Raw genomic sequence first — 57671 nt, forward strand, 5'->3', positions numbered from 1 at the left:
CATCTGTACACCGAACTGATGTTACGCGCGCTGGACATGGCGTTGCAGCAACGACACCATGACGGTGTGATTCTACATTCCGATCAGGGCTGTCAATACACGTCCATTGCCTTTGGGCGGCGATGCCGCGAAGCAGGCGTACAGCCGTCGATGGGCACGGCCGGCGATGCCTATGACAACGCGATGTGCGAGTCGTTCTTTGGCACACTCGAAGCCGAACTGCTCTGTCGTGAACACTTCGCGACCCACGAACAGGCACGGCGGCGTCTGTTCTCGTTTCTGGAGAGCTGGTACAACCTACGCCGCCTGCACAGCAGCATCGGCTACTGTTCGCCGCTCGAGTTCGAAAACCTGCATGCGCAAGATCAAAGCTTATCGCCGCGCGGGTTGCCCACCGCCGGGCAGCGTCGTGGTCGTGACAGGCGACCCGCCGCCCGACCGTGGACAACCCGCGATTCAACCTTATCGGGAGGTGCCACACCGCATTAGACTCAACTGCAAATCTATCCGTCGAACCGGGTCAACCTCAGAGTACCCGCTTGTGCGAGAGCGCGAATTGCGTCTTCGGCACGCGAAATCTCCTCAGCCGCATCAAGGATGGCGTCCTCATGAGCGCTGGGTAGGACCACTACACCGTCCGCATCGCCGCGCACGAGGTCACCTGGCGCGACGCGAACCGATCCAATTGAAACCACGACTCCAGTGGCCTCCACCTGCACACGATCCTTGCCAGTTCGCATCCAATGTCCGCGAGAAAACACCGGGTAGCCGAGCTTGCGACAGAGCGCGACGTCGCGACAGATTCCGTCTATGACTGTTCCGACAATCCCTCTACGATGAGCGATCTCCGTCAAGATGTCTCCCCACACTGTTACATCTTCACGGCCCCCGTTGTCGAGGACGACAACCGATCCGGGAGGAACGTCATCGATATAGTCGCCTACCGTACCAGCGGGCTTGGATGCCGGCCCGTAAAGAAGCGTGAAGGCTCGTCCCGTCAACCGGAACTCGTCAGCACGAGCCTTGATCCAGGCACATTGCCCGTGGATTCCAAGGCGATCCAATGCATCGCTCAAAGTTGCGCAGTCGAGCGAGGCTGCACGTTCAACATTTCGGTCCTGATTCATCGCTTCAGCATCTCCTCGTAGTCGGCACCCATGACATGCGTAATCGACATCCCCTCCATCAAAGCCTTGCTCATGATGCTTTCGCGAGCTGCTATCTGTTCCGCGGTATCGAGGACAGCGGCGATGTGTGAGGCTGAAACGAACACGACGGCGGTTCCATCTGCAATCACGTAATCGCCCGTTTGCACAGTCGCGTCCGCGATCTGTACTGTTCCGCCCGTCTCCAGTTCCGCAACTCGGCCACGCGCTGTGAGGGCTGTCGAGCCACGCGCATAGATCGGGAATCCCAATCCACGCGCCTCGTCAACGTCACGCACTAGCCCGTCAGAGATAACACCTGCGATCCCGCGAACTTTTGCGCCAGTCGACAGAATTCCGCCCCAGGATCCAGCGACGATTCCGGTACGCTGTTCGACTACGATGACGTCTCCCTTCTGCGCCATTTCGATGGCCCGCGCACCGAGGTGCGGAGTGGGCGTTCCTCTGCTCGAAACCTCATCGGCCTTCACCAGTTTCACGGTCATAACGCGTCCGTATACTTTCGCCAGACACGATAGCGGTGAGAGTCCTGTGACTGTGCCTTTGAGAGAGAGCTTGTCCAGGCTGTCGGAAACGGCACAGGTGTCGAGCCGGCCAAGCCGCTCCAGGATCGTTGAATCGTTCACGTTGGTCATTTCAGTACGGCTATGATTTCAAGTTGAACAAGCATGCCGCCTCGGAGCGCGGACACGACTGTATGGCGAGCGGGACGGTCATGCGCATCAGGGAAAGCGCGCAGCCATTCTTCGTTAACAGCAGCGCGATATCCCTCCTCGCTAACGAGCACCCGGACATGGCCGACATCACCCAAATCGCCTCCAGCCTCTTTCAACAGCCTTTCCATGTTTGCGAAAGCGAATCGGACCTGCGCAGAGAGACCCTCGGCCAGACTACCAGTCGATGGGTCTACTCCCATGATTCCGGAGGAGAACAGCATGTCTCCGACTCGGGTGCCAAAAGGAATCGGCACGGCATGCGAAATCCCTTCCAGATCAAAAGATTCGCGGTGTGGTCGGTCTGGGTTCATAGCCATTTTGCGAACGCCATGCCTACGCCCGTCCCCGCTTCCGAGCGATATCCAGGGATGTAGTCAACGAGCTTCATGCGCAATCCCTCGAGTGCCCCGCCCGCCGCAATCCAGTTCAGAACCTCCGAAGATCCGGACTGCAACTTACTTCTCGGGACTGAGGAGAGCGCCTCGCCATCGCCCTTGGCGAGCCCCTCCAGTATCTGGCGATCAAACTCGCTGTCGATAACGAAGTGACTGAGCCCACCAGAGGCAATCACCGCTACGCGTTCCGCGCGGGGCCACGATTCGATCGCCTTGCGGATTGCCTGTCCAAACGCGTAGCAACGCGCCGCAGTGGGTTGGTTCGGAGGAACGTAGGTGTTGATAAGCACGGGGATCATCGGGATGATCTTGTCCTCGCGCATGATGCGGCGACGCACGAACGTAAAGGCATGTCCCAGAGAGCGTTGTTCGTGCTGGCGTGAGTACTGAGCCACATCAAAGTTTTGCTCCATCAGATTTTCAATGATGTGGCGACCGAACTCCGGATGACCCGGATAGCCTTCCTGCCTCTCACCATGAAATGCCCACAACACTGACGCTCTGGAAGGAACGCTCATATCACCATGGATAAATTCCGGTCTGTCCCAGCTCTTGTCCCCCCAGAAGACCGAGAACGTCGGCATGCAGTCGTCGAGAAATAGTTCCTCCTGGTCATCACCGATCAACACGACGACGTCGGGGGCGACATCGTTGAGTGTCTGAGCGAGATCGGCGATTGCGCTCTGGACCGCGCTATGCTTTTTTTCCCAAACCTCTGGACTGAGTTCCTGGGCAATCCAGTCAGGCTTGCGCTTCAGGAGCTCTTCATAGGGTGTGCGATTCTGGTCAATCCGCGCCTGCTCGCTCCACCACTTCGGCTCCTGGCTAACTTGAGGACTGTGCGACATAGCCAGTCCCAGCACGATCTCGGCCATAAAACTCCTCATTCCTCGTTTGAAGATGCGCGCTGTGCGCATCAATGTGTACGCGTATTCGTAAAAGTCAGCTCGCGGTCCATCCGCCGTCCACCGGGAGAATCACGCCGGTTATGAAGCTCGCGCCCGGAGACGCCAGAAATAAAATCGGCGGACCTATCTCGTCTGGATGGGCGGCGCGACCGAGCGGCACCCTGTGCTGAATGAGCATGCGCCAGCGCTCGCTTACCTGGCTCTGTTGCGACATGTCTGTAGCAAATGGACCGGGTGCAACCGCATTGACGCGAATACCACGCGGCGCAAGTTCGACAGCAAGCGCTTTTGTTATCTGCACCACTGCGCCCTTGGAGGCCGCATATGCCGAGCGCTCGCTCATTCCGATCAGCCCTGCAGTGGATGCAACATTTACGATCGCACTGCCGGGTTTCATGTGCGCAACAGCGGCGCGACAAACCGACCATACGCCGTATGCGTTAGCACGCATGACCTGCTCGAAGTCGGCATCCGACGTGGCCTGCAACGTTCCACGAGCAATCGCGCCAGCAGAATTCACGAGAATATCGACGCTCCCGGCGTATCTGATCGTCGCTTCCACCACCTTGTCCGCAGTTCCCGGTTGCGACAAATCTCCGACGACGCAGGAAACCTTCGCACCAGCGCCTGCCAGAATTTCGGCCCGTTCATCAAGCGATTGTTGGTTACGTGCTACCAACACCACATGAGCTCCTGCATTGGCCAAGGCGGCAGCTGCCGCTGCGCCCAGTCCTCTCGATCCCCCGGTCACAACGGCGACCCGTCCGGATAAATCAAATGGCACGCCTGCGCCATTGCTCATACCGCTTTCTCCCGCAGAACACGTCGTAGCACCTTGCCCGAATTGGTCTTAGGCAACTCGTCGAGGACCTCGATCAGGCGCGGCACCTTGTACGACGCCAGTCGCTCCCGGCAAAACAGCGTCAACTCCTCTTGCGTAATCGTCGCCGATGGACGCAAGACGACGAACGCTTTCGGTGCTTCGCCACGGTAACTATCAGGCACTCCTATCACCGCGGCCTCGCTAATCGCTGGATGCTCCAGCAACACGTCCTCGACCTCGCGTGGCCACACCTTGAAACCGGATGCGACGATCATGTCCTTTGACCGGTCTACGACATAAAACCAGCCTTCTGCGTCGGCACGCCCGATGTCCCCCGTGCGCAACCAGCCGTCTTCAAATGCAGCCGACGATGCGTCCGGCTTCCGCCAATACCCCGCGACGACCTGCGGACCCGAGGTCATCAACTCGCCAACATCTCCGCCGAAGGGCACCGTCGCACGCGACTGCAAATCGACTATCCGGCAACGTGTTCCGGGGACTGGTACACCTATCGACAGCGAGCCAGTCAATTCATCCACCGGAGCTCGGCGTCCCAAAGGCACCAGGTGCGAGGGCGACGTCGTCTCCGTCAGACCATAGGCGTTGTGGATATACACGCCCGTCGCTGCCTCCCATCGCTCGACGATCGCCGGCGCCACGGGTGCGCCCCCGCTAAACAACTTGCGAAAATGGGATAGGCGCGAGGGGTCGAACGCGGGCTGATCAAGAAGCGCGATGTAAGCAGTAATGGCCGCCACCGTCGTCGTGCAGCGATGGCGCGCCAACAAATCGAGTACGGTGGCTGCTTCGAACCGATAGCACATGACTACGGCAGCTCCCGCGACCAACCCCGCCGCGATATGGGCGACCAACCCTGTTACGTGCGAAAAAGGCGCGGCCGCAAAGAGGACGTCATCGGAGGTAAGTTCCAGCCATTGACGATAGACCTCCGCGCTGGACGCCACATTTGCGTGAGAGATGAGTGCGGCCTTGGGCTCACCCGTGGTTCCTGACGTGTATGTCAGGAAGGCGATATCACTCCGATCAATCGACCATCCAGACGATGTGCCTGGCTCGTCGAGAAGCGTCGACAGATGGCTCCATCCATCGGGCATCTCGATGTCCTCACTGACTTTCCCGAGAAGGGCGGGCGTCTCGCCCTCACGAAGAAACTCATTGGCAACCGAGACTGCGACGGAAAGGCTGCCTCCCCAGTCCAAAATCGCACCATGAAGTGCCATGGCCTGCTCTGCCCCGACGATCGCAGCACCCGGTTCAGCGTCGTGCAGATAGTGAACCAGCTCTCGCCGTTTGAGCATGGGATTGAGCGGCACAACGATTGCACCCAGACGCCAGACCGCCAGCACTCCGATTACCGTTGCCGGGGTGTTTTGATTCAAGATTACGACCCGGTCGCCCTTCTTTACCCGGTCGGCCCACGCTGTAACCAGGGCGTCGACCTTTTGGCCAAGCTGACGGAAGCTAAGCGCGGTATCGAAATACCAGAGTGCAATCGCATCGGGGCGCGTCGCCACGTTGACCTCAAAAGCGTCAAGCGGCAATGCTGGCTCGATAGCGGCGTGCGGGCCGATACCGGGAGCGTAGAGGCGGACCCACCGGCGATCGTCGGTTGACCCTTCATCACTCGAAACTCCATCGGAGAGGCGGATCTCAGACATAGTCATGCCATTTCATATAGTTCACGAAAACGGGCGGCCATCTGCTGGAGCCGTTCGAGCTCCAGGGGTCCCGCCTGTGCGGCAGCGATTGCATCGTCGAGATGTGAACGCTCGGAGATACCCACTAGAACTGTGTCGATCATGGGTTCACTCAAGGCGAAACGCAGCGCGAGACTGGCCATTGACGCGCCTTCTGGCACGAAGGCGCGAAATGCATCCGCCTTCACGCGGTCCGCATCCACTTCGGCTCGAGACAGTGATGAATAGGACTTCGCAAAACGATGAAGCTCACCGCTTTCGCTAAGAGCACCCGCCGCGAGAACGCGAATACCGACCACGCCAACATCGCGGTTCGACGCCTTCGAGATCATCTCTCCGTAGTCCTGAGCCCGCCACGCTGCAACGGTCGCAACGACCGCGCTCGGGTTGATGAGGTTGTAGTAGGCTTGAAAAAGGTCGAAGCGGTCGGCTTCGATGACGTCAAGAATCGAGTCGGTATGACCTAGACCTGTGAAACCAATGGCACCGACGATGCCTCTGCGTTTCAATCCTTCCATGACGTCTGCTACCCCGCCGGGCCGCAATACGTCGTCTACGGAGAGAACACGACCAGCCAGATCCCGTTGACGTCCCACACGACTATGCAGGTACAGGATGTCCAGGCGTTCTCGGTTCAGCCGTTCCTGGCTGCGCTGGACGGAACGGACGATTGCACCTTCCAGGTCATCAAGGTCGCCAGGGGCGAAGTCGATCTTGGTACTGATGATCGGCGATGCGCCGAGGGTCTTGAGCGTTTTTCCCAGATTAACTTCCGAGTGGCCGCCGCCGTACGTCGGAGACGTGTCGAAGATATTAATCCCTTGCTCCAGCGCGCTGCCGATGACAGCGCACTGTTCGTGCTCGCTGCCGCGGACCATGAGCCCCGCGGTCCCGCCACAGCCGAATGAAATCTCAGAAACTTCAAACCCGGTACGTCCTAAACGGCGCTTACGCATCGACGTTGCTCCTTGACGAGGCTGCATCCTGAATGACGACATGAGCTCCACGAACTACACCACCATCCAGCAATCCTTTGAGAACAGCTTCCGCTGCCTCAAATCCGTGGACCTCCCCTGCAAATTCTCGAAGCCTCTTTCGCTCGGCCGAGACAATCTCTACCGCCTTTTTCAGAGACTGTGCCGAGGCACCACGTCCGCCTTTAAGGGTGAGTCCCTTGCGACGAATCGTATCCGGCTCCATCCCAGACGGTTTAGTTGAAGTGCATGCCAATATCACTCGCCCAAGTTGACCAGCCATTTCAACCGAAGCCGCAACGTACTCCACCGGAGCCTCTGTCACGACCACGATCACGTCGTAGGGTCCTTCGATTTTCGGTGCAGCGGGAAAGCTGCGCACGTTGGCTCCCATTGCCCAACAGGTTTTGATCGCGTCTACACCACGTGAATCGCCGTACACAACGACTTTCGACGCTCCCGCGTGTAGAGCCACCAAAGCTGTTGCCGCGCCCATCCGACTCGTGCCGAGGATCGCCACTGATTCCCCTGCCTTGATCTCTGCGCCAAGGTGGAGCCATTCAACGCCCGAAGCTACGGGAAACGCGAAGGTCGCGAGCTCGATGGGCAAATCTTCAGGTATCGGGACAAGTACTGATTGTTCGTCGAGCGTCACAGTCTCCGCATATCCTCCCCAGTTACTGGAAGATGAGTCTTGAACAATGTGTCCATATCGCGGTGATTTGCAGAATCGCTTTTGATCGCGCAAACACCAATCGCACTTCCCGCAAGGCCGTGCGTCATCGATCATGACCCTTGCACCGAGCAACTCCTGTAGCGCACGCGGGGCGGTGGGCCCAACATCCTCGACGCGCCCCACGATCTCGTGCCCGAGTACCAAAGGCGTAGTCATCACCGGACCATATCCATGGAGTGTTTCGGCATCTCCGATACAAACAGCACTCCCTTCCACCCGGAGAACCGCTCCACTCTCACCCGCTGATACCACTGGGAGATCGCGCAACTCCAGCTTGCCGTCTCCGACGTGAACGAGGCCTCGCATCAAACAGCCTTCCCCAGTGACGCCGTTGACGCGGCGCCGTAAAGCTTTTCCCACCAATCGTCGTCGCGATTGATCGTCGCCGCAGCGCTTCGTACCTGGCTGTAGTCGCTATTAAGTGCGGGGATTTCAGGTTCCTTGCCGTCTCGAATCTGACGAGCTGTTGCGAGGAGCATGCGTCGCATGTGAACAATTGCCTTGTCGGTCATCCCCAGGTGCTCGATGGTGCGATCCTGGATGGGCCCCATCGACTCCTGCACAGCAATATCTTGCATGGTCGTGCCATACAGTCCGGTGTAGGTCTTTCCCGCCTTGATGCCTTCGCGATCCTGGAACCATCGGTTGTCGGCACGTCCTGGACGGCGATAGTCGGGCAGCAGATCCTCACCCATCCGCAAGCCGAGGAAAGTTTCATGCGCCTTCACTTCGACCGGCGAGAGTGGATGCTCGTTGTCGTACCAGACAAGGTACATTGCCGTGTTTTCGCTATCTAGCGGCACTGACGCTTGCATGTACACGGGAGGGATCATGCTGTAGAACGGCAAGGCATAAGCCGTCGCCCTCACGTATGCGAGTTTCTCCGGATCGGCCACTGCCTTGCGGATTGCGCCATAGATAAAGCCGAACTCGGTCTCTCTGACGTCGATCTCGGGTGAAGTATCGGTTGAAGGCCGCGAACGTCGGCCATCGCTGTGAACTTGATCCTGATCGTAATCGCCCGACGCACTTGTCTCTGCGCTATGCAGAAAATCACTGTGTGCCGAATCAAGTGAACCCTCGAGCGACTGCACAAAGTTGACGTTATAGAGCGTTTTTCTCACAACGTAATGAGTCGACGGCAAGTCCATCCATGGAAAGCGTGGAAGTGGGGGTGGCTCTCCGGGTCCCAAGTAAGCCCACAACAGTCCGCCCGCTTCGACACACGGGTAGGTCGTGTTATTCACCCGTCCGCACATCCGGCTATCTTTCGGCTCGCCAGGCATTTCACATACATGGCCGGCCACATCAATCTTCCAGCCGTGATAAATGCAGCGCAGTCCGTCACCTTCATCACGCGCTAGCATGAGCGATACACCGCGATGGGGACACACCTCGGACATCAAACCTACCCGGCCTTCGGCATTTCGCCAAGCCACGAGTCGCTCACCCACCAGATTGACGCGAACCGGCCCTTCGCCGGGTGACGGAATCTCATCCAGCAAACATGCCGGCATCCAGAACCGCCGCAGGAAGATGCCCATGGGCTGGTCTCCCTCTACACGGCACATCAATTCATTGTCAGCCTTTGACAGCATGGGGTATCTCCATTGTTAGTCGAGCCGCCCCGCCCGATCTGCGGGACCGGTTGCGAGATCGTTCGCTCGCTAGTCTTTGAACGCGCGCGGGTAAACCTTTCGGCAGTTCCCTTCAAAAATCTTGTACTTATCCTCAGCCGTCAGCCATGGGATGGCTTCAATCGCAGGCTTTAGGTCGTCGAAGTCCCGCCCCGTATGCCTACACGCGATCGTGCCCGTCCCTGGTCGTTCCGTACCAAAAAGGCAGTTGTCTACGCCAAGCACCCGGAATTGAAATTCCAGCGCCTCGGGCGAATAGTTGCAGGTGTCGTAATAGAGTTTGCGAACCTTCTCGTCGAACGTTTCACCGCCCCGTCGCTCGGCCCATGCGCGAAAGCGCCCCATTTGATACGGAATAGCCCCCCCGCCGTGCGCGACAACAATCTTCAATGTCGGGAAGTCTTCGAACACGCGGCTCTCCAGCAAGGAGATGATCGAAATACTCTCTTCGTTGATGAATTTCAGCGTGTAGGATTCTCGCGGATTGCAGCAACTCGCTGAGTGAATGAGCGCCGGCACATCGAGCTCGACAAGTTTTTCGTACAGGGGATACCAGAAACGATCGCCAAGGCCGGGCGGCGCTGTTTCTTCACCCTCCGTGGGATCCGGATTCAACAGGCAGCCGACGAAGCCCAACTCCTTCACACATCGCTCCAGCTCGGCCAAGCAGTTTGCAGGGCTCTCCGCACGAAACTGCGGAAGGCCGGCGACTGCCCTGAAACGGTCCGGGTGCAACTGGCATTGGGCATGGATCGCATCATTGACTGCACGAGTCCACAACGCAGTTACTTTGGCCGGCTTGATCGAGTGCAGCATCATGTACGGGCGCGGAGAGAGAAACTGCACGTCAGTTCCCACGCCATCCATAATTTCGATCAGTCGATTCGAAACAGCATGCAGCGCCTCCTCCTTGATTCCGGAGAACGGCGCGGCCGGATTGGCACGGCTGGCTACCAGTTCGCTCATGTACCTATACAATTCGTCGGTCATAACAACATGGGCGTGACTGTCGATGATCATGCGATAGCTCCGAAGCTGCGATTCGTTCATTGGACCAGGAAACCATTCGGAATCTGTTACCCTTTATGGGATTTTAGTTCCATGTCGAAACAATATAACCTTGTCCGCGAGGCGTCAAGCAACTTTTGTCGGCAATCGTTGGATTCACTGTCGGGAATGCGTCTATGCGTGCCAGAGCCGAGCGCCCGAGGCGCTCGTACACCGGTGCTACCAAACTCAACTTGGTACTGACAGGGGAGAGGGGGAGGTGAAGGCGCGGACGGTGGTGTCCGTTATCAGACCAACGCGGCGAACGACGGCGGCACCGTGTTCACGATGAATTCGAACGGCTACTACAGTTCGAACAAGCTCGGCTTTCCCGGCAATGAAGATCTCGGTGATGGCTGAACGGGTACCCGATCTACGAAATGATCACCGAGTACAACACTCCGACGAATAGCACATCAGCACGAGTCGCAGCGCGTATTTCGATAACACGCGCGCGGACAAAATGAACGCGGATACGTCCGCGTCCGTGGGCGCCTGTCCTCGGTCCTGTTCAAGGATTTCCCGACATCGCGTTTCGTCATTCCGCTTGGGGGCGGTGTAGTGTCGTATTACTGACGACGTTCATGCGGCATTTCATCACCGTTGAGCCGGCTTCCGAGGCGCCGGCTTCCGAGGCACCGTCTTCCGAACGATTTGCTTGATGGCGCGGGGTTCATCTTCGCTTTTGGCAGATTTTGACCCACCGGCTTGGTCCAGTTCGGCCAACGCAGCCTTAAGAATGGCGAGAGCCCCCCAGATCTTGATTTCCCGAGCCTTTTCTGTGGAGAGAAAGCAGACGTCATGCAATACAACGACCGACTCGATACCGATAAACAGGCTGAGCGCCCCGATTAACTTCTCGTAACGCTTCGTACCAAGCTGAGTACGCAGCATACCGATTGCCGACTCAAGCACTTCCTTCCGTGCCCCTCTACGATGCGGGAGCAACTCGTCATCTGAGCCCTCATTGTTCAACGAGAGCTTCAGCATCGTGCGATAAAGGTAATTGTGGTCGGTAATCGTAATGTCACTGGCCTCAACCACCGAGCGGAGACGATCTTCGACCGTTTGCTTGCTCTCGAGCGCCGCGTCAATACTTCGTTTCTCAACCTCCGTTGACGCGTAGAGCGTGGCGTGCACCACGAGCGTCTCGACCGACGGAAAGTAGCGATACGCTGTCGTGCGACCCACTCTAGCGCTATCTGCCACCTCGGCAACGGTGAAGGTTTTCCCCTCACGTACAAATTGTGCGGCGCATTCGACTAGTGCCATATGCGTGCGCATTTTCTGATTGCTTCGCCCACCAACAAGGTTCGACATGATTCTCCAATCGGGCGTGGCCCGCCGACAAGGACGTCCTCAACGTATATCTGCTGAATGGTACACCATCCCCATGGCGAGACAGAACAACCGAGTTGAGCCTTTCTGGAGCCGAACGTCGATGTGAAGCGCGGCTGCAAATCGAAGGATACGAAAGCCCCTCAGTTGACTGTACGTGACGCCGAGGACTTGCGTGCAAAACCCAGTAGCGCACCTAACACTGCCATGATGGCTGAGACACCTATGGCGGCTTGGCCTACGTGACCAAACAATCGGAAAAATATCGCTACCAGCATCGCGCCAAGGATCTGACCCGTGGTACGCGAAATCGCAACGAGTCCAGCCGCCGCACCACTCCTGTGCATTGGAGCGGAAGACAATAGCGCACGATTGTTCGGCGATTGGAAGAAGCCGAAGCCTATACCGCAGACGCCCATGTGAATGGCAATAGCGGTCAACTCCATTCCAGGTGAAAGCCACAGAAGTGAGCTCAACCCAGCTGCCATCACGAAAAGGCCGCACCCAATCAGCACCTCGACCGGCACGCGATCCGCGAGCCTGCCAGCGAGGGGCGCGGCAAGCGCCACGCCGGCAGGCCATGGCGTCATAAGCAAACCGATTTGCACGAGATTGAAATGCAAACCGTCCTGAAGGTAGAAAGGGAGAGCAACCTGGGTCAGCGTCTGTGCGGTAAATGTGGACACGGACGTTAGCGCAGCCAAACGTACCAGGCGTATCCTGAGCAGGTCGATCGGTACAAGCGGTAGACTCTGAGACAAACAACGATTCACCAGCACTACCGCCGCAATGACGCCACCGATCAAGACCGCGCCACCCCGCAACTCGGAAGGATTTCGCGTGACCAGATCGACCCCACTCAACAGCATCGCAAAAGCGATGATGTTCAAAACAATGCTCAATACATCCAGCTGCCTATCTGCCTTCGGGCTCTCTGGCAATGTTCGCCAAGCCAAGGCCAAGGCCAGTGCGCCAACTGGAAGATTGATAGCGAATAGCCATTGCCAGGGACCCAGCGCGAGCATGACCGAGGCAATCGTAGGCCCTAATGCGCCAAACGCGGCGATGATTAAAGCGTTCGCACCGAGCGCCGCACCGAGGAGCCGCGGTGGATACATAACACGAGCGAGTGCACCATTCACACTCATAATGCCCGCGCCGCCGATTCCCTGAATCGCCCGCGCGACGACCAGTTCAGTGAGATCGTGCGACGTTACGCAACCCAGGGAGGCTAGCGTAAAAATACACAGACCGCCGATAAAGACTCGACGATAGGTAGTGATTTCCCCGAGCGCTGACATCGGCAACAGCGAGATCACGACACCCAGTTGAAACGCGCTTACGATCGCAATCGAATCAGCAGGCGAAGCCCCTAAATCACGCGCAATCGTCGGGAGCGCAACGTTAGCAATTGAGCTGTCAAGTATGCTGACAATCAAGGCTAACCAAACCCCGGCTAGCGCAAGATAGCGCCGCGGGGCGGGAAGACCTTCGTGCCGACAATCCTCCCCTGCGACACCCTCCCGTGGCGCGACCGTTCCAGCCGGATCATTTAACTCAGCCGAGTTATCTGTGTCCATTGCTCAATGTTGGCTCTCAGGAATGGCCACGACCAGACCGTCTAGCGCCTCAACAACCTGCAATTGGCAAGCAAGCCGGGAATTCGGGAGAACAACCTGTGCGAAATCCAGCATGCTGGCTTCCATGTCGCCCACCTTGTTTACCCTGTCTTTCCAGGACTCGTCAACATAGACATGGCACGTTGCGCATGCACACGCACCACCGCAATCCGCATCGATTCCAGGTATCCCGTTCTTGATGGCTGTCTGCATCACGCTGTCGCCATTTCGAGCATCCACGGTTCGATGCGTACCATCAGCCGTAATAAAAGTGATCTGGGGCATAGACTCTTCGCGATCAGATCGCGACCTCCTTCATTGAAATATTTGGATTGCGCAGACGCTCGATGTCGATTTCGGTCCTGGCACCGATGAGTTGACGACCCATCATGAATTCGGGCACCGCGTTCACGGCCTCAACCGCCTGGATCCGTTGATCGGCGCTGACGTGAAAGACCGCAAACCTGTCTTCGTCGGGGTCACCCCGAATGACTATCTCGGCAACATCCATGGGCAAACCGGCAATCTGCAACTTCACATCGAACTGATCTGACCAGAACCAAGGAGTCTCGGGTTTTGGCGCCGGCAAGTTGCAGATAGAGGCCGCCGCCTGCTTCGCCTGTTCAAGCGCGTTGGGCACGCTCTCGAGACGCACCTTTCGGTTGTACAGTGGAAGCGGTCTACGCGTGCAATCTCCAATTGCGTAGATGTTCGGATCGTCTGTGCGCGCTGAGAGATCGACGAGCACGCCGTCATCGCATCGCAATCCAGCATGACGCGCCAATTCCTCATTTGGAACCGCACCAACTCCTACGAGGACCAGATCGGCCGGCAATTGCTCACCGTCGTCCAAGCACACGCTTGCCGCTCCATCCAGCATCTGCACGGATGTAACTGACCGGCCCAAGCGAAAAGTAACGCCGCGTTGACTGTGATAGCGAAGAAAGAAGCTCGAGAGTTGCGAGCAAGCAACCCGAGCCAAAGGACGCGCCTCCCTCTCAACTACCACGACTTCGGCGCCGAGAGCACGCGCCGACGCAGCTACCTCCAAACCCACATACCCGCCACCAACAATCACCACTCGCGCGCCGGGTTTAAGTGCGAGCTTCAATTTCTCCGCATCGGCCGCAGTGCGTAGCTCAAGCACGACAGGCAGCGATGTTCCTTCGAAAGGCGCAGTACGGGCTCGGGCTCCAGTGGCCAGGATGAGATTGTCGTAATTCACTGTTTTGCCATCCGCCATACCTACTAGCCGAGCCGAGCGGTCGATGGCGTCGACACGCGTGTTGAGGTATAGCTGTATGCAGTTCTCGAGATAGAACTCTGCGGGCCTCAACCGAAGACCTTCTTCGTTTGCTTCGCCTTTGAGCCATGCCTTAGAGAGAGGTGGTCGCTGATACGGCTCCAGCGGCTCCTCCCCAATCAAGGTGATTGATCCGGCAAAGCCATTCTGGCGCAGAAACGCTGCGACCGATCCCCCAGCATGGCCTGCACCAATAATCACCGTGCCAGATGACTGCAATGAGTTGATACTTGTCTCCAACATGGCGTTCTCTCTTCAAGAGACGTTGACTGACTCACCCCATTGCAACGGCAACTCAACCAGACCGAGCGTTACACCCGTGTGGTAGGAGAGCGATGCTCCAGGCCTTACCCGCAGCTCTGGTAATCTGGGGAGCAGTTCTTCGAGCATGATGCGCAACTCCAACCGGGCAAGCGGAGCGCCAACGCACATGTGCGGTCCGGAACCAAACGCGCAATGCTGCCGCCGGTTTGAGCGATCAAAATCAACCTCAAGCGCCTGGGGGAATATCTCTTCGTCCAAGCCTGCGGCAGAGATAAGGCAAAGCACCATGTCGCCTTTACGAAGCTCTACTCCTGCGTACGTTGCGTCACGCGTGACTTCACGACCGATGCTTATGATGCTGAAACGGCGGAGCAACTCCTCGACGGCGTCAGGGATTTTGTCGGGGTTATTCAGTAGCTTCTGACGCTGATTCTCATGCTCGGCCAGATAACGCATGATGTGCGTCATCTGAGCAGCCACCGTGTCGAGTCCTCCATTGAAAAGCGTAATGAGGATCGACAGCATCTCCTCGCGACTAAGCGGTCTTCCGTCGACTCGCGTCCTCAGCAACGAAGGCATGATGTGACCACCGCTTCTTTCCGGATCTACCAATTGTTCATCGAGCCAACCACTGAGATAGGCAATCGACTTCTCATGCGCGTCGTTAGATTCTTGTTGCGACACGCCATGAAAATAGCTCTGCACCCAGCCGATCATTTCGTCGCGTCGTTCAAGCGGCAGACCGCACATTCGCATGAAAATCTCAACCGGCATACGCATGGCGAAGTCGCGCACAAACTCAGCTTCGTTGCGTGTGGCCAACTCGTTCGCCAACCCGCGGGCAGTGGCGCGAATTGCTGGAGTGAGTTCGTCCAGGATCCGATGGCCGAAAAGTTCCACGACACCAATCCGATACTTACCGTGCTCAGGAGGGTCCATGTGGTGCGGAATCGACGGAACCGTACGTTCAACACGAGGTACCCGAATATTTCGGCTGGAGAAAAGTTCGCAATTGCGCAGGATGTCGATGACAGTCTCACGCTTCGCGGCACACCAATGGCCGCCGAGCTCCGGCGAGTAGAAAAAGCCCGGACCGGTTCCCAAGTCGTGTAACACGGTCCACGGATCGGCGACCATCGCTTCGCCAGTCCGATAGTTAAAGGACACAACCCGGTCCGCCGGAACATCATTCAACCTTCCATGCACTGGACAACCCATTTTCGCTCCTGTTTATCGTGCCCCAGGACCCAACCCCTTCCTCGGGACAAATTTTCATAATGGGACTGTTGTACCATTTAGAAAAAGCGCGTGTCAAGCACGGAACGAGGCTTCGTGGTGGTCATCGTCGATGTGTTCGCGCCTGGACGGCAACAGCCGCCGCTCTCTAGGCCTTTGAGGCATTGCACTCTGACGAGCTATTTATTTCTACTCGCCATGAAATCGACACCTACACACTTTTATGGTACTTTAGTCCCACAAAGGAAATTCGCACCATGAAGGAGATGTACATCCTTGATGTTGAACGCCGGACAACGGAGTCGCGTTCCGGCCACATCTGACAGCCTCATAACCAACATTCTTTTCTTGGCCATGGCAATGACCCTACAATCGAAAACTCTGTTTATCACTGGTGCAAGTCGCGGTATTGGTCTCGCAATCGCCCTCCGAGCGGCGCGAGACGGCGCCAACATCGTTGTCGCCTCCAAAACTGTCGAGTCACATCCAAACCTACCTGGGACGATTTATACCGCCGCGGAAGAAATCGAGCGCGCCGGCGGTAAGGCTCTTCCTCTTGTCGTGGACGTCCGTGATGAAGGGAGCGTTGTCCGCGCATTTGACGAGGCCGTACAGCGTTTTGGTGGTATCGATATATTGGTAAACAATGCAAGCGCCCTTTCGCTCACCGACACGCCGTCGACGGATATGAAGCGGTACGACCTGATGCAGCAGATCAACGTCCGAGGCACTTATCTCTGCACTCGAACGGCACTACCGTATTTAAGCCGCGCAGAGAATCCACATGTATTGAACCTCGCTCCTCCACTGGACCTCGATCCGAAGTGGTTCGGCCCACATGTCGCCTACAGTATTGCGAAATTCGGCATGAGCCTTTGCACGTTAGGACAGGCACGTGAATTCGAGTCACTAGGCATCGCCGTCAACTCGCTCTGGCCCGTTACCACTATCGACACAGCCGCCGTCCGCAACAAACTCGGCGATATGGCCAACTCCAGTCGGAATCCCGAGATCATGGCCGATGCCGCGTACGCAATTCTTACAAAGCAGGCAACAGAAGTGACGGGCAACTTCTTTTTGGATGAACAGGTGCTGCGCGAGGAGGGAGTGACCGACTTCTCATCTTACGCACGGCACCCACTCGCACCATTGACCGCAGACTACTTTGTTAGCGACCGGATCCTCGACAGTTTGCCGACAGAGCTAGTCCGCCTGCCGCAGTGACACCGACGATCATCGACTTCACGATGGCTCCCTTGCGAGGGTGCCATCGAGCCGGCGCTTATGCCGTCGCCACCTCGCTGATGCCTGTAGTGGTCAAGTCCATATCTCCGCTCGATGTGCAAGGCCGTGTAGCCGAGGACAATCCGACGCGGACTATCCAGGGGCCCTTCCTTCTCCCGAAGGACCACCCGCACTGCTACCTCAGATGGCACCGCTTCCTCTAAAATTCGAGGGCGTGCCACTTCTCACGACGATCGGCCGAGAACTGGTGATCTGCAGTTGCAAGGTAACCGCCGTCAACCAAAATATCGACACCCGTCATCAAACTAGCGGCTGGAGAAGTTACGAATCTAATAACCTCGGCAATCTCTGACGACGATCCGAGCCTTCCAAGTGGTAAATCGTTCCCGCGATGGTCAAGACCGGCCTGTCTTTGCGCCCCCATCGCTGTGTCGCCGAGTACACCAGGAGACACTGAAAGCAATCTCCCCTGCCGCTGGCCCCAAGCGTAAGCTCGACGCTGCACCTGCAGAATCGTTCCACGCTTGGAAGTTGCATAGGCCAGGCGATGTTTCGGCGCTGTGGGAGCCTCGGCTTCGATGACTCGTGCCAGGTCGGCCGGCCCCTGTGTGGGCTCCAACAGTAAGGAGTCGAACCGATGCCCAAGCGTTCTATGTCCTGCCACTGAGGCCACACAAACCCCCACCACTCCGGGTTTTACCAGGGGTTCGAAGGCGTCCAGTATGTTGATAGTTCCATATAGATTCACTGCATAAATGATCTCGGGGGGCGTAGGTGGCGCGACGCCAGCGGCATGAATCAGTACCGCAAATCCGCCCATGCCGTTTGCGGCCTCCGCCAGGGCACTCGCATCCGCCTGATGCGTTATGTCCGCGGGCATCGCAACAGCATTCACTCCTTCGGCTTGGAGCGTACTAACTGTCGAATTGACCGCATCCGGCCGAAGATCCGAAATTAGAATTCGGTGGTCGCGAAACCGCCGCGCGCAGCAGAGTCCAATATGACCGGCACCGCCGGTGATGACCGCAAGGGGCAATCTACTGCTATCGTCTGTCATGGTTCGATCTCGTCAAAGATTCGAGGCCGCAGTTAAGTAAGATGTATTGCGCGGCGGGATCGCAGCAATGCAGCTCAAACCCTTAGGCTTTGTCAGCGACACGTAGCGTGGTCGCCTCATCAACTGCAAACATGCGAGTGGCAATCGCGCAAATGAGATTATGATTTGGGTAATTCAAAATTCATGTAAAAGCGCATGGCAGGACGCCGCCCGTCTGGTGGAAAGACTCGCCATGCACCATCCTCGTGTTTGAAAAAGAAGATGGAAAGAGCCCTACTTGAGGAGCGAGCCTCAACTCGAACAGAGCGGCTGTGACCTACGCCGCTCCATTTGAATCGGGTTACCCGGACGGGTGCGGCTGCAAACCACTTCTCAACAACTGACCGCAAACAGATTTCTGCGCTTTTCATCGACGTCTCCTTCCAGGCTGCAGCGAACCGGCCGCCTCAGCCTGCGGCTCAACTACGCCTTTACGAAATGTGCCCGTAAACTGCACGAGTTCACCAACGAGCTAAAGAGTTTGTCTCCTATTTCAGAACCCTCGAGCAAGCCCACCTGAACATCGCCTAATCCCAAACCGCGCCGCAGTCGGTGACCATCAACGCGATGATCTGCCGGTCCATGAGAAGACGTACGAAAACCGCAGCAGGAAAAGTGCGTCCCTTCTGCCGCGTGCGCTTCGCTTAACGCCCTGATCGGTGACAGACGGCATGAGACTTCCTTTGCGTCGGAGTCCGCTAGTTGGCAGGGGTTGTCTGGTTGCCTTCTCCAATACACGGCCATGATAGGTGTCGTGTTTCGTTATGGGCTTTAAATCCCATATTAGATCAACTGGCGATGAGGTGCAAGCCTTGAGCGTGCATCAGATGGCTTCGATGATGGTGACATTCGCGATGCCGCCGCCTTCGCACATTGTCTGCAAGCCATACCGCTTTCCACGCGCTCGCAGCGCATGTACTAGCGTTGCTGTAAGCTTCGCCCCGGAGGCGCCGAGCGGATGCCCTAGCAGGCTGTTGAAAAGCGCCCCGTCATGACGACCGAAGCTATGTTCAGGAGACTTGCGCGTGCAATTTTCCGCTGAATTACCGGTTCGCCGCGCAATCTGCGCGGGGCATGCGCACGCATGCAGCCCTTGTGGCGCGCAGTCTTCATGCCGTGGCGGCTCATCGCGTCGCTCCTTGCGGCACCACACCTGGCATTCGCGCCATGCGGGTCAGATTGCTCGCGACCATCGTCAGCTTGAAGTGCTGGTCGACGCGCCGGATGCCGCGATAGACGGTTTGACGTATCCGGCCGACCGTTTTACCCCAGCCGAAATGCTCTTCGATACGTTTGCGGATGATCTGGCTGATCCGGTAGCCCGCATGCCGCGAAGTGCGACCGTCGATCGCGCTACCACCTTGGCGATCGTCGTTGCGCGCGACATGTGGCGTCACGTTGCGAGCGCGGCAATCGTTCACGAAGTCGCGGGTGTCATACGCCTTGTCGGCACCGACTGTCTTCGCATGAGCGCCTGGCACGCAATCAAGCAATCGCAACGCGCTGGCCCGCTCGGCGAAACCATCGGCGTGACTGACCACGGCGCCGACCACCAGCCCCGAGCGGTTCTCCATCAGGATGTGCCCGTGGTAGCACAGGATGGCCGGGCTCTTGCCGCTCTTCTTGAACAGCCGCGCCTCCGGATCAGTAGTCGACTCGTGCGTGGCATTGCTACGTCGCTCGCCTTTCCAGTCAGTGTCGGCGTTGCGGCCACCGCCGGCCGGCGGGCCATCGTCCGGGCCGTCCTTGCGGCGGAAGCTCTTGTGACTGGCCCACGCCTGAATCAGCGTGCCGTCCACCGAGAAATGATCTCTCGACAGCAAGCCCCGCTTGTCCGCCAGGCTCATGACTTCGGTGAAGAACGCTTCTACGACTTCATGTTCCAGCAGCCGGTCGCGGTTCTTCGAGAACACAGAGTGGTCCCACACGGCGTCTTCAATCGCCAGCCCGACGAACCAGCGGAACAGCAGGTTGTAGCGCATCTGCTCCATCAGCATGCGCTCGCTGCGCACCGAGTAGAACACCTGCAACAGCAGCGCCCGCATCAGCTTCTCAGGCGCAATCGAGGCCCGGCCGGTGTCCGCGTAGATGACGCTGAACAGCCCGTTGAGCCGTTTCAGCGCATCATTCACCAGCAACCGGATCGGTCGCAGCGGGTGATCCGCCGGGACGAAGTCTTCCAGCTTGACTGTCGTGAACAGGGGTTCCTGCATCTCATCCATTCCGCGCATCGTTTCCACTGCCAAAGATCATGAACACGATATCCATAACGCCCGTCCCTCAAACCCCGTTTACACGGGATCCAAATTCAACAGCCTGCTAGGGCAATCCCCCCTCCATTCACATTGAGGCGATCTGGATCCGCATCAACGGCCTGTAGCCAGGCGAGCGGTATCGGCGCAAACGCCTCATTGACTTCGTAGAGGTCGATTTGATCGATTGATAGGCCTGCTCGCTTCAGTGCTCTTCGCGTGGCCGGAATTGGCTCTTCGAGCATGACAATCGGGTCCCCTGCAGTAACCGTAAGATTGTGAATCCTGGCAAGGGGCGTCAGTCCATGCGCCTTCAATCCATGCTCATTGGCCACCAGAACGCCGGCGGAACCGTCGCAGATCTGACTTGCGTTTGCTGCACTTAATACGCCGCCGTCCCGCAATAGCTTTACCGATCCAATCGACTCTGCTGTCGCATCGAACCGGATACCTTCGTCGACAACGTGTGACTCCCCATTCACCTCAAGTGGCACAATCTCGGCTCGAAAGGCCCCTGCATTGGTGGCAGCTGCGGCCCGCTGATGGCTCTTCAAGGCGTACCAGTCGAGCTGTTCACGACTAAACCCGTATTTCTCAGCAATTAATTGGGCTCCAGTGAACTGGCTAAAACCATCCACTCCGTAGCGTCTTCGGATTCGTTCACTCCAGGGGCCACCTAATCCTGCATTCAATGCGAGGCTTGTCGGCGTACCCATTGGAACGCGACTCATGCTCTCGACGCCAGCCGCAATCACGACGTCTTGTGTGCCCGACATGACCGCCTGCGCTGCGAAATGGAGAGCCTGCTGGGATGAGCCGCACTGCCGGTCGATTGAAACGGCCGGAACGCTATCTGGTAGCCTGGATGCCAAGACGGCGTTACGCCCAATATGGAAGCTCTGCTCACCAACCTGGCTCACGCAGCCAAAGATGACGTCTTCTATGGCGCCGGGATCAATTCCACAACGATCGACCAGCGCATTCAGCACTTCTCCTGCCATATCAGCCGGATGCCAATCGGCGAGTTTGCCGGCGCGGCGACCACCGGCAGTCCGGACCGCCTCGACAATGTATGCGTTCATACCGTGCTTTCCCGATGACTTGGACTGGCGTTGCGCTTGGAAACAAATGCCTGGATACGGTCACGAGTTTGCGACGTTCGGCTGAGTTCAGCGATCACCCTCGCTTCGTCTTCCATCTGCGTCTCGAAACTCGACTCCAGACTTGAAAGCAGCAGATTCCGTGTTCTTCCGATTGCGGCGGTGGTCGAATTCCCGAGTTGTGCAACTATCGCCCTAACCTCATCAGCCAGAAGTTCGTCATCCACTGCGCGTGTAACCAGACCTAACTCGGCCGCATCGTCTGCACCTAGCCGCTTGTTCGTCAAGATAATTTCTTGAGCCCGGCGCAGGCCGACAAGACGAGGAAGGAGCCACGTTGAACCACCATCCGGGGAAAGACCAATGCCCGTATAGGCCGGCGTAAAGTGCGCCGAACTAGCGGACAGAGCGATGTCTCCGAGAACCGCCAAGCTGAGCCCAGCGCCAGCCGCCGGACCGTTTATAGCGGTAATCAACGGCTTCTGCATCCTTGCGAGCCGCGCTATGGCCATATGCAAGTACGCAGTCAGCTCTTTCAACAAAGAAGGCAACGCATCGCCGGCAGACACGAATCCTCCCACATCGCCTCCTGTACAAAAGAAGCGTCCTGCACCCGTGAGCACGACGCAGCCTATCGAATCATCTTCGTCGCAATCGATAGCGGCCTTCATCAACCCCTTCGCCAATGAGAGGTCGATTGCATTGCCTACGTCGGGCCGGTTCAGTGTCAACTTCGCAATGGACCCATCGCGCTCAAAGAGCACAGTAGCTGGTGAGTTCATGCGAGTGCTCCTTGCGACTGTTCCCAGGCTCGCTGTGCCACAAACGGCAGCGCGGCGACCAACTCCTTCGCATGGGGCGAAGCCGCCGAGCCACGCTTCCAACGTGCTTTGATGCCATGAAAGATCGCCGCGAGTCGAAACATATTGAAGGCGACGTAGAAGTTCAGGTTCGCGATACCGTCACGTCCCGTATGAGCACAGTAGGCAGCCACGTATTCATCTTCGCTTGGGATGTTCAGCTCACTTAGATTTGCGCCTTCAAGGCCCGCGATGATCAGCGGTGGCATACGGTACATCATCACGTTGTACGCAAAGTCGGCAAGTGGATGGCCTAACGTCGACAATTCCCAGTCCAGGACGGCCAGAACGCGGGGCTCCGTAGGATGGAATATCATGTTGTCGACGCGGAAGTCACCATGCACGATGGTAGTTTCATCGCCAGCCGGAATGTGTGCGGGTAGCCATTCCATCAACTTCTCGAAATGCGGATCCCGACCGGCCTCAACGTCACCTGTGTATTGTTTGGACCAACGCGCAATCTGCCGCTCGAAGTAGTTACCGGGGTGCCCGAAATCGGTCAAGCCCACCGACCGGTAGTCGATGCTGTGCAACTTCGCGAGCGTTTCGTTGATCGCGTAGAAGTAGCGCGGTCGTTCGTCACGGATAACATCCGGGAACGTCGCGTCCCAGAGGACTCGCCCCTGTACGAAGTCCATCACGTAAAACCACGTGCCAATCACCGCATCGTCCATGCACATGCCGTGCAGATGAGGGACAGGGAAATCTACCCTTTCAAGCGCCTGCAACACTCGCGCCTCGCGCTCCACAGCGTGCGCGCCGCGCAAAAGATCGCCCGGTGGCTTGCGCCGCACTACGTATGCCTTGTCGGGCGTGTTCACCTTGTAGGTGGGATTCGACTGTCCGCCCCTGAATTGTTCGACCGTTACTGGTCCTCGAAATCCTCGAACGTTCTCAGACATCCATTGCGTCAGGCCGGCGATGTCGAGGCGATGTTCACTTCGGACCTCCGAAGTCCCATTGAATGAAATAGCTTCTTTCATCGAGCCATCCTATCCAGAGCATTATTTTTGATCCTGTTGGCGAGCGACCATTTGTGCACTTCTGTGGGCCCGTCGTACACTCGAAATGCGCGTATCTCCCGGAAAATTTTTTCGACTATCGTGTCGCCCGTCAAGCCTGTCCCGCCCATTACCTGAACGCAACGGTCTGCGACACGGAATAGTGCTTCGGATACAGCAACCTTAGTCATGGAAGATTCACCAATACCCTTCGCGCCGCTGTCCAGCACCCCTGCGCACCAGTCGATCACCAACTCGGCCTGCTTCAGGTCAATTTGATTCTCCGCGAGCATGAAGCCTACGCCCTCGTGCTCAATGAGTAGTTGACCAAACGCACGACGCTTTACTGCGTACGCGGTTGCAATCTCTTGAGCCCGGATGCACGCGCCAAGCCAACGCATGCAGTGAGTGAGTCGAGCAGGTGCCAGCCGAATCTGGGCATACTTGAAACCTTCTCCACTCGCTCCGAGTATCTGGCTCTCCGGGACACGAAGACCATCAATCCGCACGATGGCGTGACCTCCAGGCATCGAATCGTCAAGCGTATCGAGAACACGCTCGATGCGAATCGCTGGATCCGGCAATGCAACCAGGAACATCGTCGCGCCCTGTTCGGAGCGAGCCATAACGATGCCCATGCCGGCGCCGTCAGCTCCCGTGATAAATGCTTTGCGACCGTCGATCACCCAAAAATCGCCATCCCGTCGAGCGGTAGTCAGCATCATTGACGGATCGGAGCCAGCACCGTTGTCTTCGGCCGGCTCGGTCATGAAAAAGGCGGAGCGAACCCGACCTTCGATGAGCGGCGTTAAAAATCGATCTTTTTGCGCGGGCGACGCCACTCTTCCCAAGAGGTACATGTTCCCTTCGTCGGGTGCTGCGACATTGAGCGCGAGCGGTCCAAGGGGTGATAAACCCGCCGCACGCAAAACCAAAGCGGTTTCTCCATGGGTCAGATGACTGCCATCGGGAAGTACATTGGGCGTCAGCAGCCCTTCGGCGCGCGCCATGTCCCTCATTTGCTGTACGAGGTCGTCACTGGGACCGTGCGGACCCTGGCGAGGATCACGCTCAAAAGGCACGACGTGTTCGCGGACAAAGATCTCGACGAGCTCAGCTAGCCGACGGCCTCGGTCAAGATTTGGAGTAGTAGAAAAATCGTTCATCGCGGCGCCATCCTGATCGCACCATCCAGTCGAATCGTTTCGCCGTTAAGCATTGGATTGCGCACGATACTTTCTACCAGGTGCGCATACTCCTGCGGTTTGCCTAAGCGCGCGGGAAACGGGACCTGACTTCCGAGTGAATCTTGAGCTTCTTGAGGCAAAGCAGCCAACATCGGCGTCCAGAACAATCCCGGCGCAATCGTCACAACCCGGATTGATAGTGACGCCAGGTCTCGAGCCATCGGAAGTGTCATGGCGACCACGCCGCCTTTTGACGCTGCGTATGCGACCTGTCCGATCTGCCCTTCGTAAGCAGCGACGCTCGCTGTATTGATCATCACGCCGCGCTCTTCTGCAAGCGGCTCGATCTCGCTCAGCCGTGCCGCGAATCGGGAACTCACAATGAAGTTACCGATCAGGTTCACCTCTATCGTGTCTCGGAACTGACGCAAACTGTGCGGCGCTGCATCGCGACCTACCGTTTTTGCGCCAAGCGCCACGCCGGCACAGCCAACGAATACGCGTGCAACGCCGTGAAAGCGCTCCGCCTCGTCGAGAGCGGCTATAACGCTGTCCTCTCGAGAAATATCTACCTTTACGAACCGCCCTCCGATCGCTTGGGCGTGTGCACGGCCAGATTCTTCGTTCAAGTCGAAGATCGTTACCTTGGCCCCTAGCGCGGCCAAGTGACGTGCGGTTGCCCCACCCAGACCAGAAGCTCCACCCGTGACTATCACGGCGAGTCCAGCTATCTCCATGCTCATCTCCTCATGTCACAACATCAAGGGCGACCTCAGGCGGTGTTGATCGCATCCCTCAATTCGATCCTCCCATTGTGGGTATTTATACCCGTTTCTGTACTGCAGTACCATAAAAATATTCGAACACTCAATGCGATTGCAGGCAGGACTATGTATAGGTGCGGTACGGCGAAGACCGTGTCGGGGTATGTGCGGTTGCATGAAAAGAGGACGTCCGATTCATCTCCAGGCCGTCCTTCCCTGAACTGCGCGTAATGCGTCGTCGGTTCGGGCAGGGATTCGCCCATGTTGTTTGCAGCGGCACACTCACGTCTGACGATTACTTGCTCAACGTCTCTCGGTTTTAATCGCTAAGTATTCGTTTCATTCGCTGGGAATCAGCCACTTTTTAGCGCTGCATGGTTGTCCATGCGTTTCGCCGATCGCCATCGACGGCCTCCAAGGAGCGAAGTGCGGAACGTTCTCACTTTTACCTTGACGACGTCGAAGTCGACGCTTATTGTACTCAAATCCCATTTCGGAACTAGATTTCCTTGTCGAGCTCCGAGCGCAACGTGGGATAGGAGACAGTCTCGACTAGCCGATCTCGGCGCCGCGAGATGAGAACACAAACCTGCAAACTGATCGAGGTCCATTACCTTGGCCCATCACCCTTCCTTGAACGACACACAGCAATCCGCTGAGCCACGTGCAGGCGCACGTGCGTGGTATGCCGTCGGTCTGCTGCTATGTCTATACATCCTGTCTTTCTTCGGTCGACAAATCATTTCGCTTTTGGTGGAGCCCCTCGAGAAGGACTTGGGCTTGACCGAGGTCCAGATCGGGCTCCTGATTGGCTTCTCGTTCACGCTGGTCTACGCCATTGGCGGAATAGCGTTTGGATGGTTCGTCGACACCTTTCCACGAAAGCTGATTATCTTCGTCGGCACAATTGTCTGGGCCCTGAGTTGCATCGGCTGTGGCCTCACCACGTCGTTCGGATGGCTCTTCGTCGCTCGCATGGGTGTTGGCATCGGCGAAGCAACGTTGATGCCGGCGGCATATGCGCTCCTGAGCGACACATTCCCACGGCGGCGGCTAGCCACTGCACTGGGAATTTTTTCGTTTGGCGCCACGTTTGGTATCGCAATTTCTCTCGGTCTCGGTGGCTATCTACTGGCGCTGTTTGCTCGCTCTCGTGGGATAGAAACGCCCTTGGGCCACCTTGACCCGTGGCAAGCAGCGTTTGTTATAGCGGGGTGTCCTCCACTTGTCTTCGGCCTGCTCGCGCTGACATTGCCTGAACCCACTCGGAAAAAAAGGGCCTTCGGGCATCCGCCTGCTGCGACTCCGCTACTCACCGTGCTTCGTCGGCGTCGAGGCATCATGGCCGCCCAGTTCGCGGGATTCTCTATGAATGCAATGATGGGATACACCCTGATGGCGTGGGCACCAGCATTCATGAGCCGGAGCTACGGCTGGAGACCGGGTGAGATCGGTCCAGCGCTCGCGCTTGCTCTCGGCCTAAGTGGCGCTATCGCCACTCTTGGCAGTGGATGCCTCGCGGATCGCATGTGGGCACGCGGCATAAAGGGCAGCCATTACATACTCGCCGCATCAGCTTTATCCGTCTCCTCTCCATTCGGCGTCATCGCCTTTCTCTCACCCAGTCCCTGGATTTTCCTTGCGGGAATTTTCGTGGTGTATTTCGCGGCAGCGGTCGCACTCAACATGGGCGCCACCTCACTTCAGTTGCTTACTCCGCCTGCTTTGAGGGGGCGTCTGTCCGGTCTGTATCTTTTCTGCACTAATATGTTCGGGGCCGGCCTCGGTCCGCTGATCGTCGCGATGCTGACACAGCATCTATTTCATGACCGCGCCAAAGTCGGCATTGCGATGGCTATCGTGACACCCACAGCCGCGTTGACTGGCGCAATCATTCTTGGCCTCGCATGGCGCCGGTATGCGAAGTTGATTACGGCTGCCGACGACTCAATTGATGAAGTGGAGTCGGTTGACATCGCGGCACCTAGCGTCGCGGTATTAGGGACGAAATCATAACGTCACGACACTGGCGTTCCTCGAGTTCTCGTAAGCGCGTGACCACCCGTCTTGAATTGCGCTGACCGACTTGGAAACAACGTGTCCACTTAAATAGGTGGACACGTGAATACTATCGAAGAAGAAGTGCTGCTTGGCCGGCGCCGACGCCGGCGCTATAGCGTGGAGTTCAAAGCCGAGGTGGTAGCGGCTTGCCAGGCGCCGGAGGTGTCGCTCGCCGCCATTGCGTTACACCACAAATTGAACGCGAATCTGTGAGGCCGGCCGGAAAAAGTGGAAGCCAAGATTCCGCAAAATTTAGGAATGGTGGCGTACATGAACCGAATCCCCAAAGCTGTCTACACGAAGCAATTCCGTGAAGAGGCGGTGAAGCTTGCGATGACCGAGGGTGTTGGTGTGTCGGGGCTGCCCGTCGGCTGTTGATATCAATGAAGACCGTGGCAAACTGGGTGCGCGCTGTGAAGGCCGGCAAGCTGGAGCGTGTGGGTCAGCATCAAAAGCCGTTGACGGAGATCGAAGCTGAGCTCGGGCGAGTTAAGCGGGAACTGGCCGAAGTATAGATGGGGCGCGATTTGCTAAAAAAATTCGCGACGTACTTTGCGAAGGAGTCGCGGTGAAGTACGGCATGATCGAGCAGATGCGATAGGACTATGCAGTGCCGCCGATGTGCCGGCTGCTGGGCGCTTCCATGAGCGGCCATTACGCGTGGCGCAAGCGCTCGCCATCGTTGCGCGCACGACAGGAGGCCCGACTAGAAGCCGAGGTGCTCGCTGCGCATCAGCGCACGCGTGAAAGCTTTGGGTCCGAACGCTCGCAGAAGCACCTCGGTGAGCATGGCATGCAGCTCGGCGTTCATCGTATAAAAAGGCTGCGTCAAAAGCTCGGTTTGCGTTGCAGGCAGAAACGCAAGTTCAAGGCGACGACCAATTCGAAGCACGACCTGCCAGTGGCACCGAACCTAATGAACCAGGATTTCAGCGCAACCGCACCAAATCAGGCGTGATGTGGCGATATCACGTATATCGCGACCGACGAAGGCTGGCTGTACCTCGCTGGACTGAGACGGATTTGTTCAGCGGCGAACTGGTCGGCTACGCCATGAGCGAGCGCATGACGAAGCATCTGGTGATGCAAGCGCTGTTCCGTGCGGTCGCATCGCAGCGCCCAGCGCCTGGTCTGATCCATCATACGGATCGCGGATCCCAATACTGCGCTAAGGCGTACCGGGAGCTCGTCGGCCAGTTCCGCATGCAGGCGTCAAAGAGTCGGCGAGGAAACTGCTTTGACAACGCACCGATCGAATCGTTTTGGGGCACGCTGAAAGGCGAGCTGGTCTTTCATCGACGCTTCGCCACACGCGAAGAGGCCAGGCGAGCCATCAGCGAATACATTGAGATCTGCTATAACAGGCAACGCACGCAGGCTCGTCTTGATTACCCGTCACCTGTAGCATTCACGCAGCGATACTATCTGAATCGGGTCGCTGCTTAACCCGTCGGCGTCCACGCATTCCGACCGACCTCAGTTCGAAGTATGCCGCTATCAACGGTGATAACGGTCGAGCCTCGCCTGTGCGAACTACACCAACGCCTTGCACAGAATCGCATTGACCTGGCGCAGTTCAAGGTTTCCTCGCTCCAGCCCTTTCAGGCGTTCCGCTCCGAGGCGTTGCCCTCGATCCGTAGGCACTGATTCCGTTTTTCCTGACACATCCAGTTGCGCCGCGTCTAGCCGGCGCAGCCCATCTCGGCAGTGATCGACGTGATCATCACATTGCAGTCGTGTCGAGTTTCCGGGGCAGTCGTCGTTGCCTTTTTATGCGACGTTCAAGTAGTCACTCTCGACGGTGGGAGACATGTCGAGGGCTATGCGGCCAAGCCGCGGGTATCCACCGATATGCCTTTGTGAGACTTCATTCCCATAATAGGACGTGAATACCCAAACGAACTTCTCCTCTGCGTATCCGCTTGCAATTGTCTGTACGTTTGGGTCGCTGTGCGTTGCTAGTCTTGCGGTCATGCCCGAGGATAGCTGTCAAGCGGTGCGGCCGTACAACAGTTGGGTCGATGATGCCCCTGCATCACGGTACGGATCGATGTCACAACTTTCCTAGTCCCTGTCAATTGCATCAGTGGCGGGATGTCAGTTACGACTTTAAGACAATATTCAATAATTAGTAATACATACTATGGAGATGACCGTGAGGCGATACTTACCTGGTTTGTTGATTGCTCTGCCTCTAGCTTCTACTCAGGTTCGGGCACAAAGTGACCTTACTCTATATGGAATCCTCGATACCAGCCTGGAAGTCACAAATGTTGGAAATGGCGCGACGGCAAGAATGGATTCCGGGGGAGTGAACGGGTCTAGGTATGGCTTGAAAGGTACGGAAGACATCGGGGCTGGTTACAAAATAAAATTTACCCTTGAACAGGGGATTTCATCTACTACTGGCGCCGCATCTAATCCCGCGCTCGCATTCAGCCGTCAGGCTTGGGTCGGAATGGCTGCTCCTTGGGGTGAGGTACGAGTCGGACTACAGAACTCGCCCGTGTACGTAACGGTGACTGGTGTGCTTGATGCATTCACCGTCAACACGTTGGCATCCGGCCTGGACAGTTTTTTAAGTATCTCGCCAAGACAAAATGATGCAATTACGTATCTGAGTCCGGACTTCCACGGACTATCCGGCCAGGTCATGGTAAGTTTGCGTGATTCAAGTACAAAACCGGACAACGGTATTGCCGCCTATAACCTCGCAGTTGAATACAGTCGCGGGCCGTTAAATTCTGCAATAGGTTATCAACGGGTTACCAACTTCAAAGGTAGTTCCACCCTCAACGCGCTGTTCGCCGGAGCCAACTACGCATTCGGGCCGCTTAAAGTTTTTGCTGCATATCACAATGCAAAAATCACAGGTCTAGTTGATAGGGACGTTTATTCGCTATCAGCTAGCTATCAATTCAGCGTTTCAACAATGCTTTCCTTCGGTGGCGCTCACGCCCACGACAGGTCTGGCATGGGCAATGGAGGTGACCAAGTTGGGCTGATGTACTGGTATTTCGTCTCGAAGCGTACCACCCTGTACGCAAGCGCAGCATTTTTGGACAATCACAATCACGCAACTTTCACGATTAACGGTGCTCCGGTGGGGATCCCGGTTGCGTACCCCGGTGCCAACCCTAGAGGCATACAACTAGGTATCCAGCATCGGTTCTAGAGATCGGCCGGCGCACCATGCATGCCGTCTTCAGGCAAAACTCACCTAAAAATAGGGCCCGACTACACGTTAGCGCCATTACTTGCACATTGTATTCGGTCGGGGCCAATGCGAGGGCGCGATCTGTGTGACCCGAGTTCGAGACACGACGTGGCCCGTTTTGCACTAACGATGCGGATTCCAAAACCGGGAACGATGCTGGAAACACGCGCAGCTCCCGCCCCTCCGCAATGCGAACTCCATTGGTTTGGCTCCCACGAAGCCCTGGCGCTACTTGCATGGGTAGCGATCGAGGAATCCGCTTTGGGATCACATTAGCCGGAGCATCAGTTGGCCACAGGGCCGCCGGCCAGCAAGACAGAGCCGGTCGGCACGACCAAGACCTTCCATCGGTTTCGGAGCCGAAATTGAACAATTCAAGCTGGGCACAGGACAGCAGGCGACAGCTGATGAGCACCGCCTCGCACAGGAGCGCCGCGAGTATGCTCCCGACCACGTCGTGCGCAAATGGAACCGCGAGGCCGGGATCGAGCCTCCAGCATCGGAGTCAATCGAACACACCCCGGTGAGGAAAGGATGGCGGTGCCGCGCGTTGGCGGGTGACGCAGTCTAACGAATTCCGTGCGCCTTCACTTTCGTCACAAACGGCAGCACGGCGGCGTTATAAAAATTTGCGCCGTTCGATTGTTCCTTTCGGAGTAGCGCCCGCATGTATTTGCTCATGTAGACGGCCCTCTTAAGTTCTTCGTCACGCATGTCGCCGTACTTCGCGACGACCGCCTTTACCGCTGCTTCATCAGGGTCAGACAGTGCCTGAGTGGGCTCGTTCGCAAGAAAATCAACCTGGCTAGCAAGCCCAAGCATGACCTTGCTGCCGACGGGCCGAACCATGACTCCCGGGACCAATTGCGGCAGCTTTGCCAAGTGCAGGTCTACAAAATATGGGCCGTCCTTTTGCCGAACAACATACGCATTCGTAAGACGTTCCCCGGTTGCATCAAGTGAGGCCAGCTCAGCCAGGAAACACAACTTATGAAGCGCAAAGTAACTGAGCCCTTCTGGCTTACTCTGCAATATCCGACGAGCAACGTGCCCGAGCTTTGCGGCATCAGCCCGAGGCTTGCCGCTGACCGATCTCTTACGCTGCCTCTTTCGCCTCCTCAGAGTCTCCGCGACGAACTGGTAGTCACTTAGCTGATTTGCGAAACTGCGGTGAACCATGGCTCGTTGCCCCGGGTGATACACAGGTATCAGGGATCGGCGCAACCATGCGTTGTTCGTTCTAACGTGCTCGCGGAGCGACAGCGTGTGCGCATGTAGAATGCCGCACGCCTTGAGGGCCACAGCACCAAGCGTAACCACAAGTGAAGGATCGACTATCTCGATCGTTTCCCGCAGGAAGGGTGCGCAGTTTGCGATCTCGACAGGCGTAGGCGTCGCATTGTTGCCTCGTTCATCTTTGGGGTTGCACAACACTGCGTTAGTCACGAACACGTCGTATCGACTGATTCCTACCTGTTCGATGAGGCTCTCGAAGTTGTGCCCGGATTTATCCCCGTGAAAGGGCAAATGCGACCCATCGGCCCCGAGTCGCCCGGGCGCCTCACCAACAAACATGAGCGGCGCGTCAAGAGGACCGCATCCGGGCCCGAGAACGCGCGCGCTCCCCGTCATCCGCGGGCACTTCTCGCAAGCGGTTACACGATTGACCAAGTCAAGGAACTTGGTCTCCTTATCATCGGCGGACGTCATTGCATCAGTGAACGAAGCTGTTGCTGAGAGCAGTCAAAGTAAGCATGAACTGAATGGCAGATAAGCTTTCCCGGCTGCTTGTTCGAGGCCGCGCATATGAAGCGAAGCAGCCTGCCCAGTCCGGTGAAATTGCCCAGCACTTTGTTGAAGAAGTCATGGTTCCGGTATACCACGACAAGGTCTAGGGAGTCGTCGGCGTTCCAAAGAATTTCTCCAAATTGCCAGCAAGGCCCCCCTCTCGTACGGGGCGCATCTACCGCTGGCGACGAGAGATGAAATACTAAACCGGTGGTGTTCCGCTGCGGCCATGTGCTCAGCTTGTCAATTGCGCGCTCTAGCTGGTTGACGCCGTCAGGCGGAAACCGAATGAGTCGCTCGAAGTACGTGCCCCATGCGTGGCGTCCACGTTGCCATCTACGAGCGCGGTCATGGACTTGCAGGTAGCAGGCGTAGAACTCCAATCGCGTTGCTGCTCGGTCGCAGGTCCGCTGCGGAAACAACGTGTTGGCGACGTCACAAACGTCATCAGCGCCCGCTTTTATGCGAGCGGGCGAATGTTGCTTCAACCAATCTCCCTCTGCTTGGCACGGCTGAGCCACCGTAGTGATTAGATTGCTTACTTCGCCCCGTGCATCGAGTAGGAGAGAACAACCCGCTCGCCACGCTTCGAGTGCCGTAGGACGTTCAACGACGGGAATTGTCATGCTCGTCGTCCCTTTGTGATCGAAGATATCCCTTTTGTAGTGGACGACGCACGATACGTAATGCGTTGTTTATCCAAGTCAACAGTCACATCGCCGCCGCCGTTTTTCTTCAGTTCACGGAACACTGCGTAGCCTTGGCAAATCGCTTGCTGCCACTGCTTTGCTGTACAAGAACGCACTTCCAGGCCTGTTACCATCCTGCGAATGGTCTTAAGAAGTCCGATGTCAATAGAACTCCGGTCTGTATACCAACCTCGCTCTTCTGCCTGATTGAAAACAAGAATTGAGACGGCTTCCTCAATTACAGCGGCACGCGCTCCATCTTCCACTTCGTCAATCTTGGCGTTCGATTTGCGTTTGCACTTGAGCAACGCTCTGCAGACGGGAGACCACCCAAGTACGGCCGCGTACGCGAGATGAAATACATCGTGATAGCGATAGCCATCGTCCTCGTTTGAATTGTCGGTTAGTGCATCACCGATGACGACGTCGTTGACCGACACCTTGACGTAAAGGCTTCGCTCCAGAGGTTTCTCGTAGAAGTTGACAACGAAGCGCCGAGGCAGCCTCTCATCTAACGCAAAGCCGCTATCAAAAACGTTGACACTTCCTTCCGAATACAGCAACTCAGCCTTCTCGGCATTTGCTTTGGCGATCTCCTCCAACGGGATTTCATACAGAGAAGCAAGGCTGGTCAGATACCAGAGCAAATCGCCGAATTCTTCTCGCAACTCCGTTCGAAACAGGGGATTGTCCTTTTGCAGGAGAAGCTTCTTCATCATGCTGTGAAGGTCACCGACTTCACCGACGAGCCCCATTAGTGAGACTGCGCGGGAGGGTCGTTCGTTGGTGCGCTCGACCATCGCTTGATATTCGCTAAACGTTGTCATCGTCGCGCCAGCGTCACTTGTCGAACGTTCCTCGGTTTTCTCAACGGGCGCGCTTCGCGGCATACCCCCTCCCCGAACATGAATTTACTTTTGAGCGTGCTCCAGACAATTCGTGAACGCGTGTTTCGGTGCAGCATAATCGCCTTGCCACCACCGCTTGCCACATGAACTGGGCTTTCCGAATGTTCTCGAGGTGGCATGATGCTGGCGGTAAGAATGACAGTGATCTGCCAGCGAGCAAAGTAAAATTCAGCTTTTGCCCGATTTTTATGCCAAACGCATCGAATCGGGTCAATGATTTTTGCGCAGGTCCAGCGTTGCTCCTGCAAAGCCGGCGATCAATAGAGTTTGCTACCGCTTACAAATGATCACCGGCCAGTGACGTAGCTGCAGGAGCCATTCGGAGCTCCGTCTGCGACTGACCGCTCCGGCCGAACTGCAGTCCATTCCTCACAAAGGACGCTGTCGGGCGAAAATCTGGGGGCATCGAGCGGTTGAGTTTGGACTACGCATAAGACTGCGCCCTGCCCTCGGCCCGTCTCGCCGAGGCATTGCCGCAACGCGTATGCAGTGATAACGGGTTATCGCTGCTGGCACTGGACATTTGAATCTAGCCCGGGCGTCGCGCGAGCGACAATCCCGATTTTCGTCCTGTCTCCAAAGCAACGTCTCGAATCAGGGTTAATTCGTTTCTGACCTCCGCTACTTCGGCAGGAGTTTTGGCAGGGATTTAGTGAGGCGACGGCCTTTTCGGCGGTACTCGAAGAGTTTAGCCAAGAGCGAGTAGACCTCTCGCGCGAATACCTGCTCGAGCATGCGCTAGAAAAGCGCAGCACGCCGATTGAGGAACCGCCTCGTGGTGTTTGGTCAATGTGGGCAAACACCAGTTGGTAGGCAAACTCCAGCGTATCAACGCAGCTGCGCGCCAGTCTCTGTCGATCGCTACAGCAAGTGAACGCTCCACGATCGCCGAGCAAGCGCTGTATCTCTTTGCGCCAGCGTTCGTCACGGGCGCCGGCGCGCACCCCGCCGGACAAACTCCAGGGAACGTCGCGCGCAAACTGACGCTTTCGCGCAACAATCGTCCCCAAGTCGCCGTCCCGTGATCGTTGGCGAGGTGCGCACCGGGGAAGCGCTCGTTCAAGGTCACCATTTACGCTTGAACTGGGGAGAAAGGGTAACTAAGCCGGCTGAGCCTCTGCGTGCTGCACCCGATCTGGAACTGATACCCAGTCCTGCTTGCGCTTGAGCCACACCGCATCGGTGGGCCTCAGCCAACTCGTTTCGTCAAGCGTGCCGGGCTTGATCACCACAACCGCCTCGCGACCCTTGATTTGCTGAAAGATGCGCACACCACAGTCGGGGCAGAAGAAGCCTGTGTTCTCATTCCCGCTATCTGCGATGCGGGTGTACTGCTTCAGTTCGCCGGTGAGTTTCAGACTCTCGCCCGAAACGATCATCGACATGCCAAAAGCGCTTCCAGATTGTCGCTGGCACTCCTTGCAGTGACACGTCACAGTTCGCAGCGGCGCCGCCGTGACCCTATAGCGCACCTGGCCGCACTGACAGCCTCCGGTGTATTCCATCGCTTCTCCGATTCAGTTGGAAGAAACACGCTCACTCCGAATCGCCTGAGTCAGCTATCGAAATCCAGAGTCGAGTTGCCTTTGTGTTCGTTGTCCATCGTTGTCTCGTCAGTCACTTCAACCGGCCGCTAAACCGGTAACTCGCCGAGCGTCGGATAGTCCGTGTAGCCGCGCGCGTCTCCCCCATAGAAAGTCGTCCGATCGTATGGATTCAGAGTTGCGCCCTGTCGGATGCGGCGAGGCAAGTCCGGATTGGAGATGAACATACGACCGAAAGACACCGCGTCGGCCGAGCCCTCCTCGATCGCTGCAGCCGCGGAGGCTCCATCAAAGCCCCCGTTGGCGATCAGAATCCCTGGCCACAGAGGCCGCAGCAAAGCGCTTGCGAACGGCTGACCGGGCCGCGGCACGTCACCGCGCGCAGCAATACCACTCGCACGCGGCTCCACAACGTGGAGGTAATCGACACCAAGCTTCGCCGCGCTCTCGAGCAAGCACGCGTAGACCGGCATCGGATCGTCTTCGCCGCTGTCGTTTGCCACGCCAAACGGAGAGAGTCGAATCCCGACAGGGCGACCGTTCGCTACGCTCGTCACTGCCTCGATCACTTCGATAGCGAGGCGACATCTGTTGATGACGGAGCCGCCGTACTGATCCGTGCGGTGGTTGGTGCGGCTTTGCATGAACTGCTCGAGCAGATATCCATTCCCAGCCGAAACCTCGATACCATCAAAGCCCGCAGCCAGCGCATTCTTTGCGGCTTGCACATAGCTCTGCACCAAGGCGGGAATCTCACCGAGCTCAACCGGGCGCGGTACGGGGTACGGCTCACGTGTCCACGATGCAGTCAACGCCATCCCGCTAGCTGCCACGGGAGAAGGAGCAAGCGGAATCCCACCGTCCGGCTGATGCGACGAATGGGAGATCCGCCCAACGTGCCATAGTTGCGCGAACACGTTGGCGCCCGCGGCGTGCGCGGCACTTACCACCTTTCGCCAGCCGTCAACCTGGTCTGCAGAGTGAATGCCCGGAGTCGCGGGCGAGCCTTGTCCGTCAGCACGAATCTGGGTGGCCTCCGCCACGATCAATCCGCCTTCTGATGACCTTTGCCCGTAGTAGAGCGCATTCAGCTCGGTAGGGACGTTCCCGGGAGTTGACGCCCGCATCCTCGTCAGAGGTGACATCACCACCCGATGGGCCAGCCGAACGGAGCCGATCTGCAACGGCGCGAATAAAGAAGTGTGCATAGCTAGAAGCCCTAATGCGAAGGCTTCTAATGCTAGGCGTCAAGCTGCGGCCGTGCTCGCGGTTTAGGTTGATAAGCGGCATCAGTTTCTCTGATGAGTCGCACCGCATGCTCGCGTTGGCAGCTCCACAGCGGTTGCGTGGCGGAGTACGCCATCCAGCTCATCTTTACGCATGTCTTTCGGGCGTTCATCCGCTGATCGAGCAGCCATCTTTGTCCGCTTTCCGATCGTCATCGGGCACGCGCCCGTATATCGTGAGAAGCTCACGCGCCGCGACGCCCAGCAAACCGACGTCTGTGCCGTCTGCAACGAAGGTAGCTCGGGTGGCAAGATACTCGCGCGCGCAAGCTTTGTCCGGAGCGAGCACCTCGGCCGCTTTACCGTCTCGCCGAACGAAATCGATCATGAACGGTCGCGCTTTTTCTGGCCGTACAACGCCCACTTCGTCCTTCGCGATGTCGGACGTTCATGCAGGGGAAATCGGCAGTTTGCGACGTCGTCTGCGTGAAACCTAGCGTTTGCCGACGAAGTCAGTAACGGTGAGCCAGACGGGCTGATCAGGGCGCGCGCCTTTTTCTTTCCGCGACAGCAATTATGCGTTCGCGCCCATCTGCAAACGTTTTGAGCATGCGTACCTCGCAGGCGCCTAACGGCAACCAGAAATGCGCCTCAAGTGCCTCACGTGAAATTGCACATTCAGCAGAGCCAGCCTGCTCGGACAACCGGAAGGCGATTCTGCCTCCGTCTGGCGGCACGCTTGGCACGAAATCAAGGACGTCCATGAAATACCTCCCAAATTCACCCGAGGACTTTTAGGTCGCTGTCCCTCGCTTGCAAATTTACCAGAACACGCGTGGCAGCCAACTGCGATTGCCACCAAAGACCTCGGACTAGGGTGCGCATTTGTGGAAACCAGTCTGCCGCGCTCCATAGACTTGGCGTTGAAGTTTGTGGGCGATGGTTTTTCGCTCGGCAGTTAGCTGCATTGTTATAGACGGGCGCAACACGGCACAATGGAACGCAGTCGCCCGCCAAGCCCGTGCTTTGTTGCACTGATGAGACTCTTCTATACAAAGATGGTGGCCGTCGGCTGGAAGCAATGTGCGAGAGCGAACTGCCGGCAATAGTGCGGTCAGTAACTTTCCGCGTCATTCGGGAAGTTTCTTCTGTCTTCTCAATCTGCCCTCCCTCTCCTTCCTCTCTCCTGCGGGTTGCTGAGCACGGAGAAGGTCAAGTCGATCGGTCTTGGTTGCAAAACGAGATGACTGGTCGTATTATTTTTGTGGTCTAGGGATGCAGGGAAATAATCTGCAAAGAGAGCAGTTTCCCCTCAAAAGCCGGTGCACCTTCCGTAGCCCGCCGGCCGGATCGCCACATGCTGTTGTTGTACAGTCGGCGCGCAGCGCAGTCAAAGCCGGTGCTATCACAGTGGGGTACGCCCTATCACCGAAGTTAAAGTATGTAGTTAGGCATCGAACCTGCAACAGTGTTCTGGAGCATGAGTTATGCAAAAGTTGAATATCTCGGTACTTGGCACCGGTGACATGGGAAGTGCCATCGCGACCGCCATGAGCAAGAGGACCGGTCATTCGGTTCGCGTTCGAGGCTCGAAAGCAGGCAGCGCTTCTGCGATCAAGCTGAGCGGGGAGCTCGGTGTTTCGGAGGCGACGGAACAAGATATCCTCGACAGCGATGTTGTGTTTGTAGTCGTGCCGGCTGCAGCGATTCCTCAGGCGGCTACCACGCTATCCGGATACAGGGGCATTGTGATTTCTGTATCTGTCTCAGGTGATGTTGGGCGCGACGGTCTGCCAAGTTCATCTGAGAATATCGCTAAGGCGCTGCCCGGAGCCCGGGTTGTCAATGCTTTCACGTCCGTCTGGTCCAATGTCGTTCGGGAGCCTGGCAAACTCGAAAAGACTAGCGTATTCGTGTGCTCAGACGATGAAGAAGCGAAGGCAACAATAGTTGAGCTCGTCAAAGAGGCTGGGTTTGATCCGATTAACGGTGGCAAGCTCGCCATGGCACTGTACGCTGAGGCCATGGGAATGTTCGCTGTTCGACTCGCGACCGATTCTGGTTACGGCCGGACCATCACCTTCCGCGCCTTCCAGGCAGTCTGATAACACGCCACGTGTCGTCGTGACAAAGCTCCTGCTGTGTAGTTTCACAGCAGAAGCGCCGGCAGAACTCTTTTCTGGCCAGCACGCAACCCATCGAATTTCGGCCACGTTAACTTGTTGTGATCGATCGCCACAGTCGCACACACGAAATGGCGTGGCGACAACATACCGTCCACATAGCTGCGCTGTTTCCGCCGTCCTTGTACCGATCTGACAAATATAGGCGACAGTTGATTTCGCTCAATTGAGAACAGCTTCGCTGCGCATAGCCCCAAAAAACCTTCACCTTATCCCTAACTCACGAGTCTTCGCAGCACCAGAATCATTAATGCAGCGCCCAAGGCTTGCGGCATCCCGACCTAGAGATTACTTTGGCGCCAAGCTCGCTCAAGGTGTAACGACCACCTTGCCGATCTGCTCGCGGGCTTCGATGAACCGATGAGCGTCGGCGATTTCGTCGAGTGGGAAGGTTCGCGCGATGACGGGACGCAGCGATCCATCCGCAATGCGGTCGCCGACAAAGCGCTTCTTCAGTGCGAACTGCGCGTCATCGCGCATTCGAGCAGTCAGCGCGGCGCCACGAACTGTCAGGTGGCGGGCGAAGATGTCGAACGGATCAATCACGGTTGCATCGGTCGCGAGCGCGCCGTACAACGCCGGCGGGCCGCCATTCGCGGTCGCTTTCGCGAGTTGCGCGAAGCCTTGGCCTCCGGCCGGATCGAACACGAGTTCGGCGCCGCGGCCACCGGTAAGACGCCCGACCTCCGCCGCCACATCTTGCGACTCCGACACCAGGGAGGCACCAAACCTACGCAACACCTCCGTCTTAGCGGCGCGTGAGCGCGATTGGCCGCGCACCCAGAAGGTTGGCAATCTGGATTGCCGCGAGGCCGACACTGCTAGACGCGGCGGGAATCAACACTACCTGCCCTTCCTGCAGACGTCCGCCCGCGACCAGACCAGACCACTCCACGCCGTGCCAAAAGCGGACCAGATGGCGGCCGCCTCGACAAAATCCAACCGGTCAGGAATCTTGACCAGCGAGCGCGCGGGTGCGATTGACATCTCACGCTGGGTTCACCGACGCGCTATCAAAGGAACAGTGCGATTGTTTAGCGCAGCGTACTTCAGAATTCAAAGTTGACTGCTGTCTTTCCGAGGACTTGGAGGTAACCTTAGTGCCACTGTAGGCAGGCGCCTCCCTCGTGGGTCAGGCCGTCGCGATGCGCACGAATCCCGGTTTCGCCGAACATGCTTGAGTCAACCAGTTCAACCACCTGATGGCCACCGGTTGAGCGTTGTTTGAGCAGCGGGCAGGCCCGGCGCAAAGCCATGTCGTCGCTTGGCCAGTTCAGGTACTTTCTCCGTCAGGCGCAACCGGCAGCGCGAAACAATCCTCGGGTTCGCTCTACTAGGTTCGCCCGGCAAGGCGAACTGATCGGGCCGGTCGAGCCGCGGCGAGCATGACCAACGGATTCGTCGCTGGAAACTGTAACCCGAAGCAGCTAGTTGCATCTTCTGCGATCGCTGCGCTAGACGCAATTTCTACCGCGGGTTTGCCCGCGCGATCATGTTTCGAAAAAGGAACAGGAAAATGTCCGACCTTCTTGAGCTAGCAATTCAGTCGCACGGTGGCATGGAGCGCTGGAACGCGTTCCAGCGTTTGACGGTCGACGTGTCAGTGGGTGGTGTCCTATGGGCGCTCAAGGGGCAACCGAATCTGTTTGATGACAACCGCTATGAGGCGCAAACGCACGTACAAGAGGCGACAATCTATCGTGTCGGTGCGCCAGACCGCCTTGTTCACTTCACGCCACAGCGGCTTTCTCTGGAAACGGAGTCAGGCGAACTCATTCAGGCACGCGACGATCCGCGCGCTGCCTTTCAGGGTCACGCAAACGAGACGCCCTGGGATGTCCTTCATGCTGCCTATTTCGACAGCTATGCGCTTTGGACCTATCTTAATCAGCCGTTTCTGTATACCTGGCCGGGTTTTGTGACAGAAGAACTGGAACCGTGGCATGAAAACGGTGAAACCTGGCGCAGACTCAAAGTGACGTTCCCTGACTCGGTGACAAGCCACACCCGCGAGCAGGTCACCTACTTTGGCCCTGACGGACTGATGCGTCGGCATGACTATGCGGTGGACGTGCTCGGTGGGACGTTTGGCGCACAATACATTGGTGACTATGTCGAAGCGAACGGCATCATGGTGCCAACGCGACGCCGCATTTTCCCGCTGGCAGAAGGGAATCAGGCACTGCCCGAGCCGCTACTGGTCTCCGTTGATATAACGGCTCCGCGGTTTGCCTGACTGTGCCGTGCTAACGCACGGCCACCGGCCGATCAGCGCTGCGTCTCGCAGCGTTGCTGTAGTCCTGCGCGCAAGATAACTGAATGAATATTTCGAACGTAGTTCACCCCAGTGTCTCCGCCCATGTCTTTGCCTCTGCCCGAACTGACGAGAAGTTGCGAGGAAACAGCGTGATCCTCTTCAGCGATTTGTTACTGTTCAATTTCTGGCTATGGACAGACCCAACCCTTATGTACAACGGCTAGGTATGTCGTCATCTTTCAAATCAAGGAGCGGCAGGCTTGATGAGCGTTACTGGGAAGCGCCACGGGTCGTCTGGCGCTGGACCCGGGAAGCGACCGGTCGATTTGTGCCGGCTTTCTCGATTTCTACGGTTGGCCGGGTTAGCAGCGGAAAAATGACGGCAAAGAAATCATCCAGAGGCTCCCGGTTAACAGCAATTTTCATGCGAACGACAGCGCCCTCCCAGCTGTTAATCATGAAACGTGCGGTCGTATCAACATCCAGTCCGGGCACGATGCTGCCATCGCTCTGTCCCGCTCGAATCGTAGCGGCGACGGTGTTTGCCCAGCGTGTCAAAGACTCGGCTAGAGCCTGACGCACCAGCGGCATGTTGTCGGAGCATTCTGCGGCCAAGTTCCCGATTAGACATCCTTTGGCGTAGCCAAAGCCGGCATAACGCGACGCCAGAAATTCGAAATGACTGCGCAGACGCCCAACCGGTGCAACGGAGATATCGGAAAGCAACTCTCGCCGGGAACCTGCGGTATAGATATCGAGCGCTTCGACCGCCAGCAATTCCTTGGCCTTGAAATAGTTATAGAACGAACCCTTCGGCACGCCCGCCCTATCAACTATGTCCTGAACGCTGCATGCGCTAAAGCCCAGTTCGTGGAAGCATTCCAAGGCCGCGCTAACAATTTTCTCGCGCACTTTAGACACCATACATAACCTCTCCATGTTCAGAGCATACAACTGTTGCGACCACTCGCTCCAGCGTCGCATCGACAGTCCGCATACGAACAACGCAGTCCCGCGGTGTGCGGCTTGCCGGTCGGGCGGAATATCACCTGGATTGTGGTGGCGCCTTAAAAGTTAGCGGTCGCGACGCCTGCTCGGCCCGCAGCGCTCATCATAGGCACCTCCATCCGCTCCACTCGCGAGCGTGGTTGCGGAAGCTTGACCGTTACGCCTTCAGATGAGGCAATTGCACTCTCGATGCAGTCACTCGATGAATTTCAACAATATCGCTACCTCCATGACAGCGACCAAGGGCGGCACCTACATCCATGCAGAACGCAAACGTATTCATTTAGCCCCTGGTCCTGCTCCACTAATGCCGCCTCGAAGGGTCGCTTCAGTCCTGACTCACAAGGCGGCCGCTGTCCGGCTGACTTCGACAACCGGCGAGCAGTCTGACGCAGCCACCAAACCCCGACCTCAACGAGAGGAGTTGACTTTTAAGACGACCGGTCATATTATAAACCATCCAATGAGACATTTCAGGTGGAAATCTTTGCAGCACCATCGAAGCATCATTAAAGGGAGCATCGCCTATAGCTTGCGCAGCGTTACTGTCGGCGCATAGGTCGCGAATGTAGATGGTCGATACATGAGTTGACGGGGGCAAAGGCCGATTGATGACGTGCCCCTCTCTTTGACTGTTCTCGCCAAACTATCGATGAGAGTGATACACCAACGTGTGGCGTGCAATGGACATGCATCGATTAGACGCTATTGTCTCGCTCGAAGTCGTTCGTAGAAAGCCGTCACCACAACGGCCCGCCTTTCGCGCTGTGCGGCAAGCGTTGAAGCAAATCGAACCGAGCTGCCGATTGTCCGCCTGCACGTCGTCCGACCCCACGGGCGCCCCGCCGGTTTCCTCCTCAACGGACCTCCACGCGACTGAGCGCAAGTTGAATCCAAGTGTTTCGACCAGACTATCCGCTCTGCGAAATCGCACGAAAGTCGCGAATGACGACAAAGATTGGCATAAGTGCCATTCCAAGCAGAGGCGGCTCGTGAAGCAGCAACCTGGAGATGTCCAGATTGCGTCGACCACGAGCGTCGTCGCGGCAACAAGAGTAAGAGAAGGAGAAGGAGACGGCCATGGACGTAAGGGTAATTCACTATTTCATCAGCGTTTTTGAAGAACGCAGTTTCACCAAGGCAGCCGAGCGGATGCATGTCGTGCAGTCAGCATTGAGCATGCAAATTCGAAATCTGGAAGAAGAGCTAAAAACCCCCCTCTTTCAGCGCGCACAACGTGGATTGGAACCCACAGTTGCTGGGCGCAGATTCTATGAACTTTGCGTTCCGATTGCGCGTAGTATCGCCGCTGCCAAGCAGGAGCTGGTCGAATTGGCACAGGGAACGTCAGTTGTCGGGTCAATGCGAATCGGGTTGACTTCATCAATGTGTCAAAACGTTCTGGGAAATGTGCTTGGCGACTTTCATGCGCTGTATCCGCAGGTCGAGATCATCGTGACTGAAGCGTACGCGCGTGACATCACGGACCTGGTACAGGCCGGAGAACTCGATGTTGGCCTAGGCGCCCTACCTTTGGACAGCAACAGTCTATCGTGTCGGCTCGGTTTCACGGACGAATACGTTCTGGTCTCCGGACACCCCATAAACGGCCCGTCGCTCACACCCTGCGACCTCTCTCTGATGAAAGACCTTACGCTCGTTATCCCATCCGACCGCCACCTATTGGGCACGACGATGCGCGGCCATATTGCCAGTGGGCGCATTTCGCCAAAGAGTGTAGTCACAATTAACGGTATGGTGGCCACTCTCGAGAGCGTCCGCCGTTCGGACTGGGGTGCTATGTGCCTGATGAATTCCGTCGTGGACAAGCTAGAAAATGCAGACACATACATCTATCCCATCACAAATCCACATACCGTTTTCGATCTATACCTGCTGCACGATCTTCGGAAGCCACTAACACCCGCAGCTCGCATTTTTATTGAAATGTTTGGAAACCGGCTCAAAGAAGTCAGGACACTCTGGAGTGGTGCTTCTTCACCGTTGAGTGTCAGGCGCCCCCTGTCCGAGCATAGGACCCACTAACCCAATCGTCGCCCGCAGCGTGCACCGGAGCGAAACAAAAACGCAATTGGCTCACAAACTGGGACTATTCAATGTGTCGAAACTGCTGCTCTGGGGCCGGCAGTATTACTGCCACGTCGTTTGCGAGTAAACACGGCAATTTTCAAACAGCTCGCTCAGGGCGCGTTCGCTTCGGGTCCCGTGTCGACGTCCGACCACATGCCCTCCCGCCTCAGTAATGCGCTAGACATTTGAAGGATGTGTTTGGCGGCGGGTAACTCACCCAGGACCAAGGTTCCCTGGCAAGTCACCCAACGACAATTCGTCATCCAAAATCAGCTTTATTGCGATTGCGAATCAAGGCCATCAGGTTCTGGTCACGCCAGACAACGCGCTCGTCCCATTGTTCGATCGGCAATACGGCGCGCCGGGCGGCGGCAACCTTCTCGACCAGAGCCGGGGTCCACGGGTCATGCTGCCCCCGCTCAGCCCCCATCCGCTCATATGCCGGGCCCATCTTTAGAGCGTGCGATGCTATGCCGCCCCGAGTATTCAGGTCAACCGTCTCGAACGGTCCGATAACCGACCAACGTAAGCCGAGGCCGTCCCGCACTACCGTATCAATCTCGCCAACAGTCGCTACGCCGTCCCTCACCAAACAATACGCTTCACGCAACAACGCACCCTGCAAACGATTAAAGACGAAGCCTTCCAGCTCCTTTTTGACCACAATCGGCTTGAGTCCGCAGTCCTGATACAGCGACAACGCGCGCTCGACCACGTCCAATGATGTAAATGGCGCCGGTACAAGCTCGATCACGGGAATCAGGTACGGAGGATTACCCGGATGGGCAACGAGGCACCGGTGCCGTCCGCTCAAGTTCCCAACAAACGAAGACGTGGTCAATGCAGATGACGCGCTAGCAAGAATCGCGTCGACCGGTGCGATCGCGTCGAGCTCCGCGAATAACACCTCTTTCAGTTCGACGCGCTCCGGGGCGCATTCCTGAATCAGGTTAGCACCCGCGGCTGCCTGTTCAAGCGTTGCAACGATCTCGATGCGGCCCATCAGCGCGTCTACCGGCTCGCTCAACAATCCAAAATTGTCGAGCTCCCGCAGGCGTCCTATCATTTCCTCAGGTACGCGTTCGCGCCGTTCCGTGTCCGGGTCATACATCCGGACGATCCACTTTGCTCTCGCAAAAACGATCGCGAACGCTACGCCAATGCTACCCGCTCCGATAACGGCCGCTTGAGTTGCCAATTTATTACTCATATCAGACTCCTGCCAAACCGACCGTCATTCCACCGCAGACGTACAGCACCTGACCGGTCACAAACCCACTGCGCTGGTCCAATAGATATGCGGCTGCATGTGCCACGTCGTAGGGCGTTCCCATTCGCTTGACAGGCACGTTGTCAATGATCGCCTGGGTGCGCGGACTCTCCGGAGGATTTGCCCGGTCGAACAGGTCTGTGCGAATCGGACCCGGACCAATTGCGTTGGCGGTGATGCCATGCCGTCCCAATTCAAGCGCCCACACCCTGGTCATGCCGATCAATGCGGCCTTGGTTGCGGCATAGGCCGAACGAAGTTCTTTTCCGAGCGCCGCGCGCGAAGACATATTGACAATCCGTCCGAAACCGGCCGCCATCATCCCCGGAAGGACTGCTTGCATACACTGCATCGCGCAGCGCACATTCAGCGACCAGGCAAGTTCGAGTTCTGCAAACGTCTGCTCATTCGCACTCGCGGGACATACCACACCGACGTTGTTGATGAGTCGAGTAATCGGCCCATTCCTCAACGCCTCGTCAAGCGCATGTGCGGTTGCCACCGGGTCCGTCAGATCCGCGATAAGACCATCGCCGATCCGGTCGATTATCTCAACCTCATAGCCATCGTCTCTACATCGTTCGGCGCACGCTGCGCCGATTCCGGCAGCGCCTCCCGTGATCAATACTCTTTCTTTAGTCATACTCTGCTCGGCTGATATCAGAAACGCTAGACAGTGGCAATCGGCGTGACCGGCGACCCCATCGCGCCCGGTAGGCGCAGCGGCGGCGCAGTCAGCATGAAATGAGAACGCTTGTTAGCGCGTAGCCATTCAGCCAATTCCTGCAAATGCCAGAGCTCGCCCAAAGGCAAGCCCAGTTTGAAGAGGCAATGATGATGCAACGGCAACAACGGATGGTTACCGCTTACCGGCCGGGCCGGATAGCGCTCGACCGCGTAGTTGTCAGCGGCAAGCGCGGCGATACCGGAATCAGTGATCCATTGCAAGAGACGCTCATCTCGTCCATCCAGCGCGCTGCAATGCGTGTCGAGAACGGCCACATCAGGGCTACGGTTCATTTCGAGCACCATCTCCGCGAAGCCGGTGCGCAGCAGTAACATGTCGCCTCGATCGATCTGAACCCCGTCCGCCTCGATTACAGACATGAGATCGTCGTATCCAACTGTCCGATACTCGCGGCCGTAATGAGAGACGAGATCAAGCAATACACCCCGCCCTTGCATTCCTTTTACCGCCAGATTCTCGATTCCGAGTGCGTCGGCATGGCTGTGTTCGCTGGCGCAGGCGTGCGCGTTGAATGCGTCGTCAGCGCGATAGTCCACCGGCCCGACGATATCAACGTTCGCTTTGTAGCCGTTGTAATAAACGCTTTCGGCAACACCATCGCCATCGGCGTCGAAGAGCGCGCCAACGTGCGCGAGCGAATCCCATTGCGTCGAATACTGCAGACTCAACAGAACCTGGTCGTCGCTGATCACGTCGGTTGCCTGCTCATCGATACGCGCAAAAGGAAAGTTCACGTACGCCAGATCGTCCTTCATGGTCGGCCGCAAAACTGGAGGTCGACGGCGAACATTTAGCTTGCTCTCCCCGGGGTAGTCGAGCGGCAACGAGAGACAGAAACTAAGCCCCGAACGTATCTCGGCAGCGCCTTTCAACACTTGATCCGCACTGATCAAGTTTGGGCGTCCAAGTTGATCATCCGGTCCAAAATCGCCCCAGTTCGCCCCATCCGGCCTGTTCTTCCAACGCATGTGTATGTCTCCATGAACTGTCACAGCGGTACTGACATGATCGGCATTCACACGCCGCGCGTGCTCGCGACCAAGCATCAGGCCCCCTGCCGAATACGGCACGGCGCACCTGGGGCCGGAGCCGAGGCCGATGTCGTTTTATCCCGCCAAAAACATACTACTTGGTATGTTTCCAATTTGCAAGAAGACGTTTCAGTCAGAGTTGAGCCTACACACGCAGGCAACACCGGCTACAGGTCGCGCGGTGACGCATCATCAAGACTGATGCGGTGCATCAGCCTAAATCGCTTGTTGAAAGTCTCCGGAACATTCATCTTGCGGTAAGGCTCACGCCTAAACAGCCACTCACGGTCCGCCGCGCATCAGGCCAAGCGATTCAAATAACCAAAGAGACACTCATGTTACAGATCTGGAAACTCTGTGGCGCAATTGCCACCGCAGCCACGATGACAATCGCTGGAACATCGGTCGCGATTGGTCAAGAAAAACCGATCAAGATCGCGCTGATCGCGAGCAAGACGGGGCCGTTAGAGTCCTATGCCAGAGACACCGAACGAGGGCTACGTCTCGGTTTCGAATACGCGACTCAAGGGACCATGACGGTTCTGGGCCGAAAGATTGAAATCATCGTCAAAGATGATCAGATGAAACCCGAGTTGTCGAAGTCGCTTCTAACCGAAGCCTATGCCGACGACAAAGCCGACATTGGCGTGGGCACTTCGTGGTCAGGTGGCGGGCTCTCCATGGCACCGGTCGCGGCTGAGTACAAGAAGATTCTGATACTCGAGCCTTCGATCGCGGATTCGCTGACAGGTAAGGACTGGAATCGCTACCTGTTTCGCGCGAGCCGAAATTCAACTCAGGATGCACTCGCCAGTGCAGCCGGACTCAAGAAAGGCGACAATATCGCTTTCCTCGCGACGGACGACGTCTACGGCCACGACGGTGTGAACGCATTCAAGGCCGCACTCGCAGCAAGCAAAAGCAGAGCGAAGATCGTCCAGGACGAATTCGTGCCGCTTTCGACTTCCGATTTCACTGCGCCCATGCAACGCATATTTGACGCGATGAAGCCGCTTAACGGCCGCAAATACATCGTCGTGATATGGCGCTCCCCCAACCCGATCCGCAAGCTCTCCGACCTGAATCCAGGGCGCTACGGAATTGAATTCCTATCCATTGGCGGGGCAAACCTGGATAACCTGCAGACATGGAGAGGACTTCAAGTCAGCGGCGGAATCTTCTACTACTATGCTTTCCCGAAGAACGCGATGAATGACTGGCTTGTTGCCACGCACACGAAGCGTTATGGCATGCCGCCAGATATGATGGCTGCGGGAGGGTTCATGACTGCCTCGGCCATTGTGACAGGATTGAAGAAGGCCATGTCTGCCGATTCCGAAAAGCTCATTCCGGCGATGGAAGGAATGGAATTCGACTCGCCAAAAGGGAAAGCTACCTTCCGCCGGCAGGACCACCAAGCAATGCAGTCCGAGTATCAGTTCCGCACGAAGGAAGCTTCCACCGGTAAATGGGATTTGTTGGAACTTACGCGCGAAATTCCCGCTTCGGAAATTGTTGTTCCGATCACTACGAGGCAGTGATCTCATGACTTCCAGCAGCCCACATGACGCAGTGCCAAAGCAAAGCGACGTCCCAGCGCTGTCCACGACGTCGCTGACCATCCGCTTCGGAGGTCACGTCGCCGTAAACAGCGTTACGACTCAGTTTTCACCCGGCACGCTCACGGCGATCGTCGGACCGAATGGTGCGGGAAAGACCACCTTCTTCAACCTCCTCTCTGGACAGCTGAAATCCACTTCCGGACAGATTCATTTCAAGGGCGAAGACATTACGCGGCTCAACGTAGCGAAACGTACACGCATGGGCATCGGCCGCGCCTTCCAGTTGACCAACCTGTTTCCGCAGCTCTCGGTCATCGAGAACGTCAGACTGGCCGTGCAAAGCCGGCACAGAGCGGGCTTCAACGTGACATCGATGTGGAAAAACCGTGCTGACCTGATCGAACAGGCGAACCACTACGTCGCACAGGTAGGGCTAGCGCCACGAAGCAACGAACTCGCCGCCCAATTGTCCCACGGCGGGAAACGAAGACTTGAGGTCGCCATCCTTATGGCGTTGGAACCCGAGATTTTCATGTTCGATGAACCGACTGCTGGAATGAGTGCAGACGAAGTTCCATTGATTCTCGATCAGATCAAGCGACTCAAGCAACAAGGCGACAAGACAATCCTGCTTGTGGAGCACAAACTGAACATCGTCCACTCCCTGGCTGACCGCATTATCGTCCTTCACAACGGCGAACTACTTGCAGATGGACCGCCGGCCGTTGTCATGAGGTCGCAAATCGTCCAGGAGGCATACCTCGGAGCCAAACGCCCTGTGGCAAAGCGCGGCACGCAGGAGGGGCAGTCATATGCATGAGTTCGCCGTAGCCGCCGACAACCCATTACTGGAGCTGCGTGGCGTCCATACGCACATCGGCGAGTATCACATCCTTCAGGGTGTCGATATGTGCGTCCCGAGGTCCGGACTCACAGTGCTATTAGGACGCAACGGCGCGGGAAAGAGCACTACACTCCGAACCATCATGAATCTGTGGGCCGCGAGCGCCGGAACCATACGTTTCGACGGTGAAAACATCGAAGCGGTGCAGACACCAGATATAGCTCGCCGCGGCATTGCGTTCGTGCCTGAAGATATGGGTATTTTTTCGGATCTTTCCGTTCAGGATAACCTTCGCCTTGCTTCAATTTCGGGCCGGCTAAATCAGGCGCGGCTGGACTGGATTTTCCAGCTGTTTCCTGCCTTGAAGCGATTCTGGCTACGTCCAGGAGGAACGCTCTCCGGAGGCCAAAAGCAGATGGTTGCAATCGCACGCGCGATTATTGAGCCGCGCAAGCTGCTGCTCATAGACGAACCGACCAAGGGTCTTGCACCGTCCATTGTTGACAACCTAGCGGAAGCGCTCATTGAATTGAAGACGCACGACACCACCATTCTGCTTGTCGAACAAAACTTCAACTTCGTCCGCTCCATTGGTGACCATGTTGCGGTCATGGACGACGGCCGGATCATACACTCGGGCAGCATGGCGACGTTGTCCACTGACGAGACGCTGCAAGAGACGCTACTTGGCCTTCAGGCCTGACGTTGCCCCCCACGCATTCCCTCTTGCGACCCAATCATTCCGGAGTACCGATGGCCGTCCCTGATACTTCATATGACACCTCCCCCGCACCATTGACACCCTCAAATCGTGCTGCGGATTCCACGCTGATGCTTCCAGGCCGTACTCGCGACTGGGCTCCTCATTTTTTGATCCTTGCGTTGATCGCCGTCGCGTTTCTGGTCGTCCGGAGTGTTCCAACCTGGATTACGCTGACCGTCGCCGCGCTCGCGATGGGCATGATGCTGTTCGTCATGGCAAGTGGTCTGACGCTGGTTTTCGGCTTGATGGATGTAATGAATTTCGGACACGCAGGTTTCGTTGCGGTGGGTGCATATAGCGCCACTCTCCTCGTCGGCCCTGTGAATAATTTGCTGACGCGTTCGTCCACCTTATCCGACTTCGAAAAAATTGGCATCATCCTGCTTTCTTCAATGACGATTACCGCGCTGGTCGGATGGATTTTCGAGCGCCTTTTCATCAAGCCGGTCTACGGAAACTATCTTAAACAGATTCTGATTACCATCGGTGCGCTCATTATTGTCGAACAGGCGCTCTTGGTAGTCTTTGGTGCGAATCAGATGCTGCTTCCAAGGCCGGAGACACTTCGCGGCTCGCTCGCCATCGGGAACGTTTCTATCGAGCGGTACCGGCTCGTAGCTGTCAGTCTCGGCGCTGTCGTTTTCGTGTTCTTAACGCTCCTGCTCAACTTCACTCGTATCGGGCTTTTGATCCGTGCCGGCGTTGAGAACTACGAAATGGTCGAGGCACTTGGCTATCGCACCCGTCGAATTTTTGTCGCAGTCTTTGTTGCAGGATCGGCACTCGCGGGACTCGGCGGAGCGATGTGGGGGTTCTACAATGAGCAGTTCACTTTCGCAATTGGATCGGATGTATTGGTACCAATTCTGATCATTGTCATCATCGGTGGTCCGGGGTCCATCACGGGTTGTTTTATTGGTGCCATATTGGTCGCACTGGTCAGCAACTACGTCAACTTTCTGATGCCGGATCTGGCGCTGATCTCGAATATCGCCGTCATGATGCTAGTACTGCTCTGGCGTCCACGAGGCCTACTGCCTCTCAGTAAACACTAGCCACGGGTGATCCAGAATGTTTAACCAGGTCTTATCCGGCGATTTTCCGCGCAGTCGACTTCTCAGCGTCCTGCTGGTTGTGATTTTTCTCTATCTGGGGACTGCACCTTTTCTCTTTTCGGGCGTCCGCCCAATCAACGTCGCAGCGACGACGTGCGTTTTCATTGTCCTCGTTGCGTCCTTCGATTTACTTCTCGGATATTGTGGCGTGGTGTCATTTGCTCACGCCATGTTCTATGGCATCGGCGCCTACGGGACGGCGATAGCGATATCCAGGATGGGGCCGACCTGGAGCGCGATCGCGCTAGGAACATTGGGTGCGGTTGCAGTATCTGTCGTTGTGGCGCTTCTTATCGCACTCATTTCGTTACGGGTGAAAGCGATTTTTTATAGCATGATGACTCTGGCAATATCAGCTGCTTTCGGGGCCTTGGTGACTCGTATGAGCGATATAACAGGAGGGGACGACGGACTCAACTTCCGTCTGCCGGAGTCATTGACCCCAAGCTTTCGATTTTTCGACCACGATATCCTCGCAACAACCATAAACGGAAAAGTAGCGGTTTACTACATCATTTTCTTCAGCACAATGATCCTCGTCTTTGCGATGCTACGCATCGTGAATTCGCGCTTCGGTCGTGTCATGGAGGCAATCCGTGAAAATGAATTTCGAGCTGAAGCAATCGGATATCACGCTCTGACTTACCGTGTCACGGTGAACTGTGTGGCCGCTGCGATCGCGACATGCGGCGGAGTTCTGATGGCTTTGTGGCTTCAATACGTTGGTCCACAGTCCATTGTCGGCTTCGACGTCGTTCTGAATATATTGCTGATGGCCGTCATTGGCGGACTCGGTACGATCTACGGCCCGATCGTGGGTGTAGCATTGTTTGTCATAGCCGAAAACTACTTGCAGAGTCTGATGACCAGCCTGGCACCATCCCTTGCCTCACATGTTCTGATGGCCAGGCTATTTGATCCAGACCGCTGGCTCTTGTGGTTCGGCATCGCATTCGTCCTCTCCGTCTATTTCTTCCCAAGTGGAATTGTCGGCAAGCTACGCGCGTCGAAGCGTGGCTTACTTTAAGAAATGTGGCAAAACCGGTAGAACGTTTTCGTTTCAAGGAAGGAGTTTTTCATGATTCATACAAGGAAGATTGGATCGGCCACGCTCACCGTGGTGCGAGAGTACTCAGGTCCCTCACATGGTCCGAATCAGTTGCTTCCCGAGGTAGACCTGGCGGTCCTTGAAGCGAACAAAAATTGGCTCGCACCCGATTTCTGGATTCCCAGAGTAAACAAGTTTGTCGTGGCGCTGCATAGCTGGCTGCTCCAGGTTGACGATAAAGTCATTCTCATCGATACGGGCGTCGGAAACGGCAAGGAGCGCCCTTCCTTCGAGCGGCTGCACCGTCTCAACACGCAGTATCTCGGATGGCTCGAGGCGGCTGGCGCTCCCGTTGAATCGGTTACACACGTCATTGCGACGCACCTGCATGCCGATCATGTCGGATGGAATACGCAATACGTCAATAACGAATGGGTACCAACATTTCCTAACGCGCGCTACTTGATGCCTCGTGAATGCCTTGAGTACATGAGTGAAGCTTACAAAGACAACCCGACTCACGGGTACAGCCTCGCTTATGCGGACAGCGTAGTGCCGTTGCTTGAGCGCGGCCTGGTGGACGTCTTCGAATCGACTGACTTACTGCTAGATTGTCTTCAGGCCGAACCGGCTCCGGGGCACATGGTGGGACAAGCCAGTCTTCATTTCGAGTCTGAAGGACAACACGCCATGTTTTGCGGCGACATGATTCACCATCCTATTCAGGTTTTGCGCCCTGATTGGAACTCATGCTTCGATAGCCACCCTGAACTGGCTCGGGATACTCGCCGGCATTTACTCGGCCTGGCGGCCGACCGCAACGCGCTATTGCTTCCCGCGCATTTCGGCAATCCGCATTGTGGCTATGTCCGACGCGCCGGTAGCGGCTTTGCGTTCGAATCGGCGCCGTGGCCAGCCTCTACGATCTGACCGGGAAAACCTGATGCGCCACGCCATCGATATCCAAAGTCTGGCAGCAACTTCTCCTTAGTTTGATCACGTGCCGTTCACCCGGCCATCCACGTAAGTAACAACACATGTCTAATACGCTTCCAGTTCGCCCCATTCGCTTCTACCGAATGGCCACGTCGGGCCACTGTCATCGAGTAGAAGCTTTAATGGGCATCCTTGGACTGCCGTTCGAGCCGATCGAAATCGACCTACGCCAAGGTGATCAGCGCCAACCCGCCTTTCTTGCGCTGAATCCCTTTGGGCAGGTCCCAGTGATCGACGACAACGGCGTAGTTCTCGCCGACTCGAATTCGATCATGATTTACCTTGTGCAACGCTACGCGCCTGGCTCATCGTTGTGGCCCGATGACTCAGCCACGGCCGCCCGCATACATCGCTGGCTTTCGGCCGCCGCAGGCCAGTTGGCTTTTGGTGCGGCTGTCTTGCGCTTCGTCACCTTGCTTAAGCTATCGAAGCCCTGCGACGAAGAAATAGCGCGCGCGACAACGTTGTGTAGTCTGATGGAGCAGGCTCTGGAATCGGGCGGGGACGGGGCGTTCCTAGTAGATGGCATACCCACCCTGGCGGATCTCTCCATGTATGCTTATACGAAGCATCTGCCCGGCAGTGGTGTCCCGCTCGACAACTACCCTGCAATTCGCGCCTGGTTACCCCGAGTCGAGGCAATTCCCGGCTTTGTTCCGCTACGGGGTGGCCTTGAGTGAGTTCGACAATCCTAACTGGTGAATGACGAAGGGGGCCGCGTCGACGGATCGACGCGGCCCTTGATCAAGGTGCAGGACGGTTTTCCCCGCGACTCTCTGCCGGTCAGGTATAGCGATACCATCACCTTGGCATTCACGAATCTGCGTCGGGTGTTCAGACATCGTTTTAGAGCAAGCCTGGCATACCTACATGCCTACACTGTCGCAACTGGGGTAACAGGCGAAGCGACCGCACCTGGCAGGTTGAGGGGGGGCGCGGTAAGAAGGAAACGGTAGCGTTTGTGGTTGCGAAGCCATTGAGCCAGTGGCGTAAGCCGCCACAGTTCACCCAAATGAATCCCGAGTTTGAACAGACAGTGCTCGTGAAGCGGCAACGCCGCACAGCAGGGATCGTCACCATTCGCAGGATAAGCTTCCACCGCATAATTATCAGCGGCGATCGCGACCACACCGCTATCGGTTATCCATTGCAGAAGTCGCTCATCGCGTCCGTCCAGCGCCGCTCCCGTGGTGTGCATCTTGCTCGGGTCGGGATCCCGGTTCATCTTGAGGATGGATTCCGAGAATCCAGTATGAAGGCATCGTAACCCACCACCGTGCGACCAAAGCCCAAATGGTGGTGCAAGTCGACCATGGCAGCACGCCCTTGAACACACTTTTGAGCCATGTTCTCGATTCCGAGTGCCTTTGCAGACGACGTGGAGAAGCTGCCGGGATCAACAAACACGCCCGCATCAGTTGGGCTGCTTGGTCCCACGATGTCCCTGCCCGCACGAAAACCGTTGTAATAGACTGACTCGGGCAGTCCATCGGCGTCTGCATCAAACCGCGAACCGACGTGAGACAGTCCATCCCATTGCGTCGAGTACTGCAAGTGAAGCACCACTAGGTCGTCGGAAAGGACATCCGTTCGGCCAGGATCGAACTCATCGAGCACGCAATTGAAATTCACGTGTCCCTTTCGCAACGTGGGGCGGATCACTGGCGGATATCGATTCGCATGAAGCGCGTTGCCCCCGGGATAGTCGAGCGGCAGACTCAGGCAAAACGTCTCTCCCACCCGAACCTCTTCATGTCCCTTCAAAACCTGCTCCGCCGTAAGGAGGTTTAGGCGCCCCAATTGATCGTCTGGTCCGAAGTCGCCCCAATTCGAACTCTCGGGACGACGTTTCCAACGTTTTTCAGCCATTCTTTGCAGCCTCCATTCCGCCTGATTTACATCGCTACTTCGTTCTCAAAAGCCACAGACAATTCATGCGGTTTTTGTACGAAAGCCTTTTGTTGCCGCGCTCCACAGACACGTCCACGTGAAATATTCCATCTGAATCTGGCACGAATCGGGAGCGGCGGCAGCACAAGAACTCCACGCGAAATCGGGTGCGCGTCGCGCGAAGATTACGCCGGGATATTCCGCTTGTTGATGAAGTCCTGTGTAAGGCCCGCAGCCATGGTCGCCATTTCCAGATGGGGCAAATGACCGCAGCGCGAGAAAATGCGAACATCGGCTCCCGTGATCGCATTGCCCCAGAGACGTGCCTGCTCGACCGACACGACTTGATCCTCTTTTCCCCACAGAATGAGTGTCGGACAAGCCAGCTTTGCCAACTCTGACTGCATCATCGGATTGTAGAAGCCTGGGCCACCAAGAAGAGAAGAAGTCGCCCAGTTCCTAGTTTCGATTTGTTGAATGTCCGGCGGATCCTGTGCCAGGATGCGCTCCACAAATCCCTGGTCAAAATACAGCCTGCGAAGGCGTTCCCCGCGGGACGGCAAAGTCCCCGGACCTGATCCATCGGGCCTCTCGCGCATACCGGCGGGAGCAATGAGTGTCAGGCTTTGAACCTCCGCCGGCGCCAGCAATGCAAGCATGCTGGCGAGCCAGCCACCCAATGAACTCCCGATCAGGTGAAAGCGTCCCAAACCGGCTGTAAAAGACTTGTAGTACTCGGCCAGGTCGGCGATCGAGACAATTGAATCCGGCCTTACAACTTCGCCGTAGCCAGGGTGTTCAGGCGCCAATACCTTAAAGCGGTGCGACAAGGATTCAAAATAAGGAAGCCAGCCAGTCAATCCGGCTGCGCCATGCAAGAAAAGGACTGTCTCCCCCTCGCCCCCTTCAAACATGCGAGACCGTACCCCAGACACCATGGTGTCACGTTGAACGTAAGCCATTCGATCACCCCAGAAAGAAACAATCGTCAAACAGGTTGCTGCTCGGAGACGTCATGGTCCGCGTTCGTGACCAGCATGAAATCGTTCGGATCGAACGCGTGCGTGATCTGCCAGAAATCGACCAGGCGCCAAGGCGACGTCATGGTCACGCGATTGCGCTTGTTTTTGTACCAGCTGGTGACCCCACGGTGTGACCAGACCATGTTCTGAAGCTTGTTATCAACGATGTCGTTGTAGTCTCTGTAGACATTCTCGCGCACCTCGATCGTCGCGACATCCTTTTCGACCATTTCCCGCACGGCCTGCAGGATGTAGGTCACCTGGCACTCCGTGTGAAAGATTGCGCTTCCGCCATGCGACAGAATGGTATTGGGGCCGGCAACGATGAAAAGATTGGGGAAGCCCGGTACCGTCATACCCTTGTATGCGCGAGGATCGTCATCACCCCAGACGTCACGAATCGACGTGCCGCCGAGCCCACGGATCTCCATCGGCCACAATAGCTTCGATGCGTGAAAGCCTGTAGCAAGGACAAGAACGTCGGCCTTGTACTCCGAACCATCCTTCGTCACCACGCCCGACTCGGTGATGTGTGAGATCGGGTCGGTAACCAGGTCCACGTTTGGACGCTTCAACATCTTGAACCAATTGTTATCACGCAGGAGACGCTTGCCGTATGGCGGGTAGTCCGGCGTGCACTTGCGAAGGAGTTCCTCATCGCCATCCAACTCATTGCGCATGTAGGCGATGATGTTTTCGCGCATCGCATGGTTCTCGCTATTGAGAGATTGCGCAGGCAGATGCCAGTTGGGATCGATGTGCAAGGTCTTGTGGAATCCGTCCGATGCGGCCCAGAACACCAGAAACCGTGCCCACTCGTTAAAGAGTGGGATGTTCTTGAGCGCCCACCTCTGCCCATCCGACGTCGGCCGGTGGTAGTTGGCATTGCCCATGGCCCAATGTGGCGTGCGCTGGAATATGGTGAGATTGTCAACGGCGCCGGCAACGGCAGGACCCACTTGCATTCCGCTCGCGCCCGTACCGATCATTGCGACACGCTTGCCGCTCAGATCGACCCGGTGATC

49 protein-coding genes and 5 pseudogenes (1 of these 54 running past the window's edge) are annotated in these 57671 nt (G+C 56.8%); 17 read left to right on the plus strand and 37 right to left on the minus strand.

All coding sequences use genetic code 11. The annotated features are described in order from the left end of the window. Positions 1 to 348: pseudogene (locus M0D67_RS24465) on the plus strand (transposase); the annotation flags it as partial. A gap of 155 nt (positions 349 to 503) precedes the next feature. Here M0D67_RS24465 and M0D67_RS24470 read toward each other — a convergent pair. The 15 genes from M0D67_RS24470 to M0D67_RS24540 form a co-directional block, all read right to left on the minus strand. After that, complete coding sequence (locus M0D67_RS24470; protein ID WP_266240006.1) at positions 504 to 1127, minus strand: RraA family protein; 624 nt, start codon at positions 1125 to 1127, stop codon at positions 504 to 506. Further along, positions 1124 to 1801, minus strand: coding sequence for an RraA family protein (locus M0D67_RS24475; RefSeq protein WP_266240008.1), 678 nt, complete (start codon positions 1799 to 1801; stop codon positions 1124 to 1126). Before M0D67_RS24475 ends, M0D67_RS24470 begins: the two co-directional genes overlap by 4 nt. Next, positions 1798 to 2199 (minus strand): RidA family protein, encoded by a 402-nt coding sequence (locus M0D67_RS24480; RefSeq protein WP_172178329.1) that lies wholly within the window; start codon positions 2197 to 2199, stop codon positions 1798 to 1800. The genes M0D67_RS24475 and M0D67_RS24480 overlap by 4 nt, the downstream gene beginning before the upstream one ends. Further along, positions 2190 to 3152 (minus strand): protocatechuate 3,4-dioxygenase, encoded by a 963-nt coding sequence (locus M0D67_RS24485; protein WP_266240013.1) that lies wholly within the window; start codon positions 3150 to 3152, stop codon positions 2190 to 2192. The genes M0D67_RS24480 and M0D67_RS24485 overlap by 10 nt, the downstream gene beginning before the upstream one ends. A gap of 67 nt (positions 3153 to 3219) precedes the next feature. Next, positions 3220 to 3987, minus strand: coding sequence for an SDR family NAD(P)-dependent oxidoreductase (locus tag M0D67_RS24490; protein WP_266240015.1), 768 nt, complete (start codon positions 3985 to 3987; stop codon positions 3220 to 3222). After that, positions 3984 to 5687 (minus strand): class I adenylate-forming enzyme family protein, encoded by a 1704-nt coding sequence (locus M0D67_RS24495; RefSeq protein ID WP_266240017.1) that lies wholly within the window; start codon positions 5685 to 5687, stop codon positions 3984 to 3986. Before M0D67_RS24495 ends, M0D67_RS24490 begins: the two co-directional genes overlap by 4 nt. 2 nt (positions 5688 to 5689) lie before the next feature. Next, positions 5690 to 6682, minus strand: coding sequence for an aldo/keto reductase (locus tag M0D67_RS24500; RefSeq protein ID WP_266240019.1), 993 nt, complete (start codon positions 6680 to 6682; stop codon positions 5690 to 5692). Continuing rightward, the gene (locus M0D67_RS24505) at positions 6675 to 7742 is read right to left on the minus strand and encodes a medium chain dehydrogenase/reductase family protein (RefSeq protein ID WP_266240021.1); all 1068 of its coding nucleotides are present in this window, start codon (positions 7740 to 7742) and stop codon (positions 6675 to 6677) included. Before M0D67_RS24505 ends, M0D67_RS24500 begins: the two co-directional genes overlap by 8 nt. After that, positions 7742 to 9034 (minus strand): Rieske 2Fe-2S domain-containing protein, encoded by a 1293-nt coding sequence (locus M0D67_RS24510; protein WP_266240023.1) that lies wholly within the window; start codon positions 9032 to 9034, stop codon positions 7742 to 7744. Before M0D67_RS24510 ends, M0D67_RS24505 begins: the two co-directional genes overlap by 1 nt. A gap of 69 nt (positions 9035 to 9103) precedes the next feature. After that, positions 9104 to 10093 (minus strand): amidohydrolase family protein, encoded by a 990-nt coding sequence (locus M0D67_RS24515; RefSeq protein ID WP_266240025.1) that lies wholly within the window; start codon positions 10091 to 10093, stop codon positions 9104 to 9106. 624 nt (positions 10094 to 10717) lie between these two features. Beyond that, complete coding sequence (locus M0D67_RS24520) at positions 10718 to 11440, minus strand: TetR/AcrR family transcriptional regulator (protein ID WP_266240027.1); 723 nt, start codon at positions 11438 to 11440, stop codon at positions 10718 to 10720. A gap of 161 nt (positions 11441 to 11601) precedes the next feature. After that, positions 11602 to 13038: an MFS transporter gene (locus tag M0D67_RS24525; RefSeq protein WP_266240029.1), complete on the minus strand. Its 1437-nt coding sequence runs from the start codon at positions 13036 to 13038 to the stop codon at positions 11602 to 11604. Positions 13039 to 13041: 3 nt separating this feature from the next. Next, positions 13042 to 13362, minus strand: coding sequence for a 2Fe-2S iron-sulfur cluster-binding protein (locus tag M0D67_RS24530; RefSeq protein WP_266240031.1), 321 nt, complete (start codon positions 13360 to 13362; stop codon positions 13042 to 13044). Positions 13363 to 13375: 13 nt separating this feature from the next. Then, entirely contained in the window at positions 13376 to 14623 is a 1248-nt protein-coding gene (locus M0D67_RS24535; protein ID WP_266240033.1) for an NAD(P)/FAD-dependent oxidoreductase, read from the minus strand. Between the two features lie 12 nt (positions 14624 to 14635). Then, entirely contained in the window at positions 14636 to 15862 is a 1227-nt protein-coding gene (locus M0D67_RS24540) for a cytochrome P450 (protein ID WP_266240035.1), read from the minus strand. A gap of 297 nt (positions 15863 to 16159) precedes the next feature. On the opposite strand from M0D67_RS24540, the gene M0D67_RS24545 reads away from it, so the two are divergent. Further along, on the plus strand, positions 16160 to 17104 hold the full coding sequence (locus tag M0D67_RS24545; RefSeq protein ID WP_308112594.1) for an NAD(P)-dependent oxidoreductase: 945 nt from the start codon (positions 16160 to 16162) through the stop codon (positions 17102 to 17104). Between the two features lie 220 nt (positions 17105 to 17324). Here the strand turns inward: M0D67_RS24545 and M0D67_RS24550 are convergent, their stop codons facing one another. The 8 genes and pseudogenes from M0D67_RS24550 to M0D67_RS24585 all read right to left on the minus strand — a co-directional run bounded on the left by M0D67_RS24550 (position 17325) and on the right by M0D67_RS24585 (position 25358). Continuing rightward, entirely contained in the window at positions 17325 to 18182 is an 858-nt protein-coding gene (locus M0D67_RS24550; protein WP_266240037.1) for an SDR family oxidoreductase, read from the minus strand. An 862-nt stretch (positions 18183 to 19044) separates the two neighbouring features. Further along, positions 19045 to 19188, minus strand: a pseudogene (locus M0D67_RS24555) (acetyl-CoA C-acetyltransferase); the annotation flags it as partial. A gap of 157 nt (positions 19189 to 19345) precedes the next feature. Next, positions 19346 to 20443 carry an IS5 family transposase gene (locus M0D67_RS24560; protein WP_266240039.1) on the minus strand — a complete coding sequence of 366 codons (1098 nt, stop codon included), beginning with the start codon at positions 20441 to 20443 and terminating at the stop codon, positions 19346 to 19348. A gap of 86 nt (positions 20444 to 20529) precedes the next feature. Next, entirely contained in the window at positions 20530 to 21555 is a 1026-nt protein-coding gene (locus M0D67_RS24565; RefSeq protein WP_266240041.1) for an acetyl-CoA C-acyltransferase, read from the minus strand. Then, the gene (locus M0D67_RS24570) at positions 21552 to 22355 is read right to left on the minus strand and encodes an enoyl-CoA hydratase/isomerase family protein (protein WP_266240043.1); all 804 of its coding nucleotides are present in this window, start codon (positions 22353 to 22355) and stop codon (positions 21552 to 21554) included. Before M0D67_RS24570 ends, M0D67_RS24565 begins: the two co-directional genes overlap by 4 nt. Then, positions 22352 to 23416 carry a phosphotransferase gene (locus M0D67_RS24575; protein ID WP_266240045.1) on the minus strand — a complete coding sequence of 355 codons (1065 nt, stop codon included), beginning with the start codon at positions 23414 to 23416 and terminating at the stop codon, positions 22352 to 22354. Before M0D67_RS24575 ends, M0D67_RS24570 begins: the two co-directional genes overlap by 4 nt. Further along, on the minus strand, positions 23413 to 24600 hold the full coding sequence (locus M0D67_RS24580) for an acyl-CoA dehydrogenase family protein (RefSeq protein ID WP_266240047.1): 1188 nt from the start codon (positions 24598 to 24600) through the stop codon (positions 23413 to 23415). The genes M0D67_RS24575 and M0D67_RS24580 overlap by 4 nt, the downstream gene beginning before the upstream one ends. Further along, complete coding sequence (locus M0D67_RS24585) at positions 24597 to 25358, minus strand: SDR family NAD(P)-dependent oxidoreductase (RefSeq protein ID WP_266240050.1); 762 nt, start codon at positions 25356 to 25358, stop codon at positions 24597 to 24599. Before M0D67_RS24585 ends, M0D67_RS24580 begins: the two co-directional genes overlap by 4 nt. 660 nt (positions 25359 to 26018) lie before the next feature. Between M0D67_RS24585 and M0D67_RS24590 the strand changes: the two genes are divergently transcribed. The 4 genes and pseudogenes from M0D67_RS24590 to M0D67_RS24605 all read left to right on the plus strand — a co-directional run bounded on the left by M0D67_RS24590 (position 26019) and on the right by M0D67_RS24605 (position 30621). Beyond that, positions 26019 to 27401: an MFS transporter gene (locus M0D67_RS24590; RefSeq protein WP_266240052.1), complete on the plus strand. Its 1383-nt coding sequence runs from the start codon at positions 26019 to 26021 to the stop codon at positions 27399 to 27401. A 105-nt stretch (positions 27402 to 27506) separates the two neighbouring features. Further along, a complete protein-coding gene (locus M0D67_RS24595) occupies positions 27507 to 27659 on the plus strand; it encodes a hypothetical protein (protein ID WP_236002527.1) in 153 nt (50 codons plus the stop codon). A gap of 57 nt (positions 27660 to 27716) precedes the next feature. Beyond that, a pseudogene (locus M0D67_RS24600) lies at positions 27717 to 28892 on the plus strand (IS3 family transposase). A gap of 697 nt (positions 28893 to 29589) precedes the next feature. After that, a complete protein-coding gene (locus M0D67_RS24605) occupies positions 29590 to 30621 on the plus strand; it encodes a porin (protein ID WP_266240057.1) in 1032 nt (343 codons plus the stop codon). Positions 30622 to 31230: 609 nt separating this feature from the next. Here M0D67_RS24605 and M0D67_RS24610 read toward each other — a convergent pair. After that, entirely contained in the window at positions 31231 to 32373 is a 1143-nt protein-coding gene (locus tag M0D67_RS24610; protein WP_266240059.1) for a uracil-DNA glycosylase family protein, read from the minus strand. 53 nt (positions 32374 to 32426) lie between these two features. Here M0D67_RS24610 and M0D67_RS24615 point away from each other — a divergent pair, with 53 nt between their 5' ends. Further along, positions 32427 to 32558, plus strand: coding sequence for a hypothetical protein (locus M0D67_RS24615; RefSeq protein ID WP_266240061.1), 132 nt, complete (start codon positions 32427 to 32429; stop codon positions 32556 to 32558). Between the two features lie 515 nt (positions 32559 to 33073). On the opposite strand, the gene M0D67_RS24620 is transcribed toward M0D67_RS24615, so the two are convergent. From M0D67_RS24620 to M0D67_RS24640, 5 genes and pseudogenes are all read right to left on the minus strand, one after another. After that, on the minus strand, positions 33074 to 33967 hold the full coding sequence (locus M0D67_RS24620) for a nucleoside triphosphate pyrophosphohydrolase family protein (RefSeq protein ID WP_266240063.1): 894 nt from the start codon (positions 33965 to 33967) through the stop codon (positions 33074 to 33076). A 1181-nt stretch (positions 33968 to 35148) separates the two neighbouring features. Beyond that, a complete protein-coding gene (locus M0D67_RS24625; RefSeq protein WP_266240064.1) occupies positions 35149 to 35553 on the minus strand; it encodes a GFA family protein in 405 nt (134 codons plus the stop codon). A 128-nt stretch (positions 35554 to 35681) separates the two neighbouring features. Beyond that, positions 35682 to 36800 (minus strand): alkene reductase, encoded by a 1119-nt coding sequence (locus M0D67_RS24630; RefSeq protein ID WP_266240065.1) that lies wholly within the window; start codon positions 36798 to 36800, stop codon positions 35682 to 35684. A 187-nt stretch (positions 36801 to 36987) separates the two neighbouring features. Continuing rightward, positions 36988 to 37203: pseudogene (locus M0D67_RS24635) on the minus strand (hypothetical protein); the annotation flags it as partial. 154 nt (positions 37204 to 37357) lie between these two features. Continuing rightward, positions 37358 to 37582, minus strand: a complete 225-nt coding sequence (locus M0D67_RS24640; RefSeq protein WP_308112591.1) for a DUF1488 family protein — start codon at positions 37580 to 37582, stop codon at positions 37358 to 37360. A 723-nt stretch (positions 37583 to 38305) separates the two neighbouring features. Here M0D67_RS24640 and M0D67_RS24645 point away from each other — a divergent pair. After that, entirely contained in the window at positions 38306 to 38923 is a 618-nt protein-coding gene (locus M0D67_RS24645) for an NADPH-dependent F420 reductase (protein WP_266240066.1), read from the plus strand. A gap of 387 nt (positions 38924 to 39310) precedes the next feature. Here M0D67_RS24645 and M0D67_RS24650 read toward each other — a convergent pair whose 3' ends face one another. Next, entirely contained in the window at positions 39311 to 39820 is a 510-nt protein-coding gene (locus tag M0D67_RS24650; RefSeq protein ID WP_308112592.1) for a zinc-binding dehydrogenase, read from the minus strand. A gap of 697 nt (positions 39821 to 40517) precedes the next feature. Here M0D67_RS24650 and M0D67_RS24655 point away from each other — a divergent pair. Continuing rightward, positions 40518 to 41237 carry a hypothetical protein gene (locus M0D67_RS24655; protein WP_266240067.1) on the plus strand — a complete coding sequence of 240 codons (720 nt, stop codon included), beginning with the start codon at positions 40518 to 40520 and terminating at the stop codon, positions 41235 to 41237. A gap of 291 nt (positions 41238 to 41528) precedes the next feature. Here M0D67_RS24655 and M0D67_RS24660 read toward each other — a convergent pair whose 3' ends face one another. After that, a complete protein-coding gene (locus M0D67_RS24660; protein ID WP_266240069.1) occupies positions 41529 to 42182 on the minus strand; it encodes a TetR/AcrR family transcriptional regulator in 654 nt (217 codons plus the stop codon). 1164 nt (positions 42183 to 43346) lie between these two features. Here M0D67_RS24660 and M0D67_RS24665 point away from each other — a divergent pair. Then, positions 43347 to 44312 carry a LysR family transcriptional regulator gene (locus M0D67_RS24665; RefSeq protein ID WP_266240071.1) on the plus strand — a complete coding sequence of 322 codons (966 nt, stop codon included), beginning with the start codon at positions 43347 to 43349 and terminating at the stop codon, positions 44310 to 44312. 304 nt (positions 44313 to 44616) lie between these two features. Here M0D67_RS24665 and M0D67_RS24670 read toward each other — a convergent pair whose 3' ends face one another. The 3 genes from M0D67_RS24670 to M0D67_RS24680 are packed head-to-tail and all read right to left on the minus strand — an operon-like array spanning position 44617 to position 47343. Next, entirely contained in the window at positions 44617 to 45567 is a 951-nt protein-coding gene (locus tag M0D67_RS24670; RefSeq protein ID WP_266240073.1) for a 3-hydroxyacyl-CoA dehydrogenase, read from the minus strand. Position 45568: 1 nt separating this feature from the next. Further along, on the minus strand, positions 45569 to 46270 hold the full coding sequence (locus M0D67_RS24675; RefSeq protein ID WP_266240075.1) for an SDR family oxidoreductase: 702 nt from the start codon (positions 46268 to 46270) through the stop codon (positions 45569 to 45571). 26 nt (positions 46271 to 46296) lie between these two features. Further along, positions 46297 to 47343 (minus strand): cyclase family protein, encoded by a 1047-nt coding sequence (locus tag M0D67_RS24680; RefSeq protein ID WP_266240077.1) that lies wholly within the window; start codon positions 47341 to 47343, stop codon positions 46297 to 46299. Between the two features lie 398 nt (positions 47344 to 47741). Between M0D67_RS24680 and M0D67_RS24685 the strand changes: the two genes are divergently transcribed. The 7 genes from M0D67_RS24685 (at position 47742) to M0D67_RS24715 (ending at position 54414) form a co-directional block, all read left to right on the plus strand. Beyond that, entirely contained in the window at positions 47742 to 48947 is a 1206-nt protein-coding gene (locus M0D67_RS24685; RefSeq protein WP_266240078.1) for a substrate-binding domain-containing protein, read from the plus strand. 4 nt (positions 48948 to 48951) lie between these two features. After that, a complete protein-coding gene (locus tag M0D67_RS24690) occupies positions 48952 to 49788 on the plus strand; it encodes an ABC transporter ATP-binding protein (protein ID WP_266240079.1) in 837 nt (278 codons plus the stop codon). Continuing rightward, positions 49781 to 50515, plus strand: coding sequence for an ABC transporter ATP-binding protein (locus tag M0D67_RS24695; RefSeq protein WP_266240080.1), 735 nt, complete (start codon positions 49781 to 49783; stop codon positions 50513 to 50515). The genes M0D67_RS24690 and M0D67_RS24695 overlap by 8 nt, the downstream gene beginning before the upstream one ends. 50 nt (positions 50516 to 50565) lie before the next feature. Beyond that, on the plus strand, positions 50566 to 51630 hold the full coding sequence (locus tag M0D67_RS24700) for a branched-chain amino acid ABC transporter permease (RefSeq protein ID WP_266240081.1): 1065 nt from the start codon (positions 50566 to 50568) through the stop codon (positions 51628 to 51630). A gap of 16 nt (positions 51631 to 51646) precedes the next feature. After that, positions 51647 to 52717, plus strand: coding sequence for a branched-chain amino acid ABC transporter permease (locus M0D67_RS24705; RefSeq protein WP_266240082.1), 1071 nt, complete (start codon positions 51647 to 51649; stop codon positions 52715 to 52717). 51 nt (positions 52718 to 52768) lie between these two features. Then, on the plus strand, positions 52769 to 53668 hold the full coding sequence (locus tag M0D67_RS24710; RefSeq protein ID WP_266240083.1) for an MBL fold metallo-hydrolase: 900 nt from the start codon (positions 52769 to 52771) through the stop codon (positions 53666 to 53668). 107 nt (positions 53669 to 53775) lie between these two features. Further along, positions 53776 to 54414 (plus strand): glutathione S-transferase family protein, encoded by a 639-nt coding sequence (locus M0D67_RS24715; RefSeq protein WP_266240084.1) that lies wholly within the window; start codon positions 53776 to 53778, stop codon positions 54412 to 54414. A gap of 194 nt (positions 54415 to 54608) precedes the next feature. On the opposite strand, the pseudogene M0D67_RS24720 reads toward M0D67_RS24715, so the two are convergent. From M0D67_RS24720 to M0D67_RS24730, 3 genes and pseudogenes are all read right to left on the minus strand, one after another. After that, positions 54609 to 55603: pseudogene (locus tag M0D67_RS24720) on the minus strand (cyclase family protein). Positions 55604 to 55809: 206 nt separating this feature from the next. Then, positions 55810 to 56586: an alpha/beta fold hydrolase gene (locus M0D67_RS24725; RefSeq protein WP_266240085.1), complete on the minus strand. Its 777-nt coding sequence runs from the start codon at positions 56584 to 56586 to the stop codon at positions 55810 to 55812. Between the two features lie 26 nt (positions 56587 to 56612). Next, positions 56613 to 57671, minus strand: partial view of an NAD(P)/FAD-dependent oxidoreductase gene (locus M0D67_RS24730; protein ID WP_266240086.1) — the 3' portion only. It continues 900 nt past the right edge of the window; only the last 1059 of its 1959 coding nucleotides appear in the window; its start codon lies off the right edge, out of view; its stop codon occupies positions 56613 to 56615.

The sequence above is a fragment of the Paraburkholderia sp. SECH4 genome (genome assembly GCF_030511745.1).
Classification (GTDB): domain Bacteria; phylum Pseudomonadota; class Gammaproteobacteria; order Burkholderiales; family Burkholderiaceae; genus Paraburkholderia; species Paraburkholderia madseniana.

What these genes read in the sequence shown, in the direction of transcription:
- M0D67_RS24470 (WP_266240006.1), bottom strand. Translation starts at nt 1,127, where the DNA reads ATGAATCAGGACCGAAATGTTGAACGTGCAGCCTCGCTCGACTGCGCA.
- M0D67_RS24475 (WP_266240008.1), bottom strand. Translation starts at nt 1,801, where the DNA reads ATGACCAACGTGAACGATTCAACGATCCTGGAGCGGCTTGGCCGGCTC.
- M0D67_RS24480 (WP_172178329.1), bottom strand. Translation starts at nt 2,199, where the DNA reads ATGGCTATGAACCCAGACCGACCACACCGCGAATCTTTTGATCTGGAA.
- M0D67_RS24485 (WP_266240013.1), bottom strand. Translation starts at nt 3,152, where the DNA reads ATGGCCGAGATCGTGCTGGGACTGGCTATGTCGCACAGTCCTCAAGTT.
- M0D67_RS24490 (WP_266240015.1), bottom strand. Translation starts at nt 3,987, where the DNA reads ATGAGCAATGGCGCAGGCGTGCCATTTGATTTATCCGGACGGGTCGCC.
- M0D67_RS24495 (WP_266240017.1), bottom strand. Translation starts at nt 5,687, where the DNA reads ATGTCTGAGATCCGCCTCTCCGATGGAGTTTCGAGTGATGAAGGGTCA.
- M0D67_RS24500 (WP_266240019.1), bottom strand. Translation starts at nt 6,682, where the DNA reads ATGCGTAAGCGCCGTTTAGGACGTACCGGGTTTGAAGTTTCTGAGATT.
- M0D67_RS24505 (WP_266240021.1), bottom strand. Translation starts at nt 7,742, where the DNA reads ATGCGAGGCCTCGTTCACGTCGGAGACGGCAAGCTGGAGTTGCGCGAT.
- M0D67_RS24510 (WP_266240023.1), bottom strand. Translation starts at nt 9,034, where the DNA reads ATGCTGTCAAAGGCTGACAATGAATTGATGTGCCGTGTAGAGGGAGAC.
- M0D67_RS24515 (WP_266240025.1), bottom strand. Translation starts at nt 10,093, where the DNA reads ATGATCATCGACAGTCACGCCCATGTTGTTATGACCGACGAATTGTAT.
- M0D67_RS24520 (WP_266240027.1), bottom strand. Translation starts at nt 11,440, where the DNA reads ATGTCGAACCTTGTTGGTGGGCGAAGCAATCAGAAAATGCGCACGCAT.
- M0D67_RS24525 (WP_266240029.1), bottom strand. Translation starts at nt 13,038, where the DNA reads ATGGACACAGATAACTCGGCTGAGTTAAATGATCCGGCTGGAACGGTC.
- M0D67_RS24530 (WP_266240031.1), bottom strand. Translation starts at nt 13,362, where the DNA reads ATGCCCCAGATCACTTTTATTACGGCTGATGGTACGCATCGAACCGTG.
- M0D67_RS24535 (WP_266240033.1), bottom strand. Translation starts at nt 14,623, where the DNA reads ATGTTGGAGACAAGTATCAACTCATTGCAGTCATCTGGCACGGTGATT.
- M0D67_RS24540 (WP_266240035.1), bottom strand. Translation starts at nt 15,862, where the DNA reads ATGGGTTGTCCAGTGCATGGAAGGTTGAATGATGTTCCGGCGGACCGG.
- M0D67_RS24545 (WP_308112594.1), top strand. Translation starts at nt 16,160, where the DNA reads ATGTTGAACGCCGGACAACGGAGTCGCGTTCCGGCCACATCTGACAGC.
- M0D67_RS24550 (WP_266240037.1), bottom strand. Translation starts at nt 18,182, where the DNA reads ATGACAGACGATAGCAGTAGATTGCCCCTTGCGGTCATCACCGGCGGT.
- M0D67_RS24560 (WP_266240039.1), bottom strand. Translation starts at nt 20,443, where the DNA reads ATGGATGAGATGCAGGAACCCCTGTTCACGACAGTCAAGCTGGAAGAC.
- M0D67_RS24565 (WP_266240041.1), bottom strand. Translation starts at nt 21,555, where the DNA reads ATGAACGCATACATTGTCGAGGCGGTCCGGACTGCCGGTGGTCGCCGC.
- M0D67_RS24570 (WP_266240043.1), bottom strand. Translation starts at nt 22,355, where the DNA reads ATGAACTCACCAGCTACTGTGCTCTTTGAGCGCGATGGGTCCATTGCG.
- M0D67_RS24575 (WP_266240045.1), bottom strand. Translation starts at nt 23,416, where the DNA reads ATGAAAGAAGCTATTTCATTCAATGGGACTTCGGAGGTCCGAAGTGAA.
- M0D67_RS24580 (WP_266240047.1), bottom strand. Translation starts at nt 24,600, where the DNA reads ATGAACGATTTTTCTACTACTCCAAATCTTGACCGAGGCCGTCGGCTA.
- M0D67_RS24585 (WP_266240050.1), bottom strand. Translation starts at nt 25,358, where the DNA reads ATGGAGATAGCTGGACTCGCCGTGATAGTCACGGGTGGAGCTTCTGGT.
- M0D67_RS24605 (WP_266240057.1), top strand. Translation starts at nt 29,590, where the DNA reads ATGGAGATGACCGTGAGGCGATACTTACCTGGTTTGTTGATTGCTCTG.
- M0D67_RS24610 (WP_266240059.1), bottom strand. Translation starts at nt 32,373, where the DNA reads ATGACGTCCGCCGATGATAAGGAGACCAAGTTCCTTGACTTGGTCAAT.
- M0D67_RS24615 (WP_266240061.1), top strand. Translation starts at nt 32,427, where the DNA reads ATGGCAGATAAGCTTTCCCGGCTGCTTGTTCGAGGCCGCGCATATGAA.
- M0D67_RS24620 (WP_266240063.1), bottom strand. Translation starts at nt 33,967, where the DNA reads ATGACAACGTTTAGCGAATATCAAGCGATGGTCGAGCGCACCAACGAA.
- M0D67_RS24625 (WP_266240064.1), bottom strand. Translation starts at nt 35,553, where the DNA reads ATGGAATACACCGGAGGCTGTCAGTGCGGCCAGGTGCGCTATAGGGTC.
- M0D67_RS24630 (WP_266240065.1), bottom strand. Translation starts at nt 36,800, where the DNA reads ATGCACACTTCTTTATTCGCGCCGTTGCAGATCGGCTCCGTTCGGCTG.
- M0D67_RS24640 (WP_308112591.1), bottom strand. Translation starts at nt 37,582, where the DNA reads ATGGACGTCCTTGATTTCGTGCCAAGCGTGCCGCCAGACGGAGGCAGA.
- M0D67_RS24645 (WP_266240066.1), top strand. Translation starts at nt 38,306, where the DNA reads ATGCAAAAGTTGAATATCTCGGTACTTGGCACCGGTGACATGGGAAGT.
- M0D67_RS24655 (WP_266240067.1), top strand. Translation starts at nt 40,518, where the DNA reads ATGTCCGACCTTCTTGAGCTAGCAATTCAGTCGCACGGTGGCATGGAG.
- M0D67_RS24660 (WP_266240069.1), bottom strand. Translation starts at nt 42,182, where the DNA reads ATGGTGTCTAAAGTGCGCGAGAAAATTGTTAGCGCGGCCTTGGAATGC.
- M0D67_RS24665 (WP_266240071.1), top strand. Translation starts at nt 43,347, where the DNA reads ATGGACGTAAGGGTAATTCACTATTTCATCAGCGTTTTTGAAGAACGC.
- M0D67_RS24670 (WP_266240073.1), bottom strand. Translation starts at nt 45,567, where the DNA reads ATGAGTAATAAATTGGCAACTCAAGCGGCCGTTATCGGAGCGGGTAGC.
- M0D67_RS24675 (WP_266240075.1), bottom strand. Translation starts at nt 46,270, where the DNA reads ATGACTAAAGAAAGAGTATTGATCACGGGAGGCGCTGCCGGAATCGGC.
- M0D67_RS24680 (WP_266240077.1), bottom strand. Translation starts at nt 47,343, where the DNA reads ATGCGTTGGAAGAACAGGCCGGATGGGGCGAACTGGGGCGATTTTGGA.
- M0D67_RS24685 (WP_266240078.1), top strand. Translation starts at nt 47,742, where the DNA reads ATGTTACAGATCTGGAAACTCTGTGGCGCAATTGCCACCGCAGCCACG.
- M0D67_RS24690 (WP_266240079.1), top strand. Translation starts at nt 48,952, where the DNA reads ATGACTTCCAGCAGCCCACATGACGCAGTGCCAAAGCAAAGCGACGTC.
- M0D67_RS24695 (WP_266240080.1), top strand. Translation starts at nt 49,781, where the DNA reads ATGCATGAGTTCGCCGTAGCCGCCGACAACCCATTACTGGAGCTGCGT.
- M0D67_RS24700 (WP_266240081.1), top strand. Translation starts at nt 50,566, where the DNA reads ATGGCCGTCCCTGATACTTCATATGACACCTCCCCCGCACCATTGACA.
- M0D67_RS24705 (WP_266240082.1), top strand. Translation starts at nt 51,647, where the DNA reads ATGTTTAACCAGGTCTTATCCGGCGATTTTCCGCGCAGTCGACTTCTC.
- M0D67_RS24710 (WP_266240083.1), top strand. Translation starts at nt 52,769, where the DNA reads ATGATTCATACAAGGAAGATTGGATCGGCCACGCTCACCGTGGTGCGA.
- M0D67_RS24715 (WP_266240084.1), top strand. Translation starts at nt 53,776, where the DNA reads ATGTCTAATACGCTTCCAGTTCGCCCCATTCGCTTCTACCGAATGGCC.
- M0D67_RS24725 (WP_266240085.1), bottom strand. Translation starts at nt 56,586, where the DNA reads ATGGCTTACGTTCAACGTGACACCATGGTGTCTGGGGTACGGTCTCGC.